The 55,043-nt window shown below is 66.8% G+C and carries 55 protein-coding genes and 1 tRNA gene (2 of these 56 running past the window's edge); 28 read left to right on the top strand and 28 right to left on the bottom strand.

Going from position 1 to position 55,043, the window contains the following annotated elements; all coding sequences use genetic code 11:
* The 5 genes from ACORQU_RS17010 to serS form a co-directional block, all read right to left on the bottom strand.
* Positions 1–530, bottom strand: the 5' portion of a protein-coding gene (locus tag ACORQU_RS17010) for a hypothetical protein (RefSeq protein ID WP_491642243.1). 169 nt of this gene lie to the left of the window's left edge; the window shows 530 of its 699 coding nt (coding positions 1–530); its start codon is at positions 528–530; the stop codon falls past the left edge of the window.
* Between the two features lie 42 nt (positions 531–572).
* Positions 573–2,060 (bottom strand): DUF6538 domain-containing protein, encoded by a 1,488-nt coding sequence (locus ACORQU_RS17005; protein WP_491642242.1) that lies wholly within the window; start codon positions 2,058–2,060, stop codon positions 573–575.
* An 82-nt stretch (positions 2,061–2,142) separates the two neighbouring features.
* Positions 2,143–2,232: transfer RNA gene (locus ACORQU_RS17000), tRNA-Ser, on the bottom strand.
* 98 nt (positions 2,233–2,330) lie between these two features.
* Entirely contained in the window at positions 2,331–3,302 is a 972-nt protein-coding gene (locus ACORQU_RS16995) for a LysR family transcriptional regulator (RefSeq protein ID WP_491642241.1), read from the bottom strand.
* Positions 3,303–3,415: 113 nt separating this feature from the next.
* Positions 3,416–4,696: a serine--tRNA ligase gene (gene serS / locus ACORQU_RS16990; protein ID WP_491642240.1), complete on the bottom strand. Its 1,281-nt coding sequence runs from the start codon at positions 4,694–4,696 to the stop codon at positions 3,416–3,418.
* 146 nt (positions 4,697–4,842) lie between these two features.
* Here serS and ACORQU_RS16985 point away from each other — a divergent pair, with 146 nt between their 5' ends.
* Together ACORQU_RS16985 and ACORQU_RS16980 are read left to right on the top strand one after the other, a co-directional pair.
* Positions 4,843–5,499 (top strand): energy transducer TonB, encoded by a 657-nt coding sequence (locus ACORQU_RS16985; RefSeq protein ID WP_491642239.1) that lies wholly within the window; start codon positions 4,843–4,845, stop codon positions 5,497–5,499.
* A 152-nt stretch (positions 5,500–5,651) separates the two neighbouring features.
* On the top strand, positions 5,652–6,203 hold the full coding sequence (locus ACORQU_RS16980; RefSeq protein WP_491642238.1) for an energy transducer TonB: 552 nt from the start codon (positions 5,652–5,654) through the stop codon (positions 6,201–6,203).
* A gap of 248 nt (positions 6,204–6,451) precedes the next feature.
* On the opposite strand, the gene ACORQU_RS16975 is transcribed toward ACORQU_RS16980, so the two are convergent.
* From ACORQU_RS16975 to ACORQU_RS16960, 4 genes are all read right to left on the bottom strand, one after another.
* Entirely contained in the window at positions 6,452–7,708 is a 1,257-nt protein-coding gene (locus ACORQU_RS16975; RefSeq protein WP_491642237.1) for a glutamate-5-semialdehyde dehydrogenase, read from the bottom strand.
* A 114-nt stretch (positions 7,709–7,822) separates the two neighbouring features.
* Positions 7,823–8,980, bottom strand: coding sequence for a glutamate 5-kinase (proB, locus tag ACORQU_RS16970; RefSeq protein ID WP_491642236.1), 1,158 nt, complete (start codon positions 8,978–8,980; stop codon positions 7,823–7,825).
* A 108-nt stretch (positions 8,981–9,088) separates the two neighbouring features.
* On the bottom strand, positions 9,089–9,517 hold the full coding sequence (locus ACORQU_RS16965) for a hypothetical protein (RefSeq protein WP_491642235.1): 429 nt from the start codon (positions 9,515–9,517) through the stop codon (positions 9,089–9,091).
* 77 nt (positions 9,518–9,594) lie between these two features.
* On the bottom strand, positions 9,595–9,852 hold the full coding sequence (locus ACORQU_RS16960; RefSeq protein WP_491642233.1) for a YciI family protein: 258 nt from the start codon (positions 9,850–9,852) through the stop codon (positions 9,595–9,597).
* 62 nt (positions 9,853–9,914) lie between these two features.
* Here ACORQU_RS16960 and ACORQU_RS16955 point away from each other — a divergent pair, with 62 nt between their 5' ends.
* Complete coding sequence (locus ACORQU_RS16955; protein WP_491642231.1) at positions 9,915–10,199, top strand: hypothetical protein; 285 nt, start codon at positions 9,915–9,917, stop codon at positions 10,197–10,199.
* Between the two features lie 148 nt (positions 10,200–10,347).
* Here the strand turns inward: ACORQU_RS16955 and argH are convergent, their stop codons facing one another.
* The 9 genes from argH to ACORQU_RS16910 all read right to left on the bottom strand — a co-directional run bounded on the left by argH (position 10,348) and on the right by ACORQU_RS16910 (position 19,512).
* Positions 10,348–11,646 (bottom strand): argininosuccinate lyase, encoded by a 1,299-nt coding sequence (gene argH / locus ACORQU_RS16950; RefSeq protein WP_491642230.1) that lies wholly within the window; start codon positions 11,644–11,646, stop codon positions 10,348–10,350.
* 204 nt (positions 11,647–11,850) lie between these two features.
* Positions 11,851–12,804: an N-acetyl-gamma-glutamyl-phosphate reductase gene (gene argC, locus ACORQU_RS16945; RefSeq protein WP_491642229.1), complete on the bottom strand. Its 954-nt coding sequence runs from the start codon at positions 12,802–12,804 to the stop codon at positions 11,851–11,853.
* Positions 12,801–13,409: a GNAT family N-acetyltransferase gene (locus tag ACORQU_RS16940; protein ID WP_491642228.1), complete on the bottom strand. Its 609-nt coding sequence runs from the start codon at positions 13,407–13,409 to the stop codon at positions 12,801–12,803. The genes argC and ACORQU_RS16940 overlap by 4 nt, the downstream gene beginning before the upstream one ends.
* Positions 13,409–14,674 (bottom strand): acetylglutamate kinase, encoded by a 1,266-nt coding sequence (locus ACORQU_RS16935; RefSeq protein WP_491645159.1) that lies wholly within the window; start codon positions 14,672–14,674, stop codon positions 13,409–13,411. Before ACORQU_RS16935 ends, ACORQU_RS16940 begins: the two co-directional genes overlap by 1 nt.
* Positions 14,675–14,800: 126 nt before the next feature.
* Positions 14,801–15,895, bottom strand: coding sequence for an acetylornithine deacetylase (locus ACORQU_RS16930; RefSeq protein ID WP_491642227.1), 1,095 nt, complete (start codon positions 15,893–15,895; stop codon positions 14,801–14,803).
* A 19-nt stretch (positions 15,896–15,914) separates the two neighbouring features.
* Positions 15,915–16,358, bottom strand: a complete 444-nt coding sequence (locus ACORQU_RS16925; RefSeq protein WP_491642225.1) for a GNAT family N-acetyltransferase — start codon at positions 16,356–16,358, stop codon at positions 15,915–15,917.
* 134 nt (positions 16,359–16,492) lie between these two features.
* The gene (locus tag ACORQU_RS16920; RefSeq protein WP_491642224.1) at positions 16,493–17,692 is read right to left on the bottom strand and encodes an argininosuccinate synthase; all 1,200 of its coding nucleotides are present in this window, start codon (positions 17,690–17,692) and stop codon (positions 16,493–16,495) included.
* A gap of 26 nt (positions 17,693–17,718) precedes the next feature.
* Positions 17,719–18,729 (bottom strand): N-acetylornithine carbamoyltransferase, encoded by a 1,011-nt coding sequence (locus ACORQU_RS16915; RefSeq protein WP_491642223.1) that lies wholly within the window; start codon positions 18,727–18,729, stop codon positions 17,719–17,721.
* Positions 18,730–19,014: 285 nt separating this feature from the next.
* Positions 19,015–19,512, bottom strand: coding sequence for a hypothetical protein (locus tag ACORQU_RS16910; protein WP_491642222.1), 498 nt, complete (start codon positions 19,510–19,512; stop codon positions 19,015–19,017).
* Between the two features lie 261 nt (positions 19,513–19,773).
* Between ACORQU_RS16910 and cysS the strand changes: the two genes are divergently transcribed.
* The 3 genes from cysS (at position 19,774) to ACORQU_RS16895 (ending at position 23,009) form a co-directional block, all read left to right on the top strand.
* Complete coding sequence (cysS, locus tag ACORQU_RS16905; protein WP_491642221.1) at positions 19,774–21,141, top strand: cysteine--tRNA ligase; 1,368 nt, start codon at positions 19,774–19,776, stop codon at positions 21,139–21,141.
* A 180-nt stretch (positions 21,142–21,321) separates the two neighbouring features.
* Positions 21,322–21,762, top strand: a complete 441-nt coding sequence (locus ACORQU_RS16900) for a SufE family protein (RefSeq protein WP_271646022.1) — start codon at positions 21,322–21,324, stop codon at positions 21,760–21,762.
* Positions 21,759–23,009, top strand: a complete 1,251-nt coding sequence (locus ACORQU_RS16895) for an MFS transporter (RefSeq protein WP_491642220.1) — start codon at positions 21,759–21,761, stop codon at positions 23,007–23,009. The genes ACORQU_RS16900 and ACORQU_RS16895 overlap by 4 nt, the downstream gene beginning before the upstream one ends.
* A gap of 191 nt (positions 23,010–23,200) precedes the next feature.
* Here the strand turns inward: ACORQU_RS16895 and ACORQU_RS16890 are convergent, their stop codons facing one another.
* The 3 genes from ACORQU_RS16890 to ACORQU_RS16880 are packed head-to-tail and all read right to left on the bottom strand — an operon-like array spanning position 23,201 to position 25,053.
* Positions 23,201–23,869, bottom strand: a complete 669-nt coding sequence (locus ACORQU_RS16890; RefSeq protein ID WP_491642219.1) for a DUF2058 domain-containing protein — start codon at positions 23,867–23,869, stop codon at positions 23,201–23,203.
* Positions 23,870–23,887: 18 nt separating this feature from the next.
* Positions 23,888–24,124, bottom strand: a complete 237-nt coding sequence (locus ACORQU_RS16885; RefSeq protein WP_491642218.1) for a SlyX family protein — start codon at positions 24,122–24,124, stop codon at positions 23,888–23,890.
* Complete coding sequence (locus tag ACORQU_RS16880; RefSeq protein ID WP_491642217.1) at positions 24,124–25,053, bottom strand: FKBP-type peptidyl-prolyl cis-trans isomerase; 930 nt, start codon at positions 25,051–25,053, stop codon at positions 24,124–24,126. The genes ACORQU_RS16885 and ACORQU_RS16880 overlap by 1 nt, the downstream gene beginning before the upstream one ends.
* 312 nt (positions 25,054–25,365) lie before the next feature.
* Between ACORQU_RS16880 and ACORQU_RS16875 the strand changes: the two genes are divergently transcribed.
* From ACORQU_RS16875 to ACORQU_RS16845, 7 genes are read left to right on the top strand one after another with little or no spacing between them, the layout of a single operon-like run.
* Complete coding sequence (locus ACORQU_RS16875; protein ID WP_491642216.1) at positions 25,366–25,635, top strand: hypothetical protein; 270 nt, start codon at positions 25,366–25,368, stop codon at positions 25,633–25,635.
* 4 nt (positions 25,636–25,639) lie between these two features.
* On the top strand, positions 25,640–25,999 hold the full coding sequence (locus ACORQU_RS16870; protein ID WP_271646027.1) for a GntR family transcriptional regulator: 360 nt from the start codon (positions 25,640–25,642) through the stop codon (positions 25,997–25,999).
* On the top strand, positions 25,996–26,868 hold the full coding sequence (locus ACORQU_RS16865; RefSeq protein WP_491642215.1) for an ABC transporter ATP-binding protein: 873 nt from the start codon (positions 25,996–25,998) through the stop codon (positions 26,866–26,868). Before ACORQU_RS16870 ends, ACORQU_RS16865 begins: the two co-directional genes overlap by 4 nt.
* Positions 26,865–27,872, top strand: coding sequence for an ABC transporter permease (locus ACORQU_RS16860; RefSeq protein ID WP_491642214.1), 1,008 nt, complete (start codon positions 26,865–26,867; stop codon positions 27,870–27,872). The genes ACORQU_RS16865 and ACORQU_RS16860 overlap by 4 nt, the downstream gene beginning before the upstream one ends.
* 28 nt (positions 27,873–27,900) lie before the next feature.
* Complete coding sequence (locus tag ACORQU_RS16855) at positions 27,901–28,764, top strand: DUF4097 family beta strand repeat-containing protein (RefSeq protein ID WP_491642213.1); 864 nt, start codon at positions 27,901–27,903, stop codon at positions 28,762–28,764.
* A gap of 25 nt (positions 28,765–28,789) precedes the next feature.
* Complete coding sequence (locus ACORQU_RS16850) at positions 28,790–29,440, top strand: YggN family protein (protein ID WP_491642212.1); 651 nt, start codon at positions 28,790–28,792, stop codon at positions 29,438–29,440.
* Positions 29,441–29,499: 59 nt separating this feature from the next.
* Positions 29,500–29,943 (top strand): hypothetical protein, encoded by a 444-nt coding sequence (locus tag ACORQU_RS16845; protein ID WP_491642211.1) that lies wholly within the window; start codon positions 29,500–29,502, stop codon positions 29,941–29,943.
* Positions 29,944–30,021: 78 nt separating this feature from the next.
* On the opposite strand, the gene ACORQU_RS16840 is transcribed toward ACORQU_RS16845, so the two are convergent.
* The gene (locus ACORQU_RS16840; protein WP_491642210.1) at positions 30,022–31,407 is read right to left on the bottom strand and encodes a class II fumarate hydratase; all 1,386 of its coding nucleotides are present in this window, start codon (positions 31,405–31,407) and stop codon (positions 30,022–30,024) included.
* A 200-nt stretch (positions 31,408–31,607) separates the two neighbouring features.
* Here ACORQU_RS16840 and purB point away from each other — a divergent pair, with 200 nt between their 5' ends.
* The 13 genes from purB to pilH all read left to right on the top strand — a co-directional run bounded on the left by purB (position 31,608) and on the right by pilH (position 44,123).
* The gene (gene purB / locus ACORQU_RS16835; protein WP_491642209.1) at positions 31,608–32,975 is read left to right on the top strand and encodes an adenylosuccinate lyase; all 1,368 of its coding nucleotides are present in this window, start codon (positions 31,608–31,610) and stop codon (positions 32,973–32,975) included.
* Between the two features lie 54 nt (positions 32,976–33,029).
* Positions 33,030–33,428: a VOC family protein gene (locus ACORQU_RS16830; RefSeq protein WP_491642208.1), complete on the top strand. Its 399-nt coding sequence runs from the start codon at positions 33,030–33,032 to the stop codon at positions 33,426–33,428.
* Positions 33,429–33,490: 62 nt separating this feature from the next.
* The gene (locus ACORQU_RS16825; RefSeq protein ID WP_491642207.1) at positions 33,491–33,835 is read left to right on the top strand and encodes a DUF2834 domain-containing protein; all 345 of its coding nucleotides are present in this window, start codon (positions 33,491–33,493) and stop codon (positions 33,833–33,835) included.
* Between the two features lie 14 nt (positions 33,836–33,849).
* Positions 33,850–35,085, top strand: coding sequence for a JmjC domain-containing protein (locus tag ACORQU_RS16820; RefSeq protein ID WP_491642205.1), 1,236 nt, complete (start codon positions 33,850–33,852; stop codon positions 35,083–35,085).
* The gene (locus ACORQU_RS16815; RefSeq protein WP_271646037.1) at positions 35,063–35,509 is read left to right on the top strand and encodes a GNAT family N-acetyltransferase; all 447 of its coding nucleotides are present in this window, start codon (positions 35,063–35,065) and stop codon (positions 35,507–35,509) included. The genes ACORQU_RS16820 and ACORQU_RS16815 overlap by 23 nt, the downstream gene beginning before the upstream one ends.
* Positions 35,510–35,513: 4 nt before the next feature.
* On the top strand, positions 35,514–35,984 hold the full coding sequence (locus tag ACORQU_RS16810; RefSeq protein WP_491642204.1) for a DUF7931 domain-containing protein: 471 nt from the start codon (positions 35,514–35,516) through the stop codon (positions 35,982–35,984).
* Positions 35,985–36,180: 196 nt separating this feature from the next.
* Positions 36,181–39,009 (top strand): 2-oxoglutarate dehydrogenase E1 component, encoded by a 2,829-nt coding sequence (locus ACORQU_RS16805; protein WP_491642203.1) that lies wholly within the window; start codon positions 36,181–36,183, stop codon positions 39,007–39,009.
* A gap of 48 nt (positions 39,010–39,057) precedes the next feature.
* Complete coding sequence (sucB, locus tag ACORQU_RS16800) at positions 39,058–40,275, top strand: dihydrolipoyllysine-residue succinyltransferase (protein ID WP_491642202.1); 1,218 nt, start codon at positions 39,058–39,060, stop codon at positions 40,273–40,275.
* Positions 40,276–40,488: 213 nt separating this feature from the next.
* Positions 40,489–41,925: a dihydrolipoyl dehydrogenase gene (lpdA, locus tag ACORQU_RS16795; protein WP_271646041.1), complete on the top strand. Its 1,437-nt coding sequence runs from the start codon at positions 40,489–40,491 to the stop codon at positions 41,923–41,925.
* Positions 41,926–42,005: 80 nt separating this feature from the next.
* Positions 42,006–42,194 carry a hypothetical protein gene (locus ACORQU_RS16790; RefSeq protein ID WP_271646042.1) on the top strand — a complete coding sequence of 63 codons (189 nt, stop codon included), beginning with the start codon at positions 42,006–42,008 and terminating at the stop codon, positions 42,192–42,194.
* 31 nt (positions 42,195–42,225) lie between these two features.
* The gene (locus tag ACORQU_RS16785) at positions 42,226–42,819 is read left to right on the top strand and encodes an LOG family protein (RefSeq protein ID WP_491642201.1); all 594 of its coding nucleotides are present in this window, start codon (positions 42,226–42,228) and stop codon (positions 42,817–42,819) included.
* A gap of 34 nt (positions 42,820–42,853) precedes the next feature.
* On the top strand, positions 42,854–43,498 hold the full coding sequence (locus ACORQU_RS16780; protein ID WP_491642200.1) for a DUF6438 domain-containing protein: 645 nt from the start codon (positions 42,854–42,856) through the stop codon (positions 43,496–43,498).
* 235 nt (positions 43,499–43,733) lie between these two features.
* A complete protein-coding gene (pilH, locus tag ACORQU_RS16775; protein WP_491642199.1) occupies positions 43,734–44,123 on the top strand; it encodes a twitching motility response regulator PilH in 390 nt (129 codons plus the stop codon).
* An 81-nt stretch (positions 44,124–44,204) separates the two neighbouring features.
* On the opposite strand, the gene ACORQU_RS16770 is transcribed toward pilH, so the two are convergent.
* Together ACORQU_RS16770 and ACORQU_RS16765 are read right to left on the bottom strand one after the other, a co-directional pair.
* Complete coding sequence (locus tag ACORQU_RS16770; RefSeq protein ID WP_491642198.1) at positions 44,205–45,095, bottom strand: DnaJ C-terminal domain-containing protein; 891 nt, start codon at positions 45,093–45,095, stop codon at positions 44,205–44,207.
* A 120-nt stretch (positions 45,096–45,215) separates the two neighbouring features.
* On the bottom strand, positions 45,216–45,650 hold the full coding sequence (locus ACORQU_RS16765; protein WP_491642197.1) for an Hsp20/alpha crystallin family protein: 435 nt from the start codon (positions 45,648–45,650) through the stop codon (positions 45,216–45,218).
* 190 nt (positions 45,651–45,840) lie between these two features.
* Here ACORQU_RS16765 and ACORQU_RS16760 point away from each other — a divergent pair, with 190 nt between their 5' ends.
* Together ACORQU_RS16760 and ACORQU_RS16755 are read left to right on the top strand one after the other, a co-directional pair.
* The gene (locus tag ACORQU_RS16760) at positions 45,841–46,323 is read left to right on the top strand and encodes a peroxiredoxin (RefSeq protein ID WP_491642196.1); all 483 of its coding nucleotides are present in this window, start codon (positions 45,841–45,843) and stop codon (positions 46,321–46,323) included.
* 44 nt (positions 46,324–46,367) lie between these two features.
* Positions 46,368–46,943, top strand: coding sequence for a ferritin-like domain-containing protein (locus tag ACORQU_RS16755; RefSeq protein ID WP_491642195.1), 576 nt, complete (start codon positions 46,368–46,370; stop codon positions 46,941–46,943).
* A gap of 182 nt (positions 46,944–47,125) precedes the next feature.
* Here ACORQU_RS16755 and pbpC read toward each other — a convergent pair whose 3' ends face one another.
* The 4 genes from pbpC to gyrA all read right to left on the bottom strand — a co-directional run.
* A complete protein-coding gene (gene pbpC, locus ACORQU_RS16750; RefSeq protein ID WP_491642194.1) occupies positions 47,126–49,480 on the bottom strand; it encodes a penicillin-binding protein 1C in 2,355 nt (784 codons plus the stop codon).
* A complete protein-coding gene (locus ACORQU_RS16745; RefSeq protein WP_491642193.1) occupies positions 49,477–49,869 on the bottom strand; it encodes a DUF7668 domain-containing protein in 393 nt (130 codons plus the stop codon). Before ACORQU_RS16745 ends, pbpC begins: the two co-directional genes overlap by 4 nt.
* A gap of 31 nt (positions 49,870–49,900) precedes the next feature.
* Positions 49,901–54,901: an alpha-2-macroglobulin family protein gene (locus tag ACORQU_RS16740; RefSeq protein ID WP_491642192.1), complete on the bottom strand. Its 5,001-nt coding sequence runs from the start codon at positions 54,899–54,901 to the stop codon at positions 49,901–49,903.
* A gap of 129 nt (positions 54,902–55,030) precedes the next feature.
* Positions 55,031–55,043: the 3' end of a DNA gyrase subunit A gene (gene gyrA / locus ACORQU_RS16735; RefSeq protein ID WP_491642191.1), read on the bottom strand. Its footprint extends 2,675 nt past the window's final position; only the last 13 of its 2,688 coding nucleotides appear in the window; the start codon falls outside the window, past its right edge; it ends in the stop codon at positions 55,031–55,033.

Genomic DNA, 55,043 nt, shown 5'->3' with positions numbered 1-55,043 from the left:
CCAAATGAAGTGAGGAAGGCGTCGTAGGCAAACCCCTTGGATACGAGGTATGCGATTACCCCAAAAGAAAGGAATGCGACAGAGGTCTGAAAACAATTAACCTCATTTATGAAATTTCCGCCGCCCTCCTTATCTAACCCTGGCTTTCTTGTATAAAATCCTAGCCCAGCAAAAATTCCTGCCCATACAGGGAAAAGATAAGCAAGCAGATCCATGATGGCCAAGAAATCTCGCTTCATCCCCACCACAACAATTGCTGACAAGCTAGCTATTACTACAGCCACTAGTAAAGCGCTAAATAAGTTGAATCCAAAACTCAGCTGAGCTAGAAATGATTTGCTCAGTCGATTTTCGATAACTACTATCTTAGTCCCAACTTGCTCCAAATCTTTTATTCTTTCATTCAGACGATTGATGTCATCCCTTAGTTTAAGGACATCATCACTAACTACTGGAAATTGCTGCCTTCTCGCTCGAGACCCGCCGAAAAAGCCAATGACTAACCCACCTAGAAGCTGAGAAAACCTCATCTTTTTGATCCCCTTTCGCCCGAAATTGCGGCAAATTTTTGCTTACGGATGAATCCTCGATCTATAGCGAAGAGCGTTTATCCCTGGGCAGTGCGCCCCCAATCCTTCGAGCTTCTCGCGAACGGTGAAATCCCGGCTGTAGGTCGCATGATGCTCATCGTCCAGCTCATGGCCCACGATCTGTGCTCGTAGCTCCGAGACAACGCCAGCGCCCTGCAACTCTTGGATGAACGTCTTCCGAAGCGAATGGAAGCCCCGCTTCGCCGGTGCCCAGTCCTTGCCCACGTCGGCAAGATGGCGGCTGAAGGCCTTGGTGATCCAATTCCCCTGCCCATTTTTGGCATCGGCCTTCGCCGCCGGGAATAGCCGGGCATGGCCTGCGTCTCGCTTGGACTGAACCCAGGCCAAGAAGCCCATCTCCAGAAGGTCGGGATGGATTGGCACGGTGCGGAGGCTGACTTCGGTCTTCACCTTCTGGTGCTCCCCCTCGTCCGAAATCCGGATACAGGAAATCCCATCCTCTTCGAAGACATCCTTGGTCAGCAGCTGGCCGACTTCCGAGGCCCTGGCGCCGGTGAAGAGACCAATCAATGATGCCCAGCGGGCAGATTCGGACAACTTGGCCAACGCCTTCGGCGAAAAGAGCGCCTGGATCTGGTCCCGGTCATACGCCTTGAAGCCCAGCTTCTTCCTCGCCCGCTTCTCGCGTTGGGAGTAGCTGACATGCCCGGATGCAGGGTTGTCCCCGCGGGGATAGTGGCCGGAGGCCATGGCCCACTCGAAAAATCCGCCTTTGCCGCCCACGTAGCTTTGCTTATTCGTGAGGGTCGGCGTGGAGGCGCCCTTCTCCCGCATGTGCTGATACCACCGGGCCAGATCCGACCGGGTGATGGCATGCACTTTGGCCTTCTCACCCAGAAACGCCACCAACGCCTCAATGGCCGTTTTCTTGATGGTGTAGGTCTTGGGCAGCGTGGCGCCCTTGAGCGTTGCCAGCCAAGCATCGCGCGCCTTGCCTAAGGCAATCGACTCAATGACATCTTTACTCGGTGCTTCGGCAGATCCTGCCCTGACGAAGCCTGGCGCGAAGACCCTCCGCTCCCCCGGCTTGGGCGGGGGCGGCGCCGGGGAGGACGCCAACTTGGCCTCCAGCTCCATCAACTCCCTATAGAGCTTCAGATCCTTGGCATTGTCGATTTGCCACCGCTCGGTGGTCGTGCCATCCGGCGCTCGGGTCTTCTGGACCGTCAGCTCAACAATGGGGACTTCCCCGGACGACAGCCGTGCGATCAGCGCGTCGGCTTCCTGCCTGCTCATCTTTGACACGCGTTGCTCCCTCAACATCGCGAAGAGCTGAGCATAGCTCGCCGTCAACCGGACCGCACGCAAGTGAGCCTGGGGCAAGTCGCCGGTTCGAAGGGTCCGTTTGATGAGCCGGCAGCCCAGCACGGACTGCAAATCGGTGGGCACGCGCTGGACGAAGGACCAGCGACCGGACGCGGACCGGCTGAGGTGATGGGGGATTCGCATCGGGATGTTTCCCGATTTGTTTCCTGCCTCGCCGACCCTGAAAATCCAAAACGTGATTTTTTATCAATCACTTACAATGGATTGGCGGAGAGAGTGGGATTCGAACCCACGGAAGGTTTGACCCTTCGCCGGTTTTCAAGACCGGTGCCTTAAACCGCTCGGCCATCTCTCCGAAGTGCGTGCCGGCAGGCCCGGCAGCAAAGCGCCCGGCGCGGGGCCGGGCGCGCATTCTCGCACGTGCGCGGGGCGGCGGGTACCGCCCTGGGCGGGTCAGGAGGCCTTGCGCAGGCCCAGTTCGACCAGGCGTTCGACGCACTTGCCGCCACAGTCCAGGCGCGAGGCCTCGATCTGCTGCGGCAGGTGTTCGGCCAGGTAGTCGATGAACACGCGCACCGCCGGCAGCAGGCCACGGCGCGAAGCGAACACGGCATGGCAGATGCCCTGCGGCAGCGACCATTCGGGCAGCACCACCTCCAGCTCGCCGCTGCGCACCGCATCGGCGCACACGGTTTCGGGCAGCAGGGTGATGCCGTATCCGTCCTTGGCCATCGCCTTGAGCAGCGGGAAATCGAAGCCCGCCAGGCGCGGCTGCAGCTCGACGCGGCGCACCTCCCCGGCCGGCCCGTGCAGTTCCCAGCGCTGGCGGGCCTCGTCCTCGCTCATCGACATGGTCACGTGCTGGGTCAGGTCCTCCGGGGTCTGCGGCCGGCCGGCGCGCTGCAGGTATTTGGGGCTGGCGACCAGCAATTCCTGGATCTGGCCGAAGCTGCGCATCACCAGGCTGCCATCGTCGTCCAACTTGGCGCGCACGCGCAGGGCGATGTCGTAACCCTCGTTGATGATGTCAACGCGCCGGTTGTTGACGTGCAGCTGCAGGCGCACCTTGGGGTACTTGTCCAGGAACGCCGGCAGGATCTTGGGCAACTGCATCTGCGCCACGGCGACCGGCACGCTGACCCGGACCACGCCACGCGGCTCGGCCGAGAGGCGATCGACCACTTCGCGTGCAGCCTGTGCCTCGGCGAGCATGGTCTGGGCGTGGCGATGCACGCTCATACCCACGTCGGTCACCGCGAAGCGGCGCGTGGAGCGCTGCAACAGGCGCACGCCCATGTCGGTTTCCAGCTGGCTGATGCGCCGGCTCAGGCGTGACTTGGGGATGCCGAGCGCGCGTTCGGCCGCGGCGAAGCCGCCGTGGTCGACGACCATGGCGAAGTAGTAAAGATCGTTGAGGTCTTGCATGGCGGCATCCCGAATCTGGAACGATTCAGGACATTTAACACCCGCATGTTTGTCCATGCAACGAAAACGGACAAATTCAGGCGGGATTCTCTACCCCGCCCGTGGGCCAATCCTCAGGCGATGCGTTCCAGTCCGCCCATGTAGGGACGCAGCGCTTCGGGGACGTCGATGCTGCCGTCGGCGTTCTGGTAGTTCTCCATCACCGCGATCAGGCAGCGGCCGATCGCCACGCCCGAGCCGTTGAGCGTATGCACGGCCTCCGGCTTGCCGGTGGCCGGATTGCGCCAGCGCGCCTGCATGCGCCGGGCCTGGAAGTCACCACAGTTGGAGACCGAGGAGATCTCACGGTACGTGTCCTGCGAGGGCAGCCAGACCTCCAGGTCATAGGTCTTGGTGGCCGAAAAGCCCATGTCACCCGAGCAAAGCAGCATGCGCCGGTACGGCAGGCCCAGGATCTCCAGCACCACTTCGGCACAGCGGGTCATCCGCTCGTGCTCTTCGGCGCTCTCTTCCGGCCGGGTGATGGCCACCAGTTCGACCTTCTCGAACTGGTGCTGGCGGATCATGCCGCGCGTATCGCGACCATGGCTGCCGGCCTCGGCGCGGAAGCACATCGAGTGGGCGGTCATGCGCAACGGCAGCGCGGCGTCCTCGACGATGGTGTCGCGCACGGTGTTGGTCAGCGGCACTTCGGAGGTCGGGATCAGGTAGCGCTTGCCCTCGCCCACCTGGGTCGAGAACAGGTCTTCCTCGAACTTGGGCAGCTGGCCGGTGCCCTGCATCGACTCGGCGTTGACGATCACCGGGACGTTGGTTTCCTGGTAGCCGTGGGCGCCGGTGTGCAGGTCCAGCATCAGCTGGGCCAGGGCACGATGCAGGCGCGCCACGGGGCCACGCAGCACGGTGAAGCGCGCGCCCGACAGCTTGGCGGCGGTGTCGCCGTCCAGCCAACCGTTGCGCGCGCCGAGCTCGACATGGTCCTTGATCGGGAAATCGAAGCGGCGTGGCGTGCCCCAGCGGTGTTGCTCGACGTTGCCGGCCTCATCGGTGCCCGGCGGCACGGTCGGATCGGGCAGATTGGGAATGCCCAGGGCGATGGCCTCGATCTGGGCGCGCAACTGGTCCAGCTCGACCTCCGAGGCCTTCAGCTCCTCACCGAATCCGGCGACCTCGGCCAGCAGCGGCGCGACGTCCTCGCCCTTGGCCTTGGCCTGGCCGATTGCCTTGGAACGGGTGTTGCGCAGGTTCTGCAGCTCCTGCGTGCGCACCTGGATCTGCTTGCGCCGTGTCTCCAGGGACTCCAGGGCGGACACGTCCAGATCGAAGCCGCGCGTGTCGCGCAGGCGCTGGGCAAGGTCGGCGGGCTGGTTGCGGAGCAGGACGGGATCGAGCATCGGAAAGACATCGGCGCGGGGAGAGAACCCCGGATTATCGCCCGAAACCCCATTCGGCGCTGCCGCCAGCCAGCCGGCGGTCGGGTCCGGCGCGCGCGCCTGTGCAAGAATCCGCTGTCTTCCGCAAGCGATGGTTCCCAAAGCTCATGTCCCGTGCCAGCTCCAGCGAACGCGCCTTCACCTTCCGTTTGCCGCATCGCGCACTGTGGTTTGCGCTGGGCGCCTTCGTGCTGGGGTTGGGTCTGTTCGGGCTGTTCTGGCTGACCAACCGCGACGATGAGGCCCTCTATTCTGTCCAGCCGGTCGATAAGACCGCCGAGGCCGCCCTGTCCGAACCGCTGCCCGAGCCGATGGCCGCGCAGGACAACGCCAGTGGCATGCAGGCACCGTCGGCGAGCGATACCCAAGCCCCCGCGGCCGAGACCAGCGCGTCCAGCCAGCCATTGCCCAAGGCCGTGGATGAGCAAACCGCGGACGCCGGCGGTGCACCGACCACTCAGCCACCTGCGGCGGCGCAGGCCGACCGTCCGACCCCGCTGCCGATCGAGGCGCAGAGTCCCGCCCCAACCTACCCCCCTGCGGCGCTGCGGCGCGGCGACACCGGCACGGTGGTGGTGCGCATCGAGGTGGATGCCAACGGTGATCCGGGCGGTGTGGCCCTGATCCAGCGCAGCGGTTCTCGCGATCTGGACCGGGCCGCCATGCAGGCGGTGCGTCGCTGGCACTTCCAGCCTGCGATCGAAGACGGCCAGCCGGTGGCCGGCAGCGTCGACGTGCCTGTGGAATTCAATCTGCAGCACTGATCGTCGCGGCCCGCGTGAAATCCGGTTTGCATCACTGAACCCCAGCCGGTTGCGGAGTGCGGCGCGGCCGGCATTGTCACGTCACAAAAACGACATGGCACCAACACTGCTCGCAAGCGTCCCCTGAGGACGCCACCAGTGAGGTTGAAACCATGCGTCCATCTTCGTCCGACACCACGCAGGGCGTGGACAGCGCGCCCTCGTCGTCCACGTTAAAGCGCAGATCCATCGGCCCGCTGCTGTGGCTGATCGTTCTGCTGGTTCTGGTAGGCGGAGCGATCTGGTGGTTTGGCGCAACGCGTGAGACAGCACCCGCTCCTACCGCGACCGTGCCAGCCGCCGACGACGCGTCGCCCCCTGCGAAAGCAGCGCAGACCAACGGGCAGTCCCAGGCCCCTACCGCGTCCAGCCGGACACGCCCGGTCATCGCCGATCGCGATGCGCGCATGGCCGAGGGCATGCCGCAACCGGACTATCCGGGCGAGGCGCTGCGCGCTGGCGAGGGCGGGACCGTGCTGCTCAACGTGGAGGTGGATGCGCACGGCGAGCCGTCCCAGATCAGCATCGCCAAGCGCAGCGGCAACCGGCAGCTGGACCGCGCGGCCATGACGGCGGCAAGCAAGTGGCAGTTCGAGCCGGCCATCCGCGATGGCGAGACAGTGACAGCGACCGTGCAGATCCCGGTGGAGTTCTCGCCGCAGTAAGCGTCCAGCCTCCTTACGGATGCGCATCCGGCCATTACAGCTGCGCGCACACCTTCCGCTCGCCCTCACCTGTTCGCCTTGCTCCAATTGAGCACATGCAAGACAGGGCGCGCTGTCGAACTGCCGATCGCAAGATGCAGCTCACGATTCGGACCTGAGCCCAGGCGCATCTGGCCTGTCATGAACGGTCAGGCGTCTCTTCCGCAACCTGGACGGTCCCGGATTATTGAAACCTGCCCTGCCCGGACTTAGGTCGCAGCGCGGGTCTGGCCGTGACCCTGCACCACGAAACGCTCCACGGTCAGTGCCTCCAGGCCCATCGGGCCGTAGGAGTGCAGGCGCGTGGTGGAAATGCCGATCTCCGCGCCCAGGCCCAACTCGCCGCCATCGGAAAAGCGCGAGGACGCGTTGACCATCACCACCGCCGCGCGCAGCGCACCGACGAATGCGGCGGCATGGGCGTCGTTTTCGGTCGCGATGACTTCGGTGTGGTCCGAGCCGTAGCGGCGGATGTGTTCGATGGCCGCATCCAGGCCGTCGACCACGCGGACGGCCAGGATCAGATCGAGAAACTCAGCGGCGTAGTCCTCGTCGCTGGCAGGCTTGGCCTCGGCCACCAGCACGCGCGTGGCCTCGTCGCCGCGCAGCTCCACGCCGCGCGCCAGTAGCGCCTTGGCCGCCATCGGCAGGAAGCGCTCGGCAACGCCCTTGTGCACCAGCAGGGTTTCCAGCGAGTTGCACGCGCTGGGACGTGACACCTTGCCGTCCACCAGAAGGCCGACTGCCAGGTCCAGGTCGGCGCTGTCGTCCACGAAGAGGTGGCACACGCCCTTGTAGTGCTTGATCACCGGCACGCGGGCATGCTCGGCGACGAAGCGGATCAGGCCTTCGCCGCCGCGCGGAATGGCCAGGTCGACGATGTCAGTCAGCTGCAGCAGTTCCAGCATAGTCTCGCGGCGCAGGTCGGTGACCAGGGTCAGTGCCGCGGCCGGCACGTCGGCGGCTTCCAGGGCGGCCTGCAGGACCTGGGCGATGGCGGTGTTGGAGTGGATCGCCTCCTTGCCACCGCGCAGGATGACGCCGTTGCCCGCCTTGATGCACAGCGCTGCCGCGTCGGCGGTCACGTTGGGGCGCGCCTCGTAGATCATCGCGATCACGCCCAGCGGCACGCGCACCTTGCTGACTTGGATGCCGTTGGGGCGGGTGTCGGTGCGGGTGACCTGACCGACCGGATCCGGCAGGCCGGCCACTTCCCGCAGGGCAGCGGCGATGCCGTCGATACGCTCCGGCGTCAGCGTGAGCCGGTCCAGCATGGCGCTGCCGATCCCGTTGTCCCGCGCGGCCTGCAGATCCTGCGCGTTGGCGGCCAGGATGGTCTGCGCCTGGTCCTGGAGCCGCTGCGCCATGGACGTCAGCAGGTCGGCCTTGTCGGCTGAGGACAGCTGCGCCAGCACCTGGGCGGCGTCGCGGCAGGCCAGGGCCTGGGTCTTGATGTCATCGGTCATGGCGGAAAGACTCGGCACGAAAGGAGGATTGCGGGTGGGAGCCGCCACGGCGGCGATGCGGCTTTACGGGTATAGCTCCATCGCCGCCATGGCGGCTCCCACCGTAGACGGCGGTCACAGCAGCACCAGGTCGTCGCGGTGGATCACGTTCTCACCGTAGCTATAGCCCAGCACGGCCTCGATCTCGCGCGAATGCCGTCGCGCGATGCGGCGGATGTCGGCGGCAGAATACTGGGCGATGCCCCGCGCCAGGCGGCGCACGCCTTCGGCATCCCGCTGCTGCACCTCGACCATGTCGCCGCGCCGGAAGTCGCCTTCGGCCCCGGTCACCCCGCCCGGCAGCAGTGAGGCGCCCTTGCCGGCCAGCGCCGCGGCCGCTCCGGCATCGACCAGGATCGCACCCGCTTCCACCGGCGCATGGCGCAACCAACCTTTGCGCGCGGCGATGCGGGTCTGCGCGGCATGGATGCGGGTGCCGCGCAGCCGATCCAGCGCCAACCCGCGCACGACCTCGGCGCTGCGGCCATTGAACAGATAGGTCTCCACGCCCGCCGCGCCGGCCTTGGCGGCGGCTTCCAGCTTGGTCCGCATGCCGCCGGTGCCCACGCTGCTGCCGCTGCCGCCCGCCATCGCGAACACCTCGGGCGTCAGCGCCGTCACCTCGTCCAATGGCCGCGCGGTCGGATTGCTGCGCGGATCGGCGGTGTACAGGCCGTCGATGTCGGTGGCGATGAACAAGGCATCGGCGTCGACCAGCGCGGCCACCACGGCAGCCAGGTTGTCGTTGTCGCCCAGCTTGAGCTCGTCGATGGAGACGGTGTCGTTTTCGTTGATGACCGGCAGCGTGCCCAATGCCAGCAACTCCAGCAGGGTCGCGCGCGCATTAAGGTAGCGGCGACGGTTGCGCAGGTCGTCATGGGTCAGCAGCACCTGCGCCACCGGTCGCTCGAAGAAGCGCTGCCACAACCCGATCAGCTGCGCCTGGCCGAGCGCGGCCAGCGCCTGCCGCGCGGCGATGGCCGCGCCGGCTTCTGCGGCCCTGGGCACGATCGCGCGCCCGGCCGCCACGGCCCCGGAGGACACAATCACCACCTCGCGCCCGGCCAGTACGTTGGCCGAGACGAACTGGGCCAAACCCAGCGCGAACTTAGGCGACAACCCGCCTCCGTCCGCGGCCAGCAGACTGCTGCCGACTTTGAGCACCGCGCGCCGCCACGGCGGCAGGACCTGTTCGGTGAAGGCGATGACGGAGGGGGGGGTAGCGTCGTTCATGGGGACGTGTTCAGGTGAGAGGGTTAATCGCACCGGTGCGTGCGTAGCTCAATGGTGACGAGATGACGGCTGCAATCGCCATAATCGGTCGGCTGTGCCTCTGGTGAATCATGCCCCCCGGCTGGCTTGGTATTCGATGAAGTGCCGGGCAGATGCGCGAACGCTTTGCGGCACACGGTCATTGACAGATACGACTCTCATTGCGCCGAGATACTGGTTTCTGTCCGAATCTTCTAGGTTCGAGTTGAGGATTCGGTTCGCCATTAGGACCGCGCTGGCGTTCGCAGAGACATCCAGCGACTGGAGAAGTCTTGCCGAGTAAGACGGGTAGAAGCTTTCTATGAAATGCACCAGACCTCCGGGCATTCCAAGCTCTTCTTCAGGATGCTTTTCAAAGAAGTCGAAGATGTGATCAATCAGTAGCGGAGCATCAGCCGGATCCACGCGACTGATCAACTCATCGATCGCGAGCGGAAAGTCCACCGCTGTCGGATCAAGGCGCCCAAGAGCAGCTTCAAATTCGGATGGAGACATCATTTTCGGTGTTTCACCTAGCTCTCGAGTCTGCTATGAGTCAAATGCTGCCATAGCAGACTGCAGTCAATATTGGGAAACTACGGGATATTCCACTCGTACACAGTCAGCTCGGAGGCATCGCGCAATGCCAGCGGGTCGGTGGCGACCAGCGCCTTGGCCTGCTCCAGGCTGTCGAGGTTCTTGAGGATGTAGGCGCCGCCCGTGCCGTCACTGAAACCGCCGGTCATGTGCAACTGCCCTTCCACCTTCAGGTTGATCAACCAGTCCTTGTGCGGGCCGATCACGTCGTCCGGGAACTCAGGCTTGCGCTTGGCCATTACCAGATACAGCTTCATTGACGCTTCTCCTGCTTGTGTTGCGTGGCTGGCGCGATGGGTTGCGCTGCGGGAACCACTGGATGATCAGACATTCGCCTGCTGTAAAGCAGCTCCCGCCCGCGCCGGGAAACGACTCAAACCTGGTTGGCAACCCTGAGCATTCCGCTCGATCCCCCGACCAGTCAAAACAGCTGTTGCTGTTGCTGTTGCTGTTGCTGTTGCTGTTGCTGTTGCTGTTGCTGTTGCTGTTGCTGTTGCCAGTGATCTTGACTCACCCTAGTCGTAAAGCGAGCCGAGCATCGCAGCAAGTCAGGGCCGAAGAGGCGCCCTGTTTGAGCGAAGCGAGTTTGGGCGCCGTGCCCTGACTTGCGAGAAGCGCAGGGGCCCGACGCGCCAGCGTCGGATCGCGTCCCGGCGAAGACGGTTTTGCTTTCTTTTGCCAAGACAAAAGGAAGTCGCGCCGAAGGCGCGAAAGCCTTTGCCCTTGCTTCCAACACAAGGCCAAACACCATCTCAGCCGCCCAGCCCCTCCCAACGCCGCCACAACACCTCCAACTGCAGATCCGCCGCCGCACCGGGCGATACGCGCGCCGCCAAACTCCCTTCCGGCGTGCGCCCCTGCCCCGCCGTGTCCGCACTGGCCGCCGCGGCCTTGTAGGCCTCGCGGAACGGCACGCCAGCCACCGCGGCTTCCACCGCTACGTCGGTCGCATACATGCCTGAATCGATCGCCGCGTGGATCTTGTCCTGCCGCCACTCCAGGTTGGCCAGCAACGCCGGCAGCAGCTCCAGTGCCGCCAGCCCGCGCCCGAAGCCGTGGAAGATCGCGCCCTTGGAGCCCTGCAGGTCGCGGTGATACCCCGAAGGCAGCGACAGCAGCTGCTCGATCTCGGTCTTGGCCGCCGCCACGCTGGCGTGGGTGGCGCGCATCAGCTCGATCACGTCCGGGTTGCGCTTGTTGGGCATGATCGAGCTGCCGGTGGTGTACTGCGCCGGCAGCGCGACGAAGCCGAACTCGCCACTGGTGAACAACGACAGGTCCCAGGCGATGCGGCGCAGATCCAGCGTGGCGCCGCCGAGGGCCTCCAGCGCGGCCAGCTCGAACTTGCCGCGCGAGAGCTGCGCATAGATCGGCGAGACCTGCATCCGGGCAAAGCCCAGTTCGGCGGTGGTGTGCTCGCGATCCAGCGGCAGGTTGACGCCGTAGCCTGCGGCGGTCCCCAACGGGTTGGCGTCCACCAGGCGGAAGGTATCCATCGCGCGCGTGGCGTTGTCGATGAAGGCTTCGGCCCAGCCGGCCCACCACATGCCTGCCGAGGACACCACCGCACGCTGGATGTGGGTATAGCCGGGAATCGGCATTCCCTTTTCGGCTTCCGCGCGGTCCAGCGCCACCTTGGCCACCTCGCGGCTCAGCCCGGCCACGCGCAGCAACTTGTCCTTCAGCCACAGGCGCGTGGCGACCAGGATCTGGTCGTTGCGGCTGCGGCCGGTGTGGATCTTGCGGCCGGCATCGCCCAGGCGCTCGGTCAGGCGCGCCTCGATGGCCGAGTGGCAGTCCTCGTACTGCGCATCGAGCACGAAGGCACCGCTGCGGAAGTCTTCGGCCAGCACATCGAGTTGCTCGCTCAGCTTGCTCAGCTCGGACAGCGAGAGGATGTCGATGTGCTGCAACCCCTGCGCATGGGCCTTGCTAGCCGCGATGTCGTACAGGAAAAACTCGCGATCCAGGATGACGTCATCGCCGGCCAGGAAGGTCTGGATCTTGGCGTCGACCGCGACGCCGGGTTTCTGCCATAACAAGTCAGCCATGGATGGTTCTCCTGCGAAGACAGCGTTGAAGCTGTCTTGAATTTGGTCTTTGCATCTGTAGAGCGGAGCTTGCTCCGCTGAGGCCTTCCCCGGAACGTCCACGTGGCTGGACCGGGACGGCAGCGGAGCAAGCTCCGCTCTACAAAACTCGATGCGCGATGGAAGGGACAGCGGCGGAGCGAGCTCCGCTCTACAAAGGGCGGGTCAATGTGGGATCGAGGTCAGCTCATCCAGGCCCAGGGCCAGGTTGAGGTTCTGCATGGCCTGGGTGGCCGCGCCCTTGAGCAGGTTGTCCAGCGTGGACACCACCACCACGCGCTTGCCGCCCGGGGCCAGGGTGAATCCACCGATCTGCACGCCATGGGTGCCGGCGATGCGGCTGACCCACGGCGCATCGTCGATCACCTCCACCAGCGGCTCGTCGGCATAACGCGCCTCATACAGGGACTGGATCGCCTCGCGCGTCATCGCGTGCTGCAGCCACAGGTTGACGGTCATGGTGATTCCGCGGAAATGCGGCGCCACGTGCGGCATGAACTCCACCGGCAGGCCGAGCTGCGCGGACACCTCGCGTTCGTGCATGTGGTTGGTCAGCGAATACGGCATCAGGTTGTCGGCCAGCAGCTCGGGGTTGTTCTTGTCCGACGGGGTGGTCCCGGCACCTGAATAGCCCGAGACGCCGAAGCACTGCGGCGGACTGGCCAGCTGATCCAGCAACGGCGCGATGGCCAGCTGCATGGCCGTGGCATAGCAGCCGGGATTGCTGATGCGCTTCTGGCCGGCGTACCGGTCCCGGGTGAGTTCCGGCAGGCCGTAGTACCAGCTAGGTTCAAAGCGGTAGTCGGCTGACAGGTCGACGATGATGGTGTCCGGCGCGACCGCCTCGAGCGCGGCGACGAACGGCTCGGCCTTGCCGTTGGGCAGCGCCAGGATCACCGCGTCGGCGCCCTTGGCGGCCACGGCGTCGGCATCGAGATTCTCGAAGTGCAGCGCGCCGGCATAGGCGGCGTTGTGTTCGCTGACCGGCTGGCCGTCCAGCTCGCGCGAGGACACGAAGGCCAGCTGCAGCTGTGGGTGGGCGACGATCAGCTTGATCAGCTCGCTGCCGGTGTGGCCGCGCGCGCCGACGATGCCGACGGTGAACGTTTTGGAAGTCATGCGTGCTTGTCCAGCTGGTGTTGCAGATGGGTTTTGATCGCCGGCCATTCGCGGTCGAGGATCGAAAAGATGACGGTGTCGCGCAGGGACCCGTCGGCGTGGCGCTTGTGGTTGCGCAGGACGCCGTCCTGCCTTGCGCCCAGGCGGGCGATGGCCGCGCGCGAGGCATGGTTGAACCAGCTGGTTTCCAGCACCACCGAGGCCACGCCCAGGGTCTCGAACGCATGGCCCAGCAGCAGCTGCTTGGCCTGCGTGTTCAAGCCGGTGCGCTGCACGCGCGGTGCGTACCAGGTGTAGCCGATGCTCAGGCGCGGCACCGCCACGTCGATGTCATAGAAGCGCGTGCAGCCGGCCGCCACGCCATCGGCGTCCAGCACCGTGAAGCACAGCATGCGGCCCTGCGCCTGCTCGGCCAGCGCGGCGGCGATGTAGCCGTCGATGGCCTCGAACTTGGGCACGCCGGTGTACCACAGGGCCGGCAGCACGCCGTCGGCGACGATCGCGCGCAGCCCGTCGGCATGCGCCGGCGACAGCGGCGCCAGGGTGACGTGGTCGCCACGCAGGGTCGGCACGCAGGTCCAGGCGGTGGCGTCGGCCTGGGTCATCAACCCACCAGCGTCGGCTGGCGCGTCGCGCAATGGGCCACGCACTGCTTGATCTGGTCGAAATCCTCCATGCCGTACCAGAACACCTTCCACTTCTCCTGCTTGAAGCAGCCGTCGGACTCGGCGTAGTAGAAGATGTTGATCTGGTTGTTGTGGCGCGAACGCCAGAACAGCTGCGGCGTCTCCTCGCGCATCACGTTCCAGACCGCACGGCCCAGGCCCTCGCCCTGCGCGTCGTCGGACACGGCGAACTTGTCCAGGTACACCATGCCGTCGCCATCGGTGAGGATGATGGCGGTGCGGTAGTTCTCGCTGACGTAGGCGCGCAGCAACGCGGTCTTCTCGAAATAGTCCGGCACCAGCGTGCGGCGGAAGCTGGATTCGATCAGGGTCTTCAGCCGCGGCAGGTCCAGCTCGTCCCAGGAGGTCGCCTTCAGCACGCGCTCGCCACGCCGGACCAGCGTGCCGGAGCCCTTGTGCGTGAACAGCTCCTTGGCCAGGTCCGCCGGCCGGGTGATCGACACCGACGACTCCAGCGGCAGTTTGTCCAGCAAATCCTTGATCTGCTCGATCTTGACCTTCATCCCGCCGTGGATCCACGGCTGGGCAATCAGGTGGTCGTACTCGGTGGACAGGTTGATCGAGTCGATCACCTTGCCCTGCTCGTCGAGCAGGCCGCCGGTGCCGGTGAGGAAGATGATCTTGTACGGCTGCAGCTCGCGCACCAGCTCGTTGGCAGCGAAGTCGGCGTTGATGTTGAGGATCTGGCCGGCCGGGGTTTCGCCCAGGCTGGTGATCACCGGGATCGACCCGGCCTGCAGGCTGGCTTCGATCGGCGCCAGGTTGACCGCCTTGACCTCACCGACCAGCCCGTAGGTGTCCTGGTCCAGGTAGTCGGCTTCGAACACACCGCCAGTGATCGAGGTGGCACGCGCACCGGCGGCCTGCAGCGCCTCGACCAGCTTGAGGTTGGAGGACTGAAACACCTTGCGCACGATCGCCAGCCCCTCGGGCGAGGTCACGCGCAGGCCGCCCACGGTCTGCTTCTCGATACCGGCGGCCGACAGTTCCGCGTCCAACTGCGGGCCGGCGCCGTGTAGCACGATCGGGGTCAGGCCGACTTCCTGCAGGAAGGTCAGCGAGGAAGTCAGGTCGTCCAGCTCGTCGCGCAGCACCGCGCCACCGACCTTCACCACCGCAAAGCGCTTGGCATCAAGCTGCGAGAAGCGCTTGAGGTACTGACTGATCTCCTTTGCGCTGGCCATGCTCGAAAGCAGGCGCACGATGGTCTGGCGGGTCTGGGCGTTGGTCACGGGGATATTCACGATGTGCGGACTGACTCTTTTGAGGTGGCAGGCGGCCACGAAGGCCGCCGGCGAGATGCGCTGGAATCAGCGCCCATTGATGATGTGGTGGACCGATCCGGCGTAACGCTCCAGCTGCTCCAGCGTCACGAACTCATCGGCGGTATGCGCCTGGGCGATATCGCCCGGGCCGTAGACCAGCGCGGTGTAACCACCGGCCGAGAACAGCGAGGCCTCGGTCCAGAAATCCACCGCGTTGCCGATGGGCAGACCGAGTTCGTCGGCGATGTCGCGCGCGGCCAGGCGACGCTCCTCGGCACGGGCGATGTCGCCCGAAGGCAGGCTCGGGCCGCGGAAGGTTTCCTCGAAATGCGCCGCGGCCGGTTCGGCGAAACCGGCGAAGGTGCTCAGCAGGTCGTCGACGTCCATCGAGGGCAGCGGCCGGAAGCCAAAGCGCAGCTCGGCCGCCGGCGCGATCATGTTGGCCTTGATGCCACCCTCGACCCGGCCGATGTTGAAGCGCAGGCCGGTCAGCCCGCCAAAGCGCGCATGGCTCAGCGACTCGACATGGTCCAGCGCCTTGCCGCCCCAGCGCATGGCCTGGTGCAGGGCGCTGGCCGACGGGTCCTGCTTGCCCGAGGCATGGCCGGCGCGACCGGCGAACTTCATCAGCACTGAACTGATGCCGCGATGCGCCAGCACGGCCTCGCCCATGGTCGGTTCGGCGACCAGAATCGCCTCGTACGGCAGGCCACGGGCCAGGAACGCGGCGATGCAACGCGGGTCATTGGCTTCCTCGTCGGAAGAGAACAGGAAGGCCGCATCGCCATCGCCGGCATTGGCCGCGGCGATCAGTGCGGCAGCCGCGCCCTTGATGTCGCACACACCCAGGCCGACCACGCGATCGGCCTGGCGACGCATCACGTGCGGATCTGCGCTCCAGTGCGGCGAATCTGGCACGGTGTCCAGGTGCACGTTGAACAGGTACCTGGGCGCGCCGCGCACGGCGTAGAAGCTGATCGCGCCGGCGCCATGGTCGATCACCTCGACCTGGAAGCCCGGCAACTGCGCACGCAGGTAATCGAAGATGCCGCCAGTGGTCAGCGCACGCGGCGGGTTGCGGGTGTCGAAGGACACCAGCTTCTCCAGATGCGTCAGCGTGGTTTCGAGCAGATGGGTCATGTCAGTCGATCTATCCGGTTCAGGCGGCGGAAGCGGCGGCGCGGCTGTAGAGCTCCATATCGAGCTTCTCCATCAACCGGTCCGGACGCGCGGGTGGCACGAAGCCGAACTGCGCATACAGGCCATGCGCATCGAAGGTGGCCAGCATGAAGCGACGCAGGCCCTGCAGCTGCGGATGCGCCACGACGGCCTGCATCAGCTGCTTGCTGTAGCCATGGCCGCGCTGGCCTTCCAGCACGAACACGTCGGCCAGATAGGCGAACGTCGCACCATCGGTGATGACCCGCGCGAACGCCACCTGCCCCGCCTCTTCGAGATAACCACCGAAGCACAGCGACCCGTCGATGGCGCGCTGCACCGTCTGACGCGGGATGCCGCGCGACCAGTAGGCGTGGACCAGGAAACCGTGGATCACGTCCAGGTCCAGGCGAGTCTTGTCGGTGGAGATGTCGAGTGTGGTCATGTCTTCGCTTTAAACATCATTCGTCGCTTCCGCGGCGTCCAACAGACGGATGTCTGGTCAGGCGGGAGCCCAGTGACTTGCAAGTGATCAGGCAAGCCACTGGATCCCCTCCTGCGCGGGAATGACGGCCCCGATCAACCTTCGCCGTTGACCTGCGCGTACAGCGTGGAGCTCATGCCGAACAGCTTGATGAAGCCTTCGGCCTCTTCCACGCCCCAGTCGGCCGACTGGGCGTAGGTCGCGCCCTTGGCGTTGAGGATGTGCGGCGACTTAACCGCCACGGCCTCGACGCGGCCGCCGTCGGTACGCAACACCACCTCGCCGTTGACCTTGCCCTGCGAGGACTTCAGGAAGGCCTCGATGTCGGTCTTGAGCGGGTCGTGGTAGAAGCCTTCGTACACCAGCTCGACCCACTTGCGCGCCACCTCGGGCTTGAAGCGGTTCTGCTGCTTGGTCAGCACCGCATCCTCCAGCGCGCGGTGCGCGGCCAGCAGCGACACCAGCCCCGGCGCCTCGAAAACGATGCGGCCCTTCAGGCCGATCACGGTATCGCCGGTGTACACGCCGCGGCCCACGCCGTAGGGGGCGAAGAGCTTGTTGAGCTTGGCCAGGATCTTCTCACCGGCCAGCTTTTCGCCATCCAGCGCGACGGCTTCGCCTTCGACGAAGGTCAGCGTCACCGACAGCGGCGCCTGCGGCCATTCGGCGCGCGGCGCGCACCAGCCGCGTGCGCCCTCGCCCGGGGCTTCCCAGCGATCGATCTCTCCGCCGGACATGGTCAGGCCCAGCAGGTTCTCGTTGATGGTGTAGGCCTGCTGCTTGGCGCGCACGCCGAAGCCGCGTTCTTCCAGGTACTGCTGCTCATAGGCGCGGGTCTGGGTGTGCTCCTTCTGGATCTCGCGGATCGGCGCGACGATCTCGTAGTCGCCCAACGCCTTGACCGCCAGGTCGAAACGCACCTGGTCGTTACCCATGCCGGTGCAGCCATGCGCGATGGCCTTGGTGCCCAGCTCGGCGGCGCGCTTGAGCGCGGCATCGACGATCAGGTAACGGTCGGACACCAGCAGCGGGTACTGACCCTGATAGCCCTCGCCAGCCCACACGAAGGGCTTGACGAAGCCGTTCCAGATCGCAGGGCCGCCATCGACGGTCTGGTGGCTGGCCACGCCCAGTTCGGCGGCGCGCTGCTCGATGAAGGCGCGCTCGGCATCGTCCACGCCGCCGGTGTCGGCGAACACGGTATGCACCGCGTAGCCCTTTTCCTGCAGGTAGGGAACGCAGAAGCTGGTGTCCAGGCCGCCGGAAAAGGCCAGCACGATGTCTTTCTTGCTCATGATCTGTGGTTCCGAAAGGTGGGGAATTACTGGGAAATCAGGGCGGCCATGATCGCCTTCTGCACGTGCAGACGGTTCTCGGCCTCATTGATGGCGATGCACTGTGGCGAATCCATGACCGCGTCGGTCGCCTTGACGTTGCGACGCAGCGGCAGGCAGTGGCTGAACACGCCGTTGTTGGTCAGGGCCATCTTGGCCTCGTCCACGATGAAGTGCTTGTACTGGTCGCGGATGGGCTTCTCCGGGCCCCAGTTGCCGAAGTACGGCAGCGCGCCCCAGCTCTTGGCGTAGACCACATCGGCGCCGGCGTAGGCGCTGTCGATGTCGTGGCTGACCTCGAGCGAGCCGCCGCTTTCGGCCACGTTGTCCTGCGCCCAACCCATGTAGCGCTCGTCGAGGACGTACTCGGGCGTCGGGCACAGCAGGGTCACGTCCATGCCCATGCGCGTGGCGATGGTCAGGGCCGAATTGGCCACTGCGGTGTTGAGCGGCTTGGGGTGGTAGGTCCAGGTCAGCACGTACTTCTTGCCGCGCAGGTCGGAGGTGCCGAAGTGTTCCTGCAACGCCATCACGTGGGCCAGCTCCTGGCACGGATGGGTGATGGTCTCCATGTTGATCACCGGCACGGGGCAATACTTGGCGAAGCTCTTCAGCACGCGGTCCTGGCGGTCGATCTGCCAGTCCACGAACTTCGGAAACGCGCGCACCGCGACGATGTCGGCATAGCGCCCCAGCACCTGGGCCACTTCGGCGATGTGTTCCTCGGCCTCGCCGTCCATCACCGTGCCCAGGTCGAACTCGATCGGCCACGCATCCTTGCCGGGCTGCAGCACCACCGCGTGACCGCCCAGCTGGAAGGTGCCCAGCTCGAAGCTGGTGCGCGTGCGCATGGACGGGTTGAAGAACACCAGGGCCACCGACTTGCCCTTGAGCTCGCTGCCCAGCTTGTTGCGTTTGAACAGCGCGGCCTGGGTCAACAGGGCGTCCAGGTCCGGACGGCTCCAGTCCTGGGTGTTCAAGAAGTGCTTCAAGGGCATCGGGTCATCCTTTGCGAGATTGGGCGCGCCGGCCGGCGCGGTTGCGATTGAAACTTTCCAGTGACGCGAAAACGAAAAAACCCAGCCTGATGGCTGGGTTTTTCCGGTGTGCAGGCGAAGACCTCCGGTGACCCAGCTAGGAGCAGGATTCCGGTCGGCGAGCACGCGAAGTCATGCCCGAGGCCATCCGGGCGGCGCTTGCGTACAGGTGCGAAGAGATCTTCATGGGGCGCGCATCCTCGCACGCCGCCGTGCTGCGGCGCAAGGCCGACGGCGGCAGATCCCTCACTGGCCCGCGTAGGGCATCACCGAGACGCGGATGCGCAGGCGATTGCCGGGATCCTCGGCCATGCGGTTGCGGTACTTGGTGCCCTTGTAGACGTAGTCCACGTCGTAGGCGATGGGTCGGCGGAACTCGCGCTCGACCGTGACCATGTGGCAGTTCTGGTCCGCTGAAGACGTTGACCTGGATTTGGCATCCGAGGGCTTGCCATCGCCTTGCTGGCTGTCGTCCCCGGTAAAGATGCCCTTGACCGAATCGACCATCCGCGCGATGCGCCCTTCTTCCTTTGGTGCCTCTTCGTCCTCCTGCCTGGCCGGCGAATCGCACTGCTGCTCGGTGCGGCTGGCCCGCAGCGTCTGGTAGACCGGCTCGACGGAGAGCACCTGCGCGTAGTCGATCCTCACGTTTTCCACCGGAACCACCGTGGTCTGCTGCGCGGACGCTGGGACGACGCAGGCACAAAGACTGACGGCAAGCAGGACGCGGAAGGCTGGAGGCATACAGCGCGGGGGAATGGGAAGCGAGGCGGAGATACCACAGAACAGTGTAGGCAGCACGCCTGGAACTGGGCTGAATCCGCGCTGTCGACTGACACGCCGCATGCACCGTGAACAGGTGCGAGCCGGCCACGTTCCTGCCAAGCACACGCCATGCAGGCAACGACACGCATGGGCGTGGGCGCCTCCGCGCGCACCGCCGTGTCCTATCCAGGTATCGCGGACAAGCCCTAGAATCAACGGCCTGCTTCCTGTCGTGCCCCCATGTCCCTGCAGCTGTTCAATACCCTGACGCGCCGCGTCGAAGCCTTCACCCCGTTGGATCCGGCCGCTCCGACCATGTACGTGTGCGGGCCGACGGTCTACAACTACGTACATATCGGCAACGCCCGTGGCCCGGTGGTGTTTGGTGTCCTGGCCCAGCTGCTGCGCCGCCGGTACGGCGGCCTGCGCTACGCCCGCAACATCACCGACGTGGACGACAAGATCAACGCCGCCGCCGCCGAACAGGGCGTGCCGATCTCGGCGATCACCGACCGGTTCACCGCCGCCTACCGTGCCGACATGGCCGCGCTGGGCGTGGTCCCGCCGGACATCGAGCCGGAGGCAACCGCGCACATCCCGCACATCATCGCCATGATCGAGCGACTGATCGACGCCGGCCACGCCTATGCCGCCGATGGGCACGCGTTGTTTTCGGTCGGCTCGTTCGACCGGTACGGCCAGCTCTCGCGCCGCGATCCGGACGAGCTGTTGGCCGGCGCGCGCGTGGACGTGGCGCCGTACAAGCGCGACCCGGGCGATTTCGTGCTGTGGAAGCCCTCCACCGACGCGCTGCCCGGCTGGGACTCGCCGTGGGGACGCGGTCGGCCGGGCTGGCACATCGAATGCTCGGCCATGGCCGCCGCGCACCTGGGCCAGACCATCGATATCCACGCCGGCGGCGTGGACCTGCAGTTCCCGCATCACGAAAACGAGGTCGCCCAGAGCGAGTGCGCACACGGCGGAGTGACGTTCGCCCGCTTCTGGCTGCACAACGGCATGCTCAACTTCGGCGGCGCCAAGATGAGCAAGTCGGTGGGCAATATCGCCCGCGTCCACGACCTGCTCCAGGCGCACCCGCCCGAGGCACTGCGCTACGCCCTGCTCTCGGCGCACTACCGCCAGCCGCTGGACTGGTCCGATGCGCTGATCGAGCAGTCGGTGCGCACCCTGGACCGCCTGTACGGGACGCTGCGCGACCTGGGCGACGTGGACGCGCAGGCACATATCCCGGCCAGCATCGAAGCCGCATTGGACGACGACCTCAACACGCCGCTGGCGCTGGCCGAAGTAGCCCGTCTCGCGGGCGAGGCACGCAAGGCCGAATCCGCGGACGACAAGACGCGCCTGAAGTCCGACCTGCTGGGCGCTGGCCTGGCCCTGGGCTTGCTGCAGCAGTCACCGGCCGAGTGGTTCGCCCGTGGCACCTCGTCCGACGACGACGTCCGCATCCAGGCCTTGATCGACGAACGCGCCGCTGCAAAGCAGGCACGCGATTTCGCCCGGGCCGACGCGATCCGCGATCAGCTCGCCGGCGAGAACATCGTGCTCGAGGACACCCCGCAAGGCGTGCGCTGGAAGCGCGGCTGATTTGATTGTTTCCTTCTCCCACCGGGACGAGGCGCCTTTGGGGTGGAAGGCGCCCCGAGGGGCGGATGAGGGTCAGCGAGCGACGCACGCGCGGCGCCAAACATCCCTGACTTCGCCCAACCCTCACCCCAACCCCGCTCCCAGAGGGAGAGGGGGCAACGCTCGCCATCTGGAAGACCCATGACCGACACTGTTTTTCCGCTGGAACCCACTGCCGTCGAAGCGCAGGCGGCGATCAAGGAGGAGTTTTCCTTCTTCTCTGACTGGGCCGAACGCTACCAGTACCTGATCGACCTGGGCCGCAAGCTGCCGCCCTTCCCCGAGGCGTGGAAGACCGAGGAGCATCGCCTGCTCGGCTGCCAGTCGATGGTGTGGATCGTGCCGCAGGGCAACGCCGCCAAGCTCGACTTCCAGGCGATCAGCGACTCGGCCATCGTCTCCGGTCTGATCTACCTGGCCCTGCGCGTGTACGCCGGCCGCCCCGCGGCCGAGATCCTGGCGACCGAGCCGGACTACATCGCCGACATCGGCCTGGCCAAGCACCTCTCACCGACCCGCAGCAACGGCCTGGCCGCGCTGCTGGCCTTTATCCGTCAGACCGCCCAGGCCCAGGCGCAATGAGCGTCCCGCCGCCGGTGGACACCGCGGTCGGCGCGCGCGAGGTGATGGCGCAGGCAGGGTTCATCCGGATCCTGGCCTACCGCATCTGCGCGATCCTGTCCTATCAGGTCGTGGCGGTCTCAGTGGGCTGGCACATCTACCAGATCACCCAGAACCCGCTGTCGCTGGGCCTGATCGGCCTGGCCGAAGTCCTACCGTTCGTGTGCACCGCGCCATTCGCCGGCTATCTGGTCGACCACCTGCCGCGACGCCGACTGGGCATGACCGCCTCGACCGGACTGCTGCTCACGCCGCTGGTGCTGCTGGCGGTGGACAGGCAATGGCTGCCGGTGGACGGCGTGTGGCCGATGTACGCTGCCGTGTGCCTGACCGGCGCGGTGCGCTGCTTCCTGACCCCGGTCTACAACGCGCTGTTCGCGCGCGTGCTCGAACGCCGCCAGTTCGCGCGCGGCACCAGCATCGCCAATGTCTTCTTCCAGGTGGGGCTGGTCACCGGGCCGGCGCTGGGCGGCGGCCTGGTCGCCTGGGGCGGCACCACCCTGGCCTACTCGGCCGCCGTCGTCCTGGCGGCCGTGGCCATTGCGGTGCTGTACCCGCTGAAGGTCGCCGAGCCCATCGCCACCGGGCCGCGCGCGCCCGTGTTCAAGAGCATCGCCGAAGGCACCCGCTTCGTGTTTTCCAACCAGATCATGCTCGGCGCGATGGCGCTGGACATGTTCTCGGTCCTACTGGGCGGTGCGGTGTCGATGCTGCCGGCCTTCATCCACGACATCCTGCACCACGGCCCGGAAGGGCTGGGCATCCTGCGTGCCTGCCCATCGCTGGGCGCGGTGGTGGCCGGGCTATGGATCGCGCGCCATCCCATCGACCGCCATGCCGGTCGCATCCTGATGATCGCCGTGGCGGCCTTCGGGCTTTGCACCATCGCCTTCGGCCTGTCGCGCAGCTTCTGGCTGTCGGCGGCGATCCTGGTGGTGTACGGGCTTTGCGACGGGGTGTCGATGGTCCTGCGCAGCACCATCCTGCAGCTGGCCACCCCTGACGAGATGCGCGGGCGCGTGTCATCGATCAACAGTATTTTCATCAGCTCGTCCAACGAGCTGGGCGCCTTCTACGACGGGGTGATGGCGCGCTTCCTGGGCCTGGTGCCGGCGGTGCTGCTGGGCGGCTGCGTGACCCTGTGCGTGGTGGGCCTGACCGCCTTGAAGGCGCCGAAGCTGCGCCGAGTGTCAATCAAGGATCTCTAGGAACCCCTGCTTTTCGCGGCACCCGAACCGACAAGACCCACACCCGTAGAGCGGAGCTTGCTCCGCTGCTCTTGTCCCTCTAGCAGCCGGATCGGTAAATCGGATCAGCGGGAAGGCCCCAGCGGAGCAAGCTCCGCTCTACGTGAAATTGTTTGGCGGCGCTGGTTTTGAAGGGGAATCAGGGACGCCGATCACCAGACTAGGTCGTCCGGGACCTGGTATTTCGGATCGGCGTAAGGGTCGTCCTCGGCCGGTGCGTCCGGGTCGACCTTGAGCGCGACGGCCGGGGCGAAGATCGCTTCGACCTCGGCCAGCAGCCCCGCCTCCACCAGCAGGTAGCGACCGGCCTGCTGCACGACGCCCAGCTGCCCGGCGTTGAGCGCCTTGAGCTGGTCGGCGGTGACGTGGATCCGCTTGATCTTGCCGCCGTACGGGAAGTGGCGGACCACCTCGGCCGCGGGATCGTTGAGGGTCTTGCCGGCGATCAGCGCATCCACCTTCGCCCGCGCCTCCCGGCGCAGACGGGCCTCTTCCTGCTTCAGGCGCTCGGCCTCGATACGCTCGTCCTTTTCCCTCTGCGCGCGGATCGCATAGGCCTTGGCCAGGTCGATGTCCTCCCGCGAGCGCGGCTTGCCGCCGGACTTGTGGGCGCCCGGCCCCTTGCCCGCCGCGGCCTTGTCGCCGCGTCCACGTGGCCCGCCGGGCTTGCCGTCGCGCCGATCGCTACGGGCATCGGCGCGTGCGCCACCGTGGGGACGCCCCGGCTTGTTGCCAGGGGTGTGCTGGCCCTTGGGCCGTTCTGGCTTGGGCGCGGGCTTGAAACCCAATCCCAGCAGCTGGTCTCGCAGTGAGTCGGTCATCGGTGAATCGGTCGTGGATCAGTAATGCGGGGGCGGCGGTTCGTCGCCCGGTTCGGAATACAGCTCGGAACGGACCTTCTTCAGGTCGGCCAGCAGGTGGCGGACCAGTTCACCGTTCCGATTGCCCTCGGCCCTGGCGTCGGCCAGGGCCTCGCTGAGTTCGGCCAGGGCATGCTCCTGGAAGGCGAGCCTGGTCTCCAGTTCGATCAGGCGCCGCTCCAGCGCATCGCCCGCCTGGGCCTCACATGTGCTCATTACTTGGCGATGCCCAGCAGTTCGACGTCGAAGGTCAACGTCGCGTCCGGACCGATCGGGCCACCCGGGGTGCCCTGCTCGCCATAGCCCAGGTTGGCCGGCACCCAGAAACGGTACTTGGAGCCCACCGGCATCAGCTGCAGGCCCTCGGTCCAGCCCGGCACCACGTTGGCCAGCGGGAAGGTGGCCGGCTCGCCACGCTCGTAGGAACTGTCGAACACGGTGCCGTCCAGCAACTTGCCCTCGTAGTTCACGCGCACGGTGCTGGCCGCGGTCGGACGCGCGCCGCTGCCCTGGCGCAGAACCATGTACTGCAGACCCGACGGGGTGGTGACCACGCCCTTGGCGGTCTTGTTCTTGCCGAGGAACGCGGCGCCCTCGTCACGATTGCGCTGGGCCAGGCCGGCCTGGCGCTCGCTGGCGTAGGCCTGCACGGTCGAACGCGCTTCGTCCTCGGTCAGCAGGGTCTTGCCCTGAGCCAGCACGGTGCGCACCGCCTGCATCAACACCGGCAGTTCCACCTCATTCTTGAGCGGCGCGAGCTTGGGACCGATCATCATGCTGCCGACCATCAGGCCGACGTTCTGCTTGTTCACGGCTGGTGGCTGGGTGCCCGGCGGCTGGCCCGGCGGGGTCTGGCCGTTCTTGGCGGCCAGGTTCGCACGCAGGGCAGTGTCGGTGGCTTGGGCCTCTTCCTGGCTGATGGGCGGTTCCTTGCCGTCCAGCGCACTCTGCAGGCCACGCTGCATCGCGGCAGGATCGATGTAGTCGGCCACCGGCGCGAAGGAGCGGCCGATGTCCATGCCGATCGCGTAACTGACCTTGTCACGCTGGCTGTCCAGCGTCGTCTTGTCCTGCGCCAATGCGTTTCCTCCGATCAGGGACGCGGCCAGACTGGCGGCCACCACCCACATGCCAAACGATTTCATCCGGTGCTTTCCTCATGCAGCCAAGCGCCGGGACTTCCGGCGCAACAGGCGCGCATTGTGGCATGTGCGCCTGCGGCAAGCAGGCTTTGCGGTCGTACACCCGACCGCATCGGCCCTGCACGGCCGCCTGCGGCACGCGACCCGTTCATGCATGCGCCGGTGAGGCGCCCTTCTCCCAGCCGCAAGGCCACCTGGATGCACACCGGACACCCCTGCCATTGGTTGGGTCATCGAAGTGTCATTCCCTGTTGACGCGAGTTGATTTGGTGTTATAGTTACCTACAACACCACCAACCCAAAGCAGAGGACGCCATGGACAGCAAACTCGGAAACCGCGGTTTTACCCTGCTCGGCCTGAGTCTCGTCGCCCTGACCACATTGGGCCTGCGGAGCCGGATGCCGGCCTCCAGCGCGCTGCCCGGCGCGGTGGAAGCGGCGGCCGCACACGCGCTGCCCACGGTGATCGAGGCAGGCGCCTCGACCGCCGCCCCCTCTCCCCCAGCCCAGGACGGCACCCACCACAGGCACGCGCTGTCGATGCCTTATTTCTCCTTTGCCCGTCTGTTGCGACCCGGGAGCTGAACCCATGACACCGATCCAATGGAGCGACGGCGCTCCCATCTACCGCCAACTCAAGGAAAAGGTGATTGCCATGATGCTTGATGGCGAACTCAAGCCCGGCGATGCCCTGCCTTCTGTCCGCCAGGTGGCCGCCGAATACCAGCTCAATCCCATCACCGTTTCACGCGCCTACCAGGAATTGGCCGACGAGGCCCTGGTCGAGAAGCGCCGCGGCCTGGGGATGTTCGTCACCGACGAAGCCGCCAGGAAGCTGCTGGCGAACGAGCGCGAACGTTTTCTGAAAGAAGAGTGGCCGGCCGTGGCTGCGCGCATTGCGCGGCTGGGACTGTCCATCGACGAACTGCCCAAGGGAGGCGAGGAATGAATGCCGTGACCCAACCGGTCATCCAGGCCCGCGGCCTGCGCAAGACCTACCGCAACAAGCTGGCCCTGGACGGGGCGACGTTCGCCATCGAATCCGGGCGCATCCTGGGCCTGATCGGGCCCAACGGTGCCGGCAAGACCACCGCGCTCAAGGCGATCCTGGGCCTGACGCCCTTCGAAGGCGAGCTGGACGTGCTGGGCATGGATCCGCGTCGTCGCCGCGACGAGCTGATGCGCGATGTGTGCTTCATCGCCGACGTCGCCGTGCTGCCGCGCTGGATGAAGGTCTCCGAGGCCATCGACTTCGTCGGCGGCGTGCATCCGCGCTTCGACCGCGCCAAGTGCATGCGCTTCCTCGAAGGCACCCAGCTCAAGCCCAACCTGCGGGTGCGCGAGATGTCCAAGGGCATGATCGTGCAACTGCACCTGGCCCTGGTGATGGCCATCGATGCCCGCCTGCTGGTGCTGGACGAGCCGACCCTGGGCCTGGACATCCTGTATCGCAAGCAGTTCTACCAGCGCCTGCTGGAGGATTACTTCGACGAGAACAAGACCATCATCGTCACCACCCATCAGGTGGAGGAGATCGAGCACATCCTCACCGACGTGATGTTCATCCGCGACGGTCGCATCGCCCTGACCGCCACCATGGACGAGGTGGGCACCCGCTACACCGAACTGCTGGTGTCCGAGGCGGGTGCCGAGCAGGCCCGCGCACTGGGCCCGATCGACCAGCGTGCCCTGCCCTTCGGCAAGACCGTGATGCTCTTCGATGGCGTGCCCCGCGCGCAGCTCGCCGCCCTGGGCGAAACCCGCAATCCCGGCCTGGCCGACCTGTTCGTGGCCATCATGAAAGGAACCTACGCATGAACGCCCCCGCTCCTGCCCGCACTCTGTCCAAGCCAAGCGTCTTCGGCTGGCTGCTGCGCCGCGAATATTGGGAAAACCGCGGCGGATTCCTCTGGGCCCAGGTCATCACCGCCGGCATCATCCTGGCCTTCGCCGCGCTGGGCGCGGTGATCGGCGCGATCCAGGCCCGCGACAAGATCCAAGGCGATAGCTTCAACATCCATGTCGGCCCAGAGGCACTCGCCAAGGGATTTGGTGCCACCGGTGATTTTGCGCTGCTGACAGGTTTCAGTATCGCCGGGGTCGTGGTCGCCTTCGTCGTGTTCTTCTACTGCCTTGGCAGCCTGTACAACGACCGCCACGACCGCAGCGTGCTGTTCTGGAAGTCCCTGCCGGTGTCGGACACGATGACCGTCGCCTCCAAGCTGGTCTGGGCCCTGCTGCTGACCCAGGTGGTCTCGCTCATCGTCGGCCTGCTGATGGGACTGGGGCTGTGGGTCATCATCGCCTTGGCTTCCACCACCGCTGGCATGCCGGGCGCCGGCGCGATCTTCACCGCCTCGCACCCGTTCAAGGTGATCGGGACGATGCTGGCCACCCTGCCCATCTACGTGTTGTGGTCGCTGCCCGCGATCGGCTGGCTGATGCTGTGCTCGGCCTGGGCACGTCGGGTGCCGTTCCTGTGGGCGGTCCTGGTGCCGCTGCTGGCCTGCATCGTGATCAGCATCATGGGCGCCATGCCCGGGCTGAACCTGCCGCTGGGGGACGTCTGGTACGTGGTCATGTATCGCGGCCTGCTGAGCGTCCTGCCCGGGATCTGGATCCCGTCGGAGCTGGCCCGCCACGAGACCCTCGAAAGCGCGTCCCAGTCCGCCCAGGATCCTGCCCAGGCGCTGGACCTGGTCCTGCACCACACCAGCAATCCCTCGATCTATGCCAATCCGGACCTGTGGATCGGCGCGGTCGTCGGCATTGCCCTGATCGTCCTGGCCGTGATGGTTCGCCGTCGCCGTGACGATGCCTGATCCCCAAGACAACGCAAGGAATCTGGAGATGAAGACATTGCATAGGGGTCGACGCCCTGGCCTGTCCGTGATTGCCGCGGCACTGTCCCTGCTGGTGCTGCCCGCGCTGGCCAGTGCGCAGGACGCGCGCTGCCAGTACTCGGCACCGCGCTCGCTCAAGCTGGACCTGGCCGGCGCGCATTCGGTGCTGTTCAACGTGGGCTCCAGCAATCTGCGGCTGAAGGCCACCTCCGGAAGCACCGGCACCCTCGATGGCCGAGCATGTGCATCCAGCAAGGACCTGTTGGACGACATGCAGCTGCAGCAGGAGCGCCAGGGGGACAAGCTGGTGGTGACCCTGATGCCGGCCAAGCATCTGCGCCTGTCACGCTCCATGGGCACGACCTACTGGTACATGGACCTGGACGGCAGCGTGCCCGACGACGTGCTGGTGCAACTGGACGTGGGGTCGGGCGATGCCAGCCTGCGCGGCGGCCAGGCTGCCAGCGCGGATGTCGGCTCCGGCGATGTGGACCTGCAGGACGTGGCCGGCCTGGTCACCGCCAAGGTCGGCTCCGGCGACCTCAAGCTGCACGGCGCCGGTGCGCTGAAGGTTCTGTCGGTTGGCTCCGGTGACGTCGTTGCCGCAGGAATCAAGGGCAGGACCGAGGTCGGCAGCATCGGTTCGGGCGACGTGACGCTTGATCAGGTCGGGGCGGGCGTCGACATCGGATCGATCGGCTCCGGCGACCTGCGCCTGGGTGACATCACCGGCGATGTCACCGTGGGCTCGATCGGATCTGGCGACCTGGACGCCCGCGACATCCGCGGCAATCTCAGCGTGCGCCGCAAGGGCAGCGGCGATATCGACCATCGCGGCGTGACTGGCACGGTCGACATCGCCAAACACTGACATCACCTCACCGGGAGAGATCACCATGCACCAGCGTTCACTGCGCATCATCGCCGCCACTGGCCTGCTGGCTCTGGCCGCCTGCGCTCCGGGCTGCGATGCCGATGGCAAACTGACGGGCGTGGCAGGCCACGCCGTCGAGCAGGCCAGCAAGGGCCTGGACGATGCGTCCAAGGAGATGGAAAAGGCCAACTCAGAGATGAGCAAGGCCCAGTCCAAACTGCGTAGCTCCACCATGTCCCTCGACGCCAAGGACGGCAGCCATGCGCCCGATGCGTCGATCACGCCGGACGGCGACATCATCATCGACGGCAAGACCATCGATGCCACGCCCGAGCAGAAGGCCCTGGCTAAGACCTACCGCAAAGAACTGGAGGGCGTGGCAAGCGACGGCATCGCCATCGGCATGGCCGGGGCCAAGATCGGGATCGATGCCGCGGGGGCCGCGCTCAAGGGGCTGCTGAACGGAGACTCGAGTGACGAGGTCGGCAAGCAGGCCGAAGAAGCCGCCCGGCAGAAGATCAAGCCCCAGGTCGAGCAGCTGTGCGCGCGCCTGCCCAAGCTGCGCGATGCGCAGGATGCCTTGGCGGCCGCGCAACCTGCATTCCGGCCCTACGCCGGCATGGACCAGTCCGATATCGATGACTGCATGGACGACAACGACTGGAAATCATGACGTGAAGCCAGCACCGGCGCGGCATGGGCCGCGCCGGTGCATCGCTTACAATCAAGCGCATGACTGTCCTGTCCCGATTTCGCTTCGTTTTGGCCCCGGTCGTGGCCGCCCTGGCACTGAGCGCCTGCGGCGGCAGCGGGGATCACGCCGCCAACAGCCGCGCCGAGCGGATGAAGCCGGCAACCTCCGTCACCACGCTGCAGGTGAGCCTGCGCCAGGCGCCAGGCGCACCGGTCGGGATCGGGCCGGATGGCACGCTCAAGATCGACGATGTGGAACTGCCGCAGCCGGCCGACAAACGCGCCGAATTGCAGCATTACTTCGGTCTGCTGCAGATGCGCCGCCAGGCGGTGCTGGACCAGTTCCAGGCCAATGGCGGCGTAACGATCACCATCGCCCCCGATGCGCAGCTCAAGCCGCTGCAGGCACAGCTGCTGGCTGATTTCCCGGAACTGCGTCCATACAAGGACAGCATGCAGACCATCCGCCTGGAAGCGCGTTAGGTCACCCCATAAAAAAAAGCCGGCGGGATCACCCCGCCGGCTTTCTCACGCCCGGCAACCGGCCGGTGTCAGGCGATCTCAGCCGTGGATGCCGCCCTTGGCCAGGGCGGCAGGATCCAATAGCGGCTTGAGTTCGGCCTCACTCATGCCGGTGACCTCGATGGCGACCTCCAGGACCGGGCGGTTCTGCTTATAGGCCTGCTTGGCGATGGCCGCGCCCTTTTCGTAGCCGATGACCGGGTTGAGCGCGGTCACCAGGATCGGATTGCGCTCCAGCGCCTCGCGCACCTTGTCTTCGCGGACGGTCAGCCCGGCGATGGCCGAATCGGCCAGCAGGCGACTCACGTTGGACAGCAACTGGACCGATTCGAGTAGATTGGCCGCGATCAGCGGCAAGGTCACGTTGAGCTGGAAGTTGCCGGTCTGCCCGGCGACGGTGATCGCGGTGTGGTGGCCGATGACTTGCGCGCAGACCATCACCGTGGCTTCCGGGATCACCGGATTGACCTTGCCCGGCATGATCGAGCTGCCCGGCTGCAGCGCCGGCAACTCGATCTCGCCCAGGCCGGCCAGCGGACCGGAGTTCATCCAGCGCAGGTCGTTGGAGATCTTGATCAGGGCCACGGCCAGCGCGTTGAACTGGCCTGACAGCTCCACCGCATCGTCCTGCGCGGCCAGGCCTTCGAACTTGTTGTCGGCACTTTCGAACTTGGCCCCGGTCATCTCGGTCAGCACCTTGGCCACCTGCTTGCCAAAGCGTGGATCGGCGTTGATGCCGGTGCCGATGGCGGTCCCGCCCAGCGGCAGCCGGCGCAGGCGCTTGAGCGTGTCGCCAAGGCGTCCCTCCGCCGAGGCCAACTGGGCCGACCAGGCGCCGAATTCCTGGGCGAAGGTCAGCGGCATGGCATCCATTAGGTGGGTGCGGCCGGTCTTGACGATCTTGCCCAGCGCCTTGCCGCGCGCATCGATGGTCTTGCGCAGGTGCTTGAGCGCCGGCAGCAGGTCCTCGATCACCGCCAGCTGCGCAGAGACGCGGATCGCGGTGGGCACCACGTCGTTGGAGCTCTGCCCCAGGTTCACATGGTCGTTGGGGTGCACGGTGGCCTTGCCGCTGCGCGTGGCGAGATTGGCGATGACCTCGTTGGCATTCATGTTGGACGAAGTGCCCGAGCCGGTCTGGTAGAGATCGATGGGGAACTGTTCGTCAAAGTGTCCCTGGGCCACTTCAAAGGCCGCCTTGCGCACCGCCTTGGACGTGGCCTTGGGCAGCAGGCCAAGCTCGGCGTTGACCTCGGCCGCGGCGGCCTTGATCAGGCCTAGCGCGCGAATGAACCCGCGCGGCATCGGCCGGCCGGAAATGGGGAAATTCTGCACGGCGCGCTGGGTCTGGGCCCCCCAGAGGGCGGCCTCGGGGACCTGCAGTTCCCCCATGCTGTCGTGTTCGAGTCGGACCTTGTGCGGCATCAGCGTGTTTCCTTCTGGATAAAAGGCTACGGCTGGCACGCGGTGGTCAGTCCGCAACGGCTGGCGAGGAGCCGCGAAGGATACGCCGCGGGGCGTGACATGGGCGACAGGGGTAAACTGTGCGGCCCTTGAGGCCCCGCCAAGCCGCGCCCTGCGCGCCGGCGCCCTTGCTCCTCTTCCCTTCCATCAGCCACTTTTCAATGACCAACGCGACCCTGCTTGCCCTGTCCCCGCTCGATGGCCGTTACGCGTCCAAGGTCGACGCCCTGCGCCCGATCTTCTCCGAGTACGGCCTGATCCGCGCCCGCATCAAGGTCGAGGTGGAGTGGCTGCTGGCCCTGGCAGCCGAGCCGGGCATCACCGAACTGGCGCCCTTCTCCGCCGCCGCCGTGCAGAAGCTGCGCGCGCTGGCCGAGGATTTCAGCGTCGAGCAGGCCGGACGGGTCAAGGAGATCGAGCGCACCACCAACCATGACGTCAAGGCGGTGGAGTACTTCATCAAGGAGCAGCTCAAGGGCGATGCCGAGTTGGGGCCGGCACTGGAGTTCGTGCACTTCGCCTGTACCAGCGAGGACATCAACAACCTGTCCTACGGACTGATGCTCGCGCAGGCGCGGCGCGAGGTGCTGCTGCCGGGCTTGGAGGGCATCGCTGCCAGCCTGCGCGCCCTGGCCCATGCCCAGGCCGACCAGCCCATGCTCTCGCGCACCCACGGCCAGACCGCCTCGCCGACCACCCTGGGCAAGGAGATCGCCAACGTCGTCGCCCGCCTGGAGCGTCAGCTCAGGCAGATCGCGGCGGTGGAACTGACCGCCAAGATCAACGGCGCGGTCGGCAACTACAACGCGCACGTGGTGAGCTACCCGGACGTGGATTGGCCGGCCTTCGCCAAAGCCTTCGTCGAAGGCCTGGGTCTGGTCTTCAATCCCTACACCACCCAGATCGAGCCGCACGACAACGTGGCCGAAATCGGCGATGCCACCCGCCGCGCCAATACCATCCTGGTGGACCTGTCGCGCGACATCTGGGGTTACATCTCGCTGGGCTACTTCAAGCAGAAGCTGAAGGACGGCGAAGTCGGCTCCTCGACCATGCCCCACAAGGTCAATCCGATCGACTTCGAGAACGCCGAGGGCAACTTCGGCGTGGCCAATGCGCTGTTCGAGCACTTCTCGGCCAAGCTGCCGATCAGCCGCTGGCAGCGCGACCTGACCGACTCCACCGTGCTGCGCGGCCTGGGCACCGCCTTCGGCCATACCCAGGTCGCCGTGGATTCGCTGGCCAAGGGCCTGGGCAAGCTGGAGCTCAACCCACAGCGCCTGGATGCCGACCTGGATTCCGCCTGGGAAGTGCTGGCCGAAGCGGTGCAGACCGTCATGCGCCGCCACGGCCTGCCCAACCCCTACGAGCAGCTCAAGGCCCTGACCCGCGGCCAGGGCATCACCGCCGCGTCGATGCAGGCCTTCGTCGAATCGCTGGACCTGCCGGCCGAGGCCAAGGCACGCCTGCGCGAGCTGACCCCCGGTGGCTACACCGGCCTGGCGGCGAACCTGGCACGCGACATCTGACCGATGCCGGCGGGCGCCTTCGCCCGCCGCGTCCCTATCGCCGGAGGCCCGCTCATGCACCTGCTGGTCAACATCGACATTCCCGATCTGCCCGCGGCCGAGGCGCTCTATACGGCGGCATTTAGCCTGACGAGCGGGCGCCGGTTCGGCACGGGGGCCGTGGAACTGCTGGGTGCCACCGCACCGATCTACCTGCTGGCCAAGCGCGACGGTTCCCAGGCCACAGCCAACAGCCTGCGCGACTACGCCCGGCACTGGACCCCGCTACACCTGGATGTGGTGGTGGAGGATCTGGAGTCAGCGCTGGCGCGTGCCGAGCAGGCCGGGCTGCGACGCGAAACCGACATCCGCAGCCAGCCGTGGGGCCGGATCGTTCAGCTGGCCGACCCGTTCGGGCACGGCTGGTGTTTAGTCGAATTCAGCGCGGCAGGTTACGACGCGATCGCCAACTGACGCCTGGCCGGCTCGCACCGGGCCTCAGCGTCCGCAAGCCTCCCCGACCCGGTGTACCCGTCATGCCTTCCGCCTCGTTTGCACGCCCGCTGTACCTGCTGCTCACCGCGATCGGCACCTTGGTGCCACTGGCCTGGTGTTGGCCCTGGCTGGCCGCGCACGGACTGGACGTGCCGATGATGCTGAGCGAGTTGTTCTCCACCCGCATCGGCGGCTTCTTCGGGCTGGATGTGGTGTGTTCGGCCCTGACCCTGTTTGCCCTGGTCTTCATCGAGACGCGGCGCCGGGCGATTCGCGGTGCGTGGTGGGCGATCCCGGCCACGCTGTGCATCGGCGTCTCCTGTGGCCTGCCGCTGTTTCTCTATCTACGCCAGCGCTCGCTGGATGCGAACCTCCCTTCTTCCTGACCTTCCCCACGACCATGGCCACCCGCAAACCGTCTTCCAAGCCAGCCCCCCAACCCCCGATCGAAATCGACGCGCGCAAGCAGTTCCCGCTGGGCATGTCCGCCGCCACCTTCCTGCGCAACTACTGGCAGAAGCGTCCGCTGCTGATCCGCAACGCCTTCCCGGGCTTCGTCTCGCCGATTGAGCCGGGCGATCTGGCCGGCCTGGCCTGCGAAGAGGCGGCGCTGTCGCGGCTGATCGTGCACGACCGTGGTCGGGATGCATGGTCGGTGCGCAGCGGCCCGTTCGAAGAGGACCAATTCCCGGGCATGCCCGACCACGACTGGACCCTGCTGGTGCAGGACGTGGACAAGTGGGATCCGGACATCGCCGCGCTGCTGGAGGCCTTTGCCTTCCTGCCGCGCTGGCGCATCGACGACATCATGGTCAGCTTCGCGGCCACCGGCGGTTCGGTTGGTGCGCATGTGGACCAGTACGACGTGTTCCTGCTGCAGGCGCACGGCCATCGCCGCTGGCAGATCGATGCCTCGCCCAATCCGCCGCTGGATTTCCGCGACGACGTCGAGCTCAAGCTGCTGCGCCAGTTCAGTCCCACCCACGACTGGGTGCTGGCGCCGGGCGACATGCTGTACCTCCCCCCGGGCGTCCCCCATCACGGCGTGGCCCAAGACCCGTGCCTGACCTTCTCGGTCGGCATGCGCGCGCCCTCGGCCGCCGAACTGATCGGCGATTACCTCGACACCCTGGTCGCCGATGCCGACGAGGCGATCCGTTACCAGGACCGGGACCTCGCTGCGCCAACCGACCCGAACGAGATCGATGCCGCCGCGATGGGGCGCGTGGTCGAAGCGCTCAACGCCCTGCGCATGAACGACCCGGATCGGCTGGGTGAGTGGTTCGGCCGTTTCATCACCACTTATCGCAGTGCCGGAGAAGCCGCGGTGCCCGAACTGGCGCCGGACCGCGCCGAACTGGAGGCCGCCCTGGCGCAAGGCGCGGTGCTGCAGCGCCACCCCATGACCCGCATGGCCTGGCGCCGGGCGGCCCGGGGCGCGGCCCTGTTCGCCAGCGGCCAGGCGCTGCCCATGTCGGTGCGCGATGCCCGCGCCCTGGCCGCCGCCGCCGAGCTGGATGCAGCCGCATACCAGACCTTAGGCGAACAGGGCCGCCAGGCGGTTTCGGCTCTGGTAACGTCCGGCCATTACGTGCTGCCCGGGACCGATGACGATGACGAGTTCGACGCCGCTTGAGTTCACCCTGCGCCCTGCTTCCTTCAGCGCCGACCGCGAGGCCCTGCGCTGGGTCCGCGAATCGGTATTCGTGACCGAGCAGCACGCGCCGCTGGACACCGAATGGGACTCGATGGATCCGGAGGGCGAGCACATGCTGGCGGTCGACGCGCATGGCGCGCCCATCGGCACCGCTCGGCTGACCCCCGATGGCCGCTTCAGCCGCCTGGCCGTGCTCAAGCCCTGGCGCGGCAAGGGCGTGGGCGAGGCCCTGCTCAAGGCCATGATCGACCAGGCCCGCGCACACGGCTGGGCCACGCTCAATCTCTACGCCCAGGTCGCCAACGAGAGCTTCTACGCCCGCCACGGATTCGTGGCCATCGGCGAGCCGTTCGACGATGTCGGCATTCCGCACCAGTACATGCGCCTGGACCTGCGCCACTGACGCCATGGAAGTCGAACACCTGGCCCAGGCCATCGAGGTCGTTACGGCCCTGGCGGGCGACACCCGCAGCCTGCTGTGCATCTACACCCGCGACCTGGACCCGGGCCTGTTCGACGCGCCAGCGGTCCTCGAGGCGCTACGCGGGCTGGCCGTGCGCCAGCGCGGGGCCGAGATCCGGATCCTCCTGCAGGACCCCGGCATTCCACAGCGCTCCAATGCGCCCCTCCTCCCCCTGGCCCAGCGGCTCCCCAGCAGTTTTCTGCTGCGCGCCATTGAAGAGCCCGTGGACCGCGCCTACGCGGCCGCCTTCGTCGCCAGCGACGGCGGTGGCTATTACTTTCGTCCGCTCGGGCATCGCTTCGATGGCGAAGCCGATCTGCACGCCCCGGGGCGCAGCCGCCAGCTGCGTGAGGAATTCGGCCGCTTCTGGGAGCGCGCCCGCGCCTGCACGGAGCTGCGCGCCCTTGGTCTTTAAGGGTTCATCTGCAATGTCCCGCATAGTGGGTCATTGCACGGACACACCTGCTCGATCCCACGCCCGGACCCGCCCGGATTCAGGCCGAAGCCTATAATTTGCTGGTTTGTCGGCGGGCGAAATGCCCGCCAACCGGCTGCAACCGGGCCGGCCACCGAGCCACTTTTTCCCCACAAAGACGCCGTAGGCAACCACCGTGGACAATCTTCTCAAGCAGTTTGTGCAGACCTCCCAGCTCAACGGCGGCAGCGCCGCCTACGTGGAGGATCTGTACGAGCAGTACCTCGTCGCGCCGGACAGCGTGGATCCCAAGTGGAAGGCCTTCTTTGACGGCTTCCAGGGCCGTGAGGCCGGCGACGTCCCCCATTCGGCCGCCATCGAGCACATCACCCAGGCCTCCAAGCTGGCCGCCAACGCGGCCAACGGTGCGTCGCCCTCGGACGAACGCGAGCGCCACGTCGGCCGCCTGATCACCGCCTATCGCTCGCGCGGTCACCTGGGCGCCAAGGTCGATCCGCTCAACCTGACCGACCCGGTCAATCCGCCGGACCTGAGCCTGGACTGGCATACCCTGTCAGAGCGTGACCTGGACAGCGAGTTCAGCACCGGCGGCGTCGCCGGCCAGTCGCGCATGGTGCTGCGCGACCTGCTCGCGCGCCTGCAGGCGACCTACACCGGCTCGATCGGTGCCGAGTTCATGCATATCCCCGACCACGACCAGCGCAAGTGGTGGTACCAGCGCCTGGAACAGGCCGGCGGCAACTACGGTCTGGACACCGAGACCCGCAAGCGCACGCTGGAGCGGCTGACCGCCGCGGAAGGCCTGGAGCGCTACCTGCACACCAAGTACGTCGGCCAGAAGCGTTTCTCGCTGGAAGGCGGCGATTCGCTGATCCCGATGATGGACCAGCTGCTGCGCCGCAGCGGCACCGACGGCATGCGCGACATCGCCGTGGGCATGGCCCACCGCGGCCGCCTCAACGTGCTGGTCAATACCCTGGGCAAGAACCCGCGCAAGCTCTTCGACGAGTTCGAGGGCAAGTTCGAGCACGCCCACGACGACCGTGCCCACACCGGCGATGTGAAGTACCACATGGGCTTCTCGGCCGACGTGGCTACCCCCGGCGGCCCGGTCCACTTGGCCCTGGCCTTCAATCCCTCGCACCTGGAAATCGTCGACCCGGTGGTCGCAGGCTCCGTGCGTTCGCGCCAGGAGCGCTACAGCGACACCGATCGCAGCCACGTGCTGCCGGTCCTGATCCACGGCGACGCGGCCTTCGCCGGCCAGGGCGTGGTCATGGAACTGCTGCAGATGTCCCAGGCCCGCGGTTTCGCCATCGGCGGCACCGTGCACATCGTGATCAACAACCAGGTCGGCTTCACCACCAGCGCCCGCGACGACGCGCGCTCGACCCTGTACTGCACCGACGTGGCCAAGATGGTCGGCGCCCCGGTGCTGCACGTGAATGGTGACGATCCGGAAGCGGTGGTGTTCTGCGCCAACCTGGCCTATGAATTCCGCCAGCAGTTCAAGAAGGACGTAGTCATCGACCTGGTCTGCTACCGCCGCTGGGGCCACAACGAGGCCGACGAGCCGGCCGCGACCCAGCCGCTGATGTACCAGGTGATCCGCAAGCACAAGACCACGCGCGAGCTGTACGCCGCGCAGCTGGAGCAGGCCGGGGTCATCGCCGACGGCGAAGCCAAGACGATGGTGGACACCTACCGCGACAAGCTCGATTCCGGCGCCTACACGACCGAGCTGGCCAAGCCCGAGCGTGACCCGCTCGCCATCGACTGGTCCAAGTACCTGTCGGGCAAGCTCTCCGATCCGGTGGACACCACGGTCAAGCCGGGCAAGCTGGCGCAGCTGGCCAAGATCATCAACACCATCCCCGAAGGCGTGCACCTGCATCCGCGCGTGGCCAAGATCTACGAGGACCGCGCCAAGATGACCGAAGGCGAGCTGCCGGGCGACTGGGGCTTTGCCGAGAACCTGGCCTACGCCACCCTGCTGTCCGAGGGCCACACCCTGCGTCTGGTCGGCCAGGACGCGGGCCGCGGCACGTTCTTCCATCGCCACGCGATCCTCCACGACCAGAAGACCGACAGCTACTACCTGCCGCTGCGCCAGCTGGTCGACGATCCGCAGGACGCCACGGTCATCGACTCGCTGCTGAGCGAGGAAGCGGTGATGGGCTTCGAGTATGGCTACTCCACCACCGACCCCAATGCCCTGTGCATCTGGGAAGCGCAGTTCGGTGACTTCGCCAACGGCGCGCAGGTGGTGATCGACCAGTTCATCGCCGCCGGCGAAGCCAAGTGGGGCCGCATCACCGGCCTGGCACTGTTCCTGCCGCACGGCTACGAAGGCCAGGGCCCCGAGCACAGCTCGGCGCGCCTGGAACGCTTCCTGCAGCTGTGCGCCCTGGACAACATGCTGGTCTGCGTCCCGACCACTCCGGCCCAGGCCTTCCACATGATCCGCCGGCAGATGCGCATGACCACGCGCAAGCCGCTGATCGTGATGACGCCCAAGTCGCTGCTGCGCCACAAGCTGGCCGTGTCCAGCCTGGACGAGCTGGCCAACGGCGAGTTCCAGCAGCTGATCCCGGACGCCAAGGCCGACCCGAAGAAGGTCAAGCGCGTGGTTGCCTGCTCGGGCAAGGTCTACTACGACCTGGCCGAGGATGCCGCCAAGCGCGAGCAGGACGACGTGGCCATCCTGCGCGTGGAGCAGCTGTATCCGTTCCCGCGCGAACTGCTGGCTGCCGAGCTGAAGAAGTACAGCAACGCCACCGACGTGGTCTGGTGCCAGGAAGAGCCGCAGAACCAGGGCGCGTGGTACCAGATCAAGCACCATCTGCAGGCCTGCCTGGGTCCCAAGCAGGAACTGCACTACGCCGGCCGTGCCCGTTCGCCCTCGCCCGCCGCCGGCCATTTCGCCGAGCACGTGGCCGAACAGCAGCAGCTGGTCGCCGATGCACTGGTCAACTCCTTCGGCGACGACGTCGTCGCCGAATAACGCAGCACCTCCATACCTACCCGACGAGAAATCTAGGACGTTCCCCGCATGGCAACCGAAGTCAAAGTTCCGGTACTTCCCGAATCCGTTTCCGACGCCACCATCGCAAGCTGGCACAAGAAGGCCGGTGACGCCGTCAAGCGCGACGAGAACCTGGTGGACCTGGAGACCGACAAGGTCGTCCTGGAAGTGCCCTCGCCCGTCGATGGCGTGCTGAAGGAAATCAAGTTCCAGGAAGGCGACACCGTTACCTCCTCGCAGCTGCTGGCCATCATCGAGGAAGGCGCCGCTGCCGAGGCCGCGCCGTCCAAGCCGGCCGAGGAAGAAGTGAAGCCGGCTGCCAAGGCCGACGCACCCAAGGCGGCCGAAGCACCGAAGGCCACCAAGGCCGAGGCGCCCAAGGCGGCCGGCGATACCGGTTCGCTGCCCCCGGGCGCGCGCTTCTCTGCCATCACCGAGGGCGTGGACCCGGCCCAGGTCGAAGGCACCGGCCGTCGCGGCGCGGTCACCAAGGAAGACATCGTCAAGTTCGCCGCCGGCGGCGGCGTGGGCAAGGCCTCCGGCGCCCGTCCGGAAGAGCGCGTGCCGATGACGCGCGTGCGCAGGACCATCGCCAAGCGCCTGATGGAGTCCAAGAACTCCACCGCCATGCTGACCACCTTCAACGAGGTCAACCTCGCCAAGGTGTCGGCCGCGCGCAAGGAGCTGCAGGAAGAGTTCCAGAAAGCCCACGGCATCAAGCTGGGTTTCATGAGCTTCTTCGTGAAGGCCGCCGCCAACGCGCTGCAGCGCTTCCCGCTGGTCAACGCCTCCATCGACGGCGACGACATCATCTACCACGGCTACAGCGACATTTCGATTGCCGTGTCGACCGACAAGGGCCTGGTGACCCCGGTGCTGCGCAACGTCGAGCGCCAGTCCTTCGCCGATGTCGAACAGGGCATCGCCGACTACGCCGCCAAGGCGCGCGCCGGCAAGCTGGGCCTGGACGACCTGCAGGGTGGCACCTTCACCATCACCAATGGCGGCACCTTCGGCTCGCTGCTGTCCACGCCGATCATCAACCCGCCGCAGAGCGCCATCCTGGGCATGCACGCCATCAAGGAACGCCCGATCGCCGAAAACGGCCAGGTCGTGATCGCCCCGATGATGTACCTGGCGCTGTCCTACGATCACCGCATCATCGACGGCAAGGATTCGGTGCAGTTCCTGGTGGACATCAAGAACCAGCTGGAAAACCCGGGCCGCATGCTGTTCGGTCTGTAACTGCCTTGAAGCCCCTCTCCCGACGGCGACCGAAGCAAGTCCCGTGGGAGAGAGGGGTTGGGGTGAGGGCCGGACGAAGTCATTTCGCCGGAGACTCACCTCATATCTGGCAGCACTCGGCGCCAGGCCTGCCCTGCTCCGCCGAACCCTCATCCGGCGCTCAGCGCCACCTTCCCTCGAACATGGGGAAGGGAAAGGCAAAGGAAATCTGAAATGGCAGAGAACTACGACGTCGTCGTCATCGGTGCCGGCCCGGCCGGCTATCACGCGGCCATCCGCGCCGCGCAGCTGGGCATGAAGGTCGCCTGCGTCGATGCGGCGCTGGGCAAGGATGGCAAGCCCGCCCTGGGCGGCACCTGCCTGCGCGTGGGCTGCATCCCGTCCAAGGCGATGCTCGATTCCTCGCGGCAGTTCTGGAACATGGGTCATCTGTTCGGCGACCACGGCATCACCTTCAAGGACGCCAAGATCGATGTGGCAACCATGGTCGGCCGCAAGGACAAGATCGTGAAGCAGTTCACCGGCGGCATCGCGATGCTGTTCAAGGCCAACAAGGTCACCGCCTACTACGGCTTCGCCCAGCTGCAGCCGGGCAACCTGGTCAAGGTCAAGCAGCACGACGACACCGAGGTCGAGCTGCAGGGCACCAACGTGATCCTGGCCGCCGGCTCGGATTCGATCGAGCTGCCGTTCGCCAAGTTCGACAACGAGTACATCGTCGACAACGTCGGCGCGCTGGACTTCACCGAGGTGCCCAAGCGCCTGGCGGTGATCGGCGCGGGCGTGATCGGCCTGGAGCTGGGCAGCGTGTGGAAGCGCCTGGGCGCCGAGGTCACCATCCTGGAGGCCCTGCCGGACTTCCTGGCCGTGGCCGACGCGGAAGTGGCCAAGACCGCCGCCAAGGAATTCAAGAAGCAGGGCCTGGACATCAAGCTGGGCGCCAAGGTCAGCGCGACCGAGATCACCGGCAAGGGCAAGAAGAAGGAAGTCCTCGTCAGCTACACCGACAAGGACGGCGAGCAGACCCTGACCGTGGACAAGCTGCTGGTGGCCGTGGGCCGCCGCGCCGCGACCAAGGGCGTGCTGGCCGAGGGCACTGGCGTGCAGCTCAACGAGCGCGGCCAGATCGTGGTCGACGAGCACTGCCACACCGGCGTCGATGGCGTCTGGGCGATCGGCGACTGCGTGCGCGGCCCGATGCTGGCGCACAAGGGCTTCGAGGAAGGCATCGCCGTGGCCGAGCTGATCGCCGGCCTGCCGGGCCACGTCAACTTCGACACCATCCCGTGGGTCATCTACACCGAACCGGAAATCGCCTGGGTCGGCAAGACCGAGCAGCAGCTCAAGGACGAGGGCGTGCCGTACAAGGCCGGCAGCTTCCCGTTCGCCGCCAACGGCCGCGCCGTGGCGATGGCCGAGCCGGCGGGCTTCGTCAAGGTGCTGGCCCATGCCGAGACCGACCGCGTGCTGGGCATGCACCTGGTGGGCGTGAACGTCTCCGAGCTGGTCCACGAAGGCGTGCTGACCATGGAGTTCAGTGGTTCGGCCGACGACCTGGCCCGCATCTGCCACGCCCACCCTTCGCTGTCCGAAGTGGTGCACGACGCGGCCATGGCCGTGGACAAGCGCGCCATCCACAAGGCGAACTGAGTCCACACACCGAGGTGGGAAGGAGGCTTCGCCGCAGGGCGGAGCCTTCTTTCGTTTCCCCTGCCGGCCAAGGCTTGGACATGGCGTCGATCCGCACACTCAAATGGGCAGGCTTCACGGCGATGGCCGCAGGGCTGGTTGCGCTTGCCGCCGCCACCTTGTTCGGCATTCATCCCTACCTGCTCTATACGCTCGCCATCGTCCTGCTGGGCGGCGGGCGGGTCGCCCTGGCACGGGGCCTGCGCCGCGCGCTGCGACGACCCGAGTGATTCTTCTTCCGATGTCTCCTGGAGTCCCCCTATGAAATCCGTCTGTGTCTATTGCGGTTCCAACGCTGGCAGCAAGCCCGTCTACGCCCAGCGTGCCGCCGAACTCGGCAAGCGCCTGGCGGCCGATGGCCTGCGCCTGGTCTACGGCGGCGGCAACGTGGGCCTGATGGGCACGGTGGCCAATGCGGTGCTGGAAGCGGGCGGCGAGGTCACCGGCGTGATCCCCAAACAGCTGGCCGACTGGGAGGTCGCCCACCGCGGCCTGACCACGCTGGAGATCGTCGGCTCCATGCACGAACGCAAGATGCGCATGTTCGAGCTGGCCGACGGCTTCATCACCCTGCCCGGCGGCTTCGGCACGATGGAAGAGATCTTCGAGATGCTGACCTGGCGCCAGCTGGGGATCGGGAACAAGCCCTGTGCGTTCCTGGACATGGAGGGCTTCTACGCACCACTGATCGGGATGATCGACCGCATGGTCGAAGAGCGCTTCCTGCATGCCGACCAGCGCGCCGACCTGTGGTACGGCGAGGACATCGGCGCCCTGCTGACCTGGATGCGGGCCTATACCCCGGCCCAGGCCTCCAAGTGGATCGATGAAAAGCGTGCACAGACGCTCAAGTAAGCTCGACACCTCCATCCAGCGCAAGGACGCCTCCATGCGACGCTTCGACATGCCGCTCGCCCGCCTGGCCCTCACGCTTGGCCTGCCCTCGCTCATCGCCGGCTGCAGCCACCTGCCCGACGCCGCGGCACCGAGCGCGGCGACTGCCGACGACCCGATCACACAAGTCACCCTGGAGCGCTCGCCCTGCTTCGGTGCCTGCGCCACGTTCACGCTGGCGCTCAAGGCGGATGGCCAGGCGACCCTGTCGCTGCCCAGCCGGCCAGGCTCCGATGCCACCGCGCGCAAGGTCGCCGCGGACACCGGCACTGCTTCCGCGCCGATTCTGATCCACGGCCAGATTCCGGCCACCGACACCACCGCGTTGCTGGAGACCCTGCGCCAGGGTCATTTCGATCAGCTGCGCGATGACTACAGCGCGCAGATCACGGACATGCCTTCGACCAGCATCACGGTCGCCACGGCCCATCAGGTCAAGACCACGCGCGTCTACGCCGTGCCCTGCGCGCGCGATGCACGCTCACAGGAACGGCCTGCGGGAACGCCGGCGCCTGTCCCGGATGTGTTCTGCCAGGCCGCTGAACGCATGGACGCCATGGCATGCCAGCTCTATCGCGACGGGCCGTTGCCGGCGGACCGCACGGCCCGCTTTCCCCCTCATTGCAGCACTTCGTCCTGACCCAGCGCTGCGTGAGCGCCCGCCCACGCGCTCATCGCACCGGGCCTAGTGCCAGGAATGTGACCTGCCGCAGCCTTTTGGCCGCTGCATCCCCGCGCGCCTGGACGGCGGTCGCACCGGCATCTGGCCAGAGCTCCAGACGAACGGAACATCCGTGACCCCGACCGGTCACTGGCGTATTACCTTGTCGATGAACAGCCTCTACAATCGAGCCGGGGACAAACAGGGGTACCGCATGGCACGCATTCTCATCGTCGACGACTCTCCGTCGCAGCTGCTGGGCATCCAGCGCATCGTCGAAAAGCTGGGGCACGACTGGATCACCGCCGAAGACGGCGCCCAGGGCGTGGAAGTGGCCAAGCGCGAGTTGCCGGACATGGTGTTGATGGATGTGGTGATGCCCAACCTCAACGGCTTTCAGGCCACGCGTCAGCTCAGTCGCGAGAGCACCACCCGGCACATCCCGGTCATCCTGGTCACTACCAAGGATCAGGACACCGACCGCATGTGGGGCATGCGCCAGGGGGCCAAGGCCTATCTGACCAAACCGTTCTCCGAAGACGAACTGTCCGAGGTGATCGAGCGCATCCTGGCCGATGGACAAGCTGCCGCGCCCGGCACCTGAGGGCCATCACGGGTAGACACGGAACGGGCGCCGCAAGGCGCCCGTTCTGGTTATCAAACACCAGGCGATCGACCGCTCCGGCTAATCGTCGGCGAAAGCCTTGGCCAGCTTTTCGTAGGCCTTGCGCTTGGCATCGGTCGTGGCGCGCGGGGCGGTGATCTCCAACTCGACGATCTGGTCGCCCGCCGGGCTGCCCGGCAGTCCGCGACCGCGCAGGCGCAGCTTGCGACCGGCGTCGGAATCGGGCGGGATCTTCAGGTCCACCGACCCACCCAGGGTCGGCACGCTGACCGTGGCGCCCAGCGCCGCCTGCCAGGGCGTGACCTGGAGGACGTGGATGATGTTGCGCCCGTCGACCTCGAACTGCGGGTCGGCCGCGTATTCGATCTCCAGCAGCAGGTTGCCGCCGCTGGTGCCTTGCCCCCCCAGCCGGATCGACTGGCCGGGTTTGATGCCCTTGGGCACCCGCACTTCCAGCTGCTTGCCGTTGACGGTGACCCGGATGCTACTGCCCTCGTAGACCGCCTTGAGCGGCACCGACAGCTTGGCCCGGGTGTCGCCCCTGGGCGCCTGTCCGCTCGAAAAGCCCGGTCCGGCACCGCCACGGGCGCGCTGGCCGAACAGGTTCTCGAAGAAATCGCTGAAGCCGGCACCGCCGCCACTGCTGCCGAACACTTCCTCGAAGTCGAAGCCCTGCCCGCCGCCAAACCCCCCGCCGCCGAAATCCTGCGGCTGGTATTCCTGGCCCGGTCGGTAGCCGCGCGCCTTGAGCTGGTCGTAAGCCGCGCGCTTTTCAGGATCGCGCAACGCCTCGTAGGCCTCGTTGACGGCCTTGAATCGCTCCTCGGCGTCGGCCTCCTTGCTGACATCCGGATGATACTTGCGGGCCAGGCGGCGATACGCCGTCTTGATCTCCGCCTCGCCCGCCGTCGGCTCGACGCCCAGGGTCTGGTAGTAATCCTTGAATTCCATCGCACCTCCGCAAGAAAGCCCGCGACCTTGCAGTCACGGGCTTGATCCTGGCCCAGGGCGGCTGGAGACCGCCCTGGACCCGCTGACACTGGCCCGACAGATCGGGCCCACCTGCACAGGTTACTGGATCGACTCGCGACCCACCTGGATCCGCCGCGGGGCCAGTTCGGCGCGCTTGGGAATCACGACCTCCAGCACGCCGTTGCGCCCGGTGGCCACGATGCCGTCGGCATCGGCCGTCTCTGGCAGAGTGAAGTTGCGCACGAACGCGCCGTGGCGGCGTTCCTGGCGCGAGAACCGCTCCTGCTCACCGACGGCCGGCGCCGCACGCTCGCCGCGGATGCTGAGCACGTTCTTGTCCATCTGGACCTCGATCGCGTCCAGGTCCACGCCCGGCAAGTCGGCGTAGATCACGAACCGCCCGGCTTCTTCCTTCACGTCGACCTGCGGCGTCCAGCCCTCGCTGGTCCCGTTCTGGACGAAACGCTCGAACACGCGGCCCAGATCGGCCTGGCCAACGCGCGGAAAACCACCCTGATAATGCACGTAACGCATGTTGTCTTCTCCTGTTCGGTTGCCGACATGCCGAGGGACCGGCGCGGCAGGGGCCCTCGGCCTCCATGACCAACAGATAAGCGCCGCCCAGGCGTTTTCAAGGGTTTTGACGCGGCCTTTCCGCGCGAGCTTCTAGGGTGGCGTTCATGCGCGGGCACCTCCGCCCGGCACCCATTCAGTCAGAGCGACCATGACCATCGAAAGCGGACAGCGCATCCCGGAAGTTACTGTCACTCGTATCCGTCAGGGCGTGGAGACGGTCGATACGCCGACGCTGTTCAATGCCCAGAAGGTCGTGATGTTCGGCGTCCCCGGCGCCTTCACTCCGACCTGCTCTGAGAAGCATCTGCCGGGCTTCATCGCGCACTACGACGACTTCCTCAAACGCGGCATCCACGTGTACTGCGTGTCGGTCAACGACGCCTTTGTCATGAAGGCATGGGGTGAGGCGTTGAGTGTCCCCGACGGCCTGCAGATGCTGGCCGATGGCAGCGGCGATCTGACCCGCGCCCTCGGGCTGGACATCGACCTGAGCGGCAACGGCATGGGCCTGCGCTCGCGCCGCTATGCCCTCTATGCCGAGGACGGCGTGGTCAAGCAGGTCTGGGTCGAAGCGCCTGGCGAATTCAAGGTGTCCTCGGCCGAGCACGTGCTCGAGCAGCTTCCCGACTGACGTTTCATCCCTACTTTCCTTCCCTCACCCAAAGAGGCCTGCCAATGTCCAAGACATCAGCCAAGACCAAGTTCGACCACACCGACGCCAACGAGCTGTCCGACCGCGACACCTTGCGTGCCAACGCGCGCAAGAGCATCGAGGACGGCGCCATCACCGGCAGCTATATCGCCGACCGCAAGGAAGTGATCAAGCTGCTCAACGAGGCCCTGGCAACCGAGTACGTGTGCGTGTTGCGCTACTACCGCCACTACTTCATGGCCAAGGGCATGCTGGCCGATTCGGTCAAGGCCGAGTTCCTCGAACATGCCCAGCAGGAGCAGGATCATGCGGGCAAGCTGGCCGAGCGCATCGTGCAGCTGGGTGGCGAGCCGGACCTCAATCCCGATACGCTGACCGCGCGCTCGCACGCCGAGTACAAGGAAGGCACCGACCTGCGTGACATGGTCAAGGAAAACCTCATTGCCGAGCGCATTGCCATCGACAGCTATCGCCAGATGATCAACTACATTGGCGACAAGGACACCACCACCAAGCGCATCCTGGAATCAATCCTGGCGCAGGAAGAAGAGCACGCCGACGAGTTCGCCGACATGCTGGAAGGCTGGATCGGCAAGTAGTTGAACTCCAAGAATCGGTACGGAGCGGGCGCCCAAGGGCGCTCGCTTTTTTTGCAGCACACACATCGAGCGACAGCATCATCCCGCTGTAGAGCGGAGCTTGCTCCGCTGCGCTTCGATGAGACCCGCGCGAGTACGACCTCAGCGGAGCAAGCTCCGCTCTACAGGAGGTGGCGCCTGCTTCAGCGCAGCACCTCGAACCGCAAGGTCGTCCACGCGCCGCTTTCGGCGAGCGCGGTGAGCATGTGCTCGCCGGGCTGGTCGAAACCCTGCTCGAAACTGCGCCGCCCCTGGGTGGTGGCGATCCAGCGGCCGTCCAGCAGCCATTGCACCTGGGCCTCGGTGCCCAGCGCCCGCAGGCGCACGGTCGCCGGTTTCAGGCTGCCGGGCGCACGGGCGATTGTCGCGCGGTCGTTGAGGCCTTCGATGCGCAGGGTTTCCATCGCGTCGCGGCTGTCCGGGGCACAGTCCGCCGCCAACGCGGGCAGGCGCGAGGCGGTGCGCTCGGCCTGGGTCAGCCACGGGGCCGCCAATGCCGGCCAGCGTGCGATCTGCGCGGGCTCGGCCACGTGACGCTCAGCGCACTGCGGCGACAGGCGCTGGCCGGTCGCCGCATCACGGGTGAAGCGCTCCACGCCGCCATGCCACAGCCGCGCCTCGCGCTCGGGGAAGGTGGGCGGCACGTTGCCGTCCAGGGTCCACGCCTGCAGGCGCTTCTGGCACAGCTGCGGCGCCTGCGGGTCGGGTGGCAGGCCCAGCGGCCAGCACACGTCCACCTGCGCCACGCTGGGCGGCGCCGGGGTGACCATCGCATCGCCGCGCGCGCGCGGCAGGCTGTCGATCACCTCAAACATCAGCGGCAGCGCGGTGACCGCGCCGTACTGGCCGGGCAACGGGGTGCCGTCCGGGCGCCCGACCCACACCCCCACGGTGTAGCGGCGCGTGCCGCCGATCGCCCAGGCATCGCGATAGCCGTAACTGGTGCCGGTCTTCCACGCTACAGGGGGTTGGCTGGCGGTGTCGAAGGTGTCCAGCGCATAGCCGGGGCGCGGATGATCCTGCAGGATCTGGCGGATGATCCAGGCCGCGCCCGGTGAGAGCAGGCGTCGGTCTGCGGTCGGCGCATCCGGTGTATAGCGCACGCGTCCGGCCAGGCCTGCGCGATTGAAGGCGGCGAAGGCGCCGACCAGGTCTTCCAGCCGCGCCCCGGTGCCCCCCAGGATCAGCGCCAGGTTGGGCTTGGCGCCTCGCGGGAAATGCAGGTCGATACCGGCATTGGCCAGGCGCGCGGCAAACCGCGATGGCCCGACCCGGTCCAGCACGTCGACCGCCGGCACGTTGAGCGACAGGCGCAAGGCTTCGGCCACGCCGACCGGACCGTTGAAGGCCGCATCGAAGTTACCCGGCCGGTAGCCGCCGAAGCCCTGCGGCGCGTCCACCAGCAGGCTTTCGGAATGGATCAGGCCGTCGTCCAGCGCCAGCCCGTAGAGAAAGGGCTTGAGGGTGGAACCCGGCGAGCGCCAAGCCTGCACCATGTCCACGTGGCCCAGGCGCTTGGCATCGCCGAACTTCACCGAGCCGACATAGGCGCGGGCCTCCATCGTGGCGTTGTCGACCACCAGCAGCGCGGCGGAGGTGCGCTCGGGCAGGTCGGAGAAATACGCAGTCACCCGGTCTTCCAACGTGCGCTGCAGGTCGGCGTCCAGCGTGGAGACGATGCGCGATGCGCGCGGCTGCTGCAGGTGCAGGCGTCGCGCCAGCAACGCCGCGCGCATCGGCGGCTGCAGGGAACGCGCGACCACCGGTTCGATGCGCGCATCGTCGACCTGCGCCTGGGTCCACACGCCCAGGGCCACCATGCGCGCCAGCACCTTGTCGCGCGCGGCCTGGGCGGCCTGCGGATGGCGATCCGGACGCAGGCGGCTGGGCGACTGCGGCAGCACGGTCAGCAAGGCGGCCTCGGCGCGCGACAGGCGCGAGGCGGGCTTGCCGAGGTAGGCCCAGCTGGCGGCCTCCACGCCCTCGATGGTGCCGCCGAAGGGCGCGCGTTCGAGGTACAGGTCGAGGATCTGCGCCTTGGACAGATGCACTTCCAGCTGCACCGCGCGCAGCATCTGTACCGCCTTGCCCCACGGCGTGCGCGTGCTGCCCTCATCCAGCAGGCGCGCGACCTGCATGGTCAGCGTCGAGCCGCCGGACACGATGTGCCCACGCGAGACCAGCTGCCACCCTGCGCGTAGCAGCGCCACCGGATTGATTCCCGGATGGCGCCAGAACCATCGGTCCTCGTAGGTCAGCAGTGCCTGCACGTATAGCGGCGACACCCCTTCCGGCGAGGCCGGGTAGCGCCACACCCCCTCTTCATCGGCGAAAGCCCGCAGCGGCGTCCCGTCACGCGCCACCACCAGCGTGCTGGTGTCACGCGCTTTGGGCAGCAGCGGCGGGAAGGCGAAGTCCAGGACCAGCAGCGCGACCAGCCCCGCTGCCGTGGTCCAGCGCAGGATCCGCCAGAAGATCACTCTCTTATCCAGGATCACAGCACGTGAAGCGAACTGACTTCAAAGTCGTAAGACGCTTCTCGCTGATAGATGCGGAGAAACAGGACCAGATCACTTCTGCCTTCCTCAAGCGTGAAGAGATCGATCAGCGCCTCCCACCACTCGCCCATCCAGACACAAATCGATGTCTGCCAGGCCTGCGGTGAAAGCCGATCAAGCGTGGCGCCGTATCCCTCCACCTGTTGCGCCAGCCAGGCGCCGTCCAACGCATTGGAAAGATGGGCGCCCTCAATCCCACGTGCCAAGGAAAAATCCCCTTCGCAGAACGCGTCGACGATAGAGGCGATCGTGGGCCGCCACCGCGAAGGAACGGGAAGCTCCTGTCCTACTTCCCGCTGGATCGGAAACGTTTGCTCCAGCTGCGTCATCCCTTGACGCCGCCCCTGGGCGCTGCCTGATTCACGGCTGCACCACCGTGATCGTCGTCGGCGTGGAGGCGCCGACACCGCGGATGTCCGGGCGATACATGTCCTCCACCAGCGGCGGCGGCACGGTGTAGGTCCCGGGGGTGACGGCGCGGACGAGATAGAAGACCTTGGCGCCGCTTCCGCCCTGACCCAGGTGCAGGGCGGCCACGTAGCGGTCGTCACGGAACTCCTCGTGCTTGACGTCCGCCGCGTCGCCGCGCTCGGTGATGTTGATGCCGTCGACCACCACGTCGGCCCACTGCTTGGCGTCGGAGAGGTTGAAGTTCTCGATCTCCAGCCCGGCCGGCAGCAGGTCGGTGAGCAGCGCGTCGGGTATGGCGGTGTCGGCGGTGATGCGCAGGCCTACGATCAGCGCCTCGCCCTCCTTGAGGGTGCCGCCGGTCCACGGCTTGCCATCGGTGGTGTAGTAGCGACGCTCCACCTCGATCTGGGACTTGTCCTCAGCCGGTGCAGTGCGCGGCACGCCGGCCACCTCCAGGCTGGCGTACAGGGGCGCGGTGCCCTGCGGGGTAAACGTCACGCCCTTGGCCAGGGTGTCACCGTCGAAGGCGCGCGCGAACAGGCGGCGCTCGCCGATGGCCTCGGTGCCGCCATCGGCCGCCCACTCACCGGACAGCGTCTTGGCCTGGCCGTCGGACAGCAGCGACTTGCCCAGCCGCGCCAGGGCCACCTGTTCCTGCGTGCTCAGGTAGAACCAGCGCGCCTTGCGACGCTCGTCCAGCTCGCGCCCCAGGTCGACCACGCGTGCGTCGTATTCGGGCCTGGACAGCTTGCGCTCGCGCACCAGGGCCAGCATCAACGCGTCATCGCGCAGGCGGGTGCCGTAATCGCCCAGGTAGCGTGGGCGGTCACCGCGCTTGTCGAAACCCAGCGCGATCGCGCGCGCGCCACGCTTGGTGTCACCCTGCAGCGACAGCGCAATACCCAGATGGACCAGCGGCAGGCCGGTCATCGACTTGACCCGGTCGTTGTCGTACAACGCCCGCAGCGTGCCCAGCGGCGCGCGGCCCACCCGCGCCAGCACGTAGCCGGCATAGGCACGGTTGGCGAAGCGCAGGTGGTCGCGGAAATCCGCGCCGTAGAACTGGTTGCCACCGGACAGCAGGTCCTCGCTGAGGCGCTTGAGCGCCTTCTGTAGGACCGCGTCAGGCACGGCGAAGCCGGCATCGCGCGCGTCGAGCAGGAACTCGGTCACGTACGGCGTGATGTAGGGCACCACGTCGCTGTCATCGCCCCACATCGAGAAGTTGCCGTTGGCCACCTGCATCGAGGCGATGCGGCCGAACGCGCCTTCCATCCGTGCTTGGCGCTTGTCCGCGTCCAGTCCGCGGGTGCCCAGCAGCTCGGCCGTGGCCTGGTCCATCAACAGTGCGCCGTAGCCCTTGCTGGTGGTCTGCTCGATGCAGCCGTAGGGGTACTTGAGCAGGTTCTCCAGCGCGGCGGCGAAGGGGATCGGCGGCAGCGCGCTGACCACCATGCGCGCATTGACCGAGCCGGGCATCAGGCCATCGGCGAAGCCGGCGCCCATGGTCACCGGCGCAAGCGGATCGATCACCCGGCTCTCGGCGCGCACCACGCTGGGCCAGCCGGCCCGCACCGGCACGTCGTAATGGCGATCCACCTTGAAGCCAGTCGCGCCGCCTTCCACGCGCACGCGCACCTGGGCGGTCTGGTAGCCCTCGCGCGCGTTCAGCGGGAAACTCAACGTGGTCTTGGCCCCGTCGGCCAGCTGCGCGCTGCGGCTGCCCTCGCCCACTGCCACCGGACCGCTGCCATCGACCTGCACCTTGAAGGTGCCCGCCTTGCCGGTGAAGTTCTGCACGTCCAGCGTGACCATGGAGCGGTCGCCCGGCGCCAGCACGCGCGGCAGGCTGGCCTCGGCCACGATGGGCGCGCGCACCACGGTCTGCGCATCGCGGCTGCCATAGTCGCTGTCCGAATACACCAGCGCCGACACGCGCAGGGTGCCGTTGAAGTCCGGCACGTGCAGCATCACGCGTGCATTGCCCTTGGCGTCCAGCTTCACTGGCCCGGCGAACAGATCCACGGTCTGCACCCGCGCGGTCGGGCGGCGTGCCTGCGGCAACGCCCCCAGTGCCATGTCGCCGCCGAAGCGCATGCGCGCGGTGTCACCGGCGAAACTCTCGATCACCCGCCCATAGATGTCGTACGCATCCACGCCCAGGCGGCGCTGGGCGAAGAAGTGCGTGGTCGCATCCGGCACCGGGTAGCGGGTGATGTTGAGAATGCCCACGTCCACGGCCGAGACGGTCACGTGCGCGGCCTTGCCGGCCAGCTGCGGCACGCTGACGGTGACCGCCAGGTCCTGCTCGGGCAGCATCTTCTCCGGCACCTTCAGGCCGACGGCGACACGGCGCGCACTGCGGTCCATTGGCACGTGGGCCACGCCCACCGCACGCGCCGGGGTGATCTTGGAGGTGGCGCTGCCGCCGCGGAACACCAGGGCGGTCACGTAGACATCGTGGCGTTCCCAGTCTTCGGTGACCGGAATTTCGAAGGTGCTGCCCGCTTTCACGTCCACGTTCTTGACGTAGAGCATGTGATCGGACTCGACCATCAGCACGCCCTTGCCGGCGTGCGGCGGGGTCGCGGTGACCTTGAGCGTGTCGCCGGCGCGGTAGCCGGTCTTGTCCAGCGACAGCTTGACCTTGTCCGGGCGTGCGTCCAGGCCGCGGTTGTCGTCGCTCCAGCTCCAGCCGGCGGTGAACGGATAGCGCGTGGTCAGGCCCGTGGCCGGGTCGAAGACCTCCAGCCGATAGCCGCCCCACTCCACCGGGAAGTCGACGCGCGTGGCCTCGCCGGTGACATCCACCGTGCGCGTCTCGACGTTCTCGAAGCGCTGGGTGTAGTCGAACGACCAGCCGGTGTCCTCGTCATGGGTCCAGTGATAGTCACGACGCTCGCGCACCAGGGTGACCTTGAGCCCCTTGCCTGGCTGACGCGCACCGGCCGCGTTGAAGCGCGCCAGTTCGAAGCCGGCATTGGCGTTGGCGTCGGACCCTTGCGCATCGTCGAACAGCGGGCGTACGCCCACCAGCACGTCGGCCGGCCACATGACCCGCTTGAGGCTGCGGTTGACCGTGCGTCCGCCGGTCTCGTACACGCTGCCCGAGACGATGACCGCCACCGGCGTCACCGGCTTGACCTCCTCGGGCAGCGCCAGCGCCTGGGCGAAATGGCCCTTGGCGTCGAAGCTGGCGTCGACCACGTCCTTGGCTTCGCGCGGCAGCTCCACGGTGGCATCGCCGAAGAACCAGCCCGGCAGCTTGTCCAGCGGGTGCTGCTCCACCGCCACGGCCAGCTTGGCAGTGAAGCGGTTGCCGTCGGCCGGAGCGCCGTAAAGGTAGGCGGCATCGGCCTGCAGCTGCAGCGGCGCAGCCGGCTTGAGGGTCTCCGGCGCGGACAGGTCCAGCTTCATCCGCTCGGGCAGGAACTCCTCGATCCGCAGGCTCATGCCCTGCACCGCCTGCGCGCTGGCCGGATCGGTGCGGAACTCCACCTGCCAGCGCCCGGTCGGGGCTTCGGCGGGGATGGCCTGTTCGAAGGAGAAGTACCCCTGCTCGGCCGGGGTCAGCCGGGTCTCGCGGAAGACCTTGCCGTCGGGCTGCTTCAGGCGCAGGTACAGCGGCTGGTCGGCCTTGACCGGCTTTCCGTCGAAATCGCGCAGTAGCGCCGACACGCGCACCGTCTCGCCCGGCCGATACAGGTCGCGTCCGGACCAGGCGAACACGTCGAACCAGGCCTGCTCGCGCCCGGCCACGGCGAACTCGGACAGGTCCAGCGCCGGCTGGTTGAACGGCAGCAGGGTCACGTCCTTGCCGCGCTGGGCGATCAGCACCTGGCCCGCATCCAGCGTGTACTTGAGCAGCGCGTTGCCGTTGTCGTCGGTCTTGCCGCGCAGCACCGTGGCGCCCTTGGCGTCGAGCACGCGCAGCTCCGCGCCCGCGGTGGCCTCGCCGGTGGCCAGCGAGGCGGTGTGCACGAACAGCGTGTCCTTGTAGGCGCGCGCGTGCAGGCCCAGGTCGCTCACGCTGAAGAATGCAGTCTGCAGTTCCTCGGAATAGCGCCCGACCCGTTTCATCACCGCGAAGTAGAGCCCGGGGTCCTGCAGCTGCTTGATGTCCTGGATCGGCAAGTAGCTCAGCGTGCGCGCGTTGGGCTTGCCGCCGAGTTCAAAGCGATTGAGGTAGACCGAGTCGGCCATGTCGCCCAGCGGGGTGTGCGTGCCGTAGCTGCGGTCCAGGTCCCAGGCGCCCCGGCTGCCACCGCGCTGGTATTCGCCGAAGAAGCGCGGCAGGTCGGCCTCGCGCACGCGCAGGAACTCGACGTCGACCTCCGGCACATTGAGCGAGACCACCGGCAGGCCACGCGATTCCCGCGCCGGCAGCACGCTGCCCTGCGAGGCAAAAGCCACCGACGGCGCCAGCGGCCCGGTGTGCACCACCTGCTCCACCGCCTTGCCCAGGCGCGGGCCGGACGCGGCCAACAGGCCGGCGTCGACCTTGACCGTGTAATCGCGCGCGGCCTCCAGCGAGGGGAAGCGCAACACCTTGGCCTCGTCATCCAGCACCCAGCTACCACTGACCACCGCGCCCTTGTCGTCGGTCACGTGCAGCAGGCTGTCGAAGTCCTGCGACTCCACCAGCGGCTCGGTGAACTCCAGGGCGATGGCGACCTCGCCGTCGTGCTGGTCCGGATACGCATTGGCCAGGGCGAAGCCCTTGGGCACCTGGGCCTGCTGGGCCTTGACCGCTTCGCCGGAGACTTCGGGCAGTTGCCCGGTCTTGTTGCGACCACAGCCGGCCAGGGCGAACAGCGCCAGCAGCAGCAGGCACCACCGCAGCCCCGCCCGGGCCGTGCGCGCGAGGGGCGCGACATTCGGGACGGCGTGCAGCTCCTGCACGATGATCGATCGCGGCGCGCCTGCGCCGAGCTTCTGCGGACAATCCATGGTTCGCGTTTCTCCCCTTGCTGGCGCGGCAGTATAGAACGCAGGTCCGCGGATCGCGGCCCTGAATGCAACACGGCCGCCCCGCTTGCGGCGGGACGGCCGTGGACTTCCACTGCGACCGGGTTGGCTTCAGGCGTCGGGC

Source organism: Pseudoxanthomonas sp. JC1303 (assembly GCF_058448525.1).
Note: the sequence above shows the minus strand (reverse complement) of the source record. Positions and strands in the feature narration are given on the sequence as shown.

What these genes read in the sequence shown, in the direction of transcription:
- purB (WP_491642209.1), top strand. Translation starts at nt 31,608, where the DNA reads ATGACCAACGCGACCCTGCTTGCCCTGTCCCCGCTCGATGGCCGTTAC.
- ACORQU_RS16985 (WP_491642239.1), top strand. Translation starts at nt 4,843, where the DNA reads ATGTCCCGTGCCAGCTCCAGCGAACGCGCCTTCACCTTCCGTTTGCCG.
- proB (WP_491642236.1), bottom strand. Translation starts at nt 8,980, where the DNA reads ATGAACGACGCTACCCCCCCCTCCGTCATCGCCTTCACCGAACAGGTC.
- ACORQU_RS16870 (WP_271646027.1), top strand. Translation starts at nt 25,640, where the DNA reads ATGACACCGATCCAATGGAGCGACGGCGCTCCCATCTACCGCCAACTC.
- serS (WP_491642240.1), bottom strand. Translation starts at nt 4,696, where the DNA reads ATGCTCGATCCCGTCCTGCTCCGCAACCAGCCCGCCGACCTTGCCCAG.
- ACORQU_RS16840 (WP_491642210.1), bottom strand. Translation starts at nt 31,407, where the DNA reads ATGCCGCACAAGGTCCGACTCGAACACGACAGCATGGGGGAACTGCAG.
- ACORQU_RS16755 (WP_491642195.1), top strand. Translation starts at nt 46,368, where the DNA reads ATGTCCAAGACATCAGCCAAGACCAAGTTCGACCACACCGACGCCAAC.
- ACORQU_RS16740 (WP_491642192.1), bottom strand. Translation starts at nt 54,901, where the DNA reads ATGGATTGTCCGCAGAAGCTCGGCGCAGGCGCGCCGCGATCGATCATC.
- ACORQU_RS16825 (WP_491642207.1), top strand. Translation starts at nt 33,491, where the DNA reads ATGCCTTCCGCCTCGTTTGCACGCCCGCTGTACCTGCTGCTCACCGCG.
- ACORQU_RS16925 (WP_491642225.1), bottom strand. Translation starts at nt 16,358, where the DNA reads ATGACCACACTCGACATCTCCACCGACAAGACTCGCCTGGACCTGGAC.
- ACORQU_RS16885 (WP_491642218.1), bottom strand. Translation starts at nt 24,124, where the DNA reads ATGAGCACATGTGAGGCCCAGGCGGGCGATGCGCTGGAGCGGCGCCTG.
- ACORQU_RS16895 (WP_491642220.1), top strand. Translation starts at nt 21,759, where the DNA reads ATGAGCGTCCCGCCGCCGGTGGACACCGCGGTCGGCGCGCGCGAGGTG.
- argH (WP_491642230.1), bottom strand. Translation starts at nt 11,646, where the DNA reads ATGGCTGACTTGTTATGGCAGAAACCCGGCGTCGCGGTCGACGCCAAG.
- ACORQU_RS16955 (WP_491642231.1), top strand. Translation starts at nt 9,915, where the DNA reads ATGATCAGACATTCGCCTGCTGTAAAGCAGCTCCCGCCCGCGCCGGGA.
- ACORQU_RS16865 (WP_491642215.1), top strand. Translation starts at nt 25,996, where the DNA reads ATGAATGCCGTGACCCAACCGGTCATCCAGGCCCGCGGCCTGCGCAAG.
- ACORQU_RS16965 (WP_491642235.1), bottom strand. Translation starts at nt 9,517, where the DNA reads ATGATGTCTCCATCCGAATTTGAAGCTGCTCTTGGGCGCCTTGATCCG.
- ACORQU_RS17005 (WP_491642242.1), bottom strand. Translation starts at nt 2,060, where the DNA reads ATGCGAATCCCCCATCACCTCAGCCGGTCCGCGTCCGGTCGCTGGTCC.
- ACORQU_RS16850 (WP_491642212.1), top strand. Translation starts at nt 28,790, where the DNA reads ATGCACCAGCGTTCACTGCGCATCATCGCCGCCACTGGCCTGCTGGCT.
- ACORQU_RS16760 (WP_491642196.1), top strand. Translation starts at nt 45,841, where the DNA reads ATGACCATCGAAAGCGGACAGCGCATCCCGGAAGTTACTGTCACTCGT.
- ACORQU_RS16770 (WP_491642198.1), bottom strand. Translation starts at nt 45,095, where the DNA reads ATGGAATTCAAGGATTACTACCAGACCCTGGGCGTCGAGCCGACGGCG.
- ACORQU_RS16915 (WP_491642223.1), bottom strand. Translation starts at nt 18,729, where the DNA reads ATGCCCTTGAAGCACTTCTTGAACACCCAGGACTGGAGCCGTCCGGAC.
- ACORQU_RS16860 (WP_491642214.1), top strand. Translation starts at nt 26,865, where the DNA reads ATGAACGCCCCCGCTCCTGCCCGCACTCTGTCCAAGCCAAGCGTCTTC.
- ACORQU_RS16920 (WP_491642224.1), bottom strand. Translation starts at nt 17,692, where the DNA reads ATGAGCAAGAAAGACATCGTGCTGGCCTTTTCCGGCGGCCTGGACACC.
- lpdA (WP_271646041.1), top strand. Translation starts at nt 40,489, where the DNA reads ATGGCAGAGAACTACGACGTCGTCGTCATCGGTGCCGGCCCGGCCGGC.
- ACORQU_RS16935 (WP_491645159.1), bottom strand. Translation starts at nt 14,674, where the DNA reads ATGGCCAGCGCAAAGGAGATCAGTCAGTACCTCAAGCGCTTCTCGCAG.
- ACORQU_RS16845 (WP_491642211.1), top strand. Translation starts at nt 29,500, where the DNA reads ATGACTGTCCTGTCCCGATTTCGCTTCGTTTTGGCCCCGGTCGTGGCC.
- ACORQU_RS16995 (WP_491642241.1), bottom strand. Translation starts at nt 3,302, where the DNA reads ATGCAAGACCTCAACGATCTTTACTACTTCGCCATGGTCGTCGACCAC.
- ACORQU_RS16900 (WP_271646022.1), top strand. Translation starts at nt 21,322, where the DNA reads ATGACCGACACTGTTTTTCCGCTGGAACCCACTGCCGTCGAAGCGCAG.
- pilH (WP_491642199.1), top strand. Translation starts at nt 43,734, where the DNA reads ATGGCACGCATTCTCATCGTCGACGACTCTCCGTCGCAGCTGCTGGGC.
- ACORQU_RS16830 (WP_491642208.1), top strand. Translation starts at nt 33,030, where the DNA reads ATGCACCTGCTGGTCAACATCGACATTCCCGATCTGCCCGCGGCCGAG.
- ACORQU_RS16815 (WP_271646037.1), top strand. Translation starts at nt 35,063, where the DNA reads ATGACGAGTTCGACGCCGCTTGAGTTCACCCTGCGCCCTGCTTCCTTC.
- ACORQU_RS16875 (WP_491642216.1), top strand. Translation starts at nt 25,366, where the DNA reads ATGGACAGCAAACTCGGAAACCGCGGTTTTACCCTGCTCGGCCTGAGT.
- ACORQU_RS16780 (WP_491642200.1), top strand. Translation starts at nt 42,854, where the DNA reads ATGCGACGCTTCGACATGCCGCTCGCCCGCCTGGCCCTCACGCTTGGC.
- ACORQU_RS16930 (WP_491642227.1), bottom strand. Translation starts at nt 15,895, where the DNA reads ATGACCCATCTGCTCGAAACCACGCTGACGCATCTGGAGAAGCTGGTG.
- argC (WP_491642229.1), bottom strand. Translation starts at nt 12,804, where the DNA reads ATGACTTCCAAAACGTTCACCGTCGGCATCGTCGGCGCGCGCGGCCAC.
- ACORQU_RS16765 (WP_491642197.1), bottom strand. Translation starts at nt 45,650, where the DNA reads ATGCGTTACGTGCATTATCAGGGTGGTTTTCCGCGCGTTGGCCAGGCC.
- ACORQU_RS16880 (WP_491642217.1), bottom strand. Translation starts at nt 25,053, where the DNA reads ATGAAATCGTTTGGCATGTGGGTGGTGGCCGCCAGTCTGGCCGCGTCC.
- ACORQU_RS16980 (WP_491642238.1), top strand. Translation starts at nt 5,652, where the DNA reads ATGCGTCCATCTTCGTCCGACACCACGCAGGGCGTGGACAGCGCGCCC.
- sucB (WP_491642202.1), top strand. Translation starts at nt 39,058, where the DNA reads ATGGCAACCGAAGTCAAAGTTCCGGTACTTCCCGAATCCGTTTCCGAC.
- cysS (WP_491642221.1), top strand. Translation starts at nt 19,774, where the DNA reads ATGTCCCTGCAGCTGTTCAATACCCTGACGCGCCGCGTCGAAGCCTTC.
- ACORQU_RS16890 (WP_491642219.1), bottom strand. Translation starts at nt 23,869, where the DNA reads ATGACCGACTCACTGCGAGACCAGCTGCTGGGATTGGGTTTCAAGCCC.
- ACORQU_RS16745 (WP_491642193.1), bottom strand. Translation starts at nt 49,869, where the DNA reads ATGACGCAGCTGGAGCAAACGTTTCCGATCCAGCGGGAAGTAGGACAG.
- ACORQU_RS16820 (WP_491642205.1), top strand. Translation starts at nt 33,850, where the DNA reads ATGGCCACCCGCAAACCGTCTTCCAAGCCAGCCCCCCAACCCCCGATC.
- ACORQU_RS16940 (WP_491642228.1), bottom strand. Translation starts at nt 13,409, where the DNA reads ATGACCCAGGCCGACGCCACCGCCTGGACCTGCGTGCCGACCCTGCGT.
- ACORQU_RS16785 (WP_491642201.1), top strand. Translation starts at nt 42,226, where the DNA reads ATGAAATCCGTCTGTGTCTATTGCGGTTCCAACGCTGGCAGCAAGCCC.
- ACORQU_RS16960 (WP_491642233.1), bottom strand. Translation starts at nt 9,852, where the DNA reads ATGAAGCTGTATCTGGTAATGGCCAAGCGCAAGCCTGAGTTCCCGGAC.
- ACORQU_RS16975 (WP_491642237.1), bottom strand. Translation starts at nt 7,708, where the DNA reads ATGACCGATGACATCAAGACCCAGGCCCTGGCCTGCCGCGACGCCGCC.
- ACORQU_RS16855 (WP_491642213.1), top strand. Translation starts at nt 27,901, where the DNA reads ATGAAGACATTGCATAGGGGTCGACGCCCTGGCCTGTCCGTGATTGCC.
- ACORQU_RS16910 (WP_491642222.1), bottom strand. Translation starts at nt 19,512, where the DNA reads ATGCCTCCAGCCTTCCGCGTCCTGCTTGCCGTCAGTCTTTGTGCCTGC.
- ACORQU_RS16790 (WP_271646042.1), top strand. Translation starts at nt 42,006, where the DNA reads ATGGCGTCGATCCGCACACTCAAATGGGCAGGCTTCACGGCGATGGCC.
- ACORQU_RS16810 (WP_491642204.1), top strand. Translation starts at nt 35,514, where the DNA reads ATGGAAGTCGAACACCTGGCCCAGGCCATCGAGGTCGTTACGGCCCTG.